Source organism: Clostridium sp. CTA-7 (assembly GCF_054768095.1).
Genome location: NZ_BAAAAV010000008.1, coordinates 57,672 through 115,342, shown reverse-complemented (window position 1 = coordinate 115,342; position 57,671 = coordinate 57,672). Strand labels below are relative to the sequence as shown.

43 protein-coding genes, 1 riboswitch and 1 other annotated feature (2 of these 45 cut by a window edge) are annotated in these 57,671 nt (G+C 28.6%); of the genes, 7 read left to right on the top strand and 36 right to left on the bottom strand.

Annotated elements, in window-relative coordinates; translation table 11 throughout:
- From ACYUEX_RS14790 to ribD, 9 genes are all read right to left on the bottom strand, one after another.
- Positions 1-1,194: the 5' portion of an OPT family oligopeptide transporter gene (locus ACYUEX_RS14790; protein ID WP_460288880.1), read on the bottom strand. It extends 717 nt beyond the left edge of the window; the window shows 1,194 of its 1,911 coding nt (coding positions 1-1,194); its start codon is at positions 1,192-1,194; its stop codon lies beyond the left edge, outside the window.
- Positions 1,195-1,536: 342 nt separating this feature from the next.
- The gene (locus tag ACYUEX_RS14785) at positions 1,537-2,643 is read right to left on the bottom strand and encodes a transglutaminase domain-containing protein (protein ID WP_460288879.1); all 1,107 of its coding nucleotides are present in this window, start codon (positions 2,641-2,643) and stop codon (positions 1,537-1,539) included.
- 240 nt (positions 2,644-2,883) lie between these two features.
- Entirely contained in the window at positions 2,884-8,658 is a 5,775-nt protein-coding gene (locus ACYUEX_RS14780; RefSeq protein WP_460288878.1) for a hypothetical protein, read from the bottom strand.
- Positions 8,659-8,741: 83 nt separating this feature from the next.
- Complete coding sequence (locus ACYUEX_RS14775; RefSeq protein WP_460288877.1) at positions 8,742-10,271, bottom strand: hypothetical protein; 1,530 nt, start codon at positions 10,269-10,271, stop codon at positions 8,742-8,744.
- A gap of 215 nt (positions 10,272-10,486) precedes the next feature.
- Complete coding sequence (locus ACYUEX_RS14770; protein ID WP_460288876.1) at positions 10,487-11,149, bottom strand: HAD family hydrolase; 663 nt, start codon at positions 11,147-11,149, stop codon at positions 10,487-10,489.
- 4 nt (positions 11,150-11,153) lie between these two features.
- A complete protein-coding gene (ribH, locus tag ACYUEX_RS14765; protein ID WP_460288875.1) occupies positions 11,154-11,615 on the bottom strand; it encodes a 6,7-dimethyl-8-ribityllumazine synthase in 462 nt (153 codons plus the stop codon).
- Between the two features lie 44 nt (positions 11,616-11,659).
- Positions 11,660-12,865, bottom strand: coding sequence for a bifunctional 3,4-dihydroxy-2-butanone-4-phosphate synthase/GTP cyclohydrolase II (locus ACYUEX_RS14760; protein WP_460288874.1), 1,206 nt, complete (start codon positions 12,863-12,865; stop codon positions 11,660-11,662).
- A 16-nt stretch (positions 12,866-12,881) separates the two neighbouring features.
- Positions 12,882-13,538, bottom strand: coding sequence for a riboflavin synthase (locus ACYUEX_RS14755; protein WP_460288873.1), 657 nt, complete (start codon positions 13,536-13,538; stop codon positions 12,882-12,884).
- 1 nt (position 13,539) lies between these two features.
- The gene (gene ribD / locus ACYUEX_RS14750) at positions 13,540-14,634 is read right to left on the bottom strand and encodes a bifunctional diaminohydroxyphosphoribosylaminopyrimidine deaminase/5-amino-6-(5-phosphoribosylamino)uracil reductase RibD (protein ID WP_460288957.1); all 1,095 of its coding nucleotides are present in this window, start codon (positions 14,632-14,634) and stop codon (positions 13,540-13,542) included.
- Between the two features lie 430 nt (positions 14,635-15,064).
- A riboswitch (FMN riboswitch) is annotated at positions 15,065-15,179 on the bottom strand.
- Between the two features lie 355 nt (positions 15,180-15,534).
- Here ribD and ACYUEX_RS14745 point away from each other — a divergent pair.
- Entirely contained in the window at positions 15,535-15,813 is a 279-nt protein-coding gene (locus tag ACYUEX_RS14745; RefSeq protein ID WP_460288872.1) for a CD3324 family protein, read from the top strand.
- A 281-nt stretch (positions 15,814-16,094) separates the two neighbouring features.
- Positions 16,095-16,754: a FusB/FusC family EF-G-binding protein gene (locus ACYUEX_RS14740; RefSeq protein WP_460288871.1), complete on the top strand. Its 660-nt coding sequence runs from the start codon at positions 16,095-16,097 to the stop codon at positions 16,752-16,754.
- Between the two features lie 163 nt (positions 16,755-16,917).
- Here the strand turns inward: ACYUEX_RS14740 and ACYUEX_RS14735 are convergent, their stop codons facing one another.
- From ACYUEX_RS14735 to lacZ, 12 genes are all read right to left on the bottom strand, one after another.
- The gene (locus ACYUEX_RS14735) at positions 16,918-18,393 is read right to left on the bottom strand and encodes a protein adenylyltransferase SelO (protein WP_460288870.1); all 1,476 of its coding nucleotides are present in this window, start codon (positions 18,391-18,393) and stop codon (positions 16,918-16,920) included.
- A 338-nt stretch (positions 18,394-18,731) separates the two neighbouring features.
- Positions 18,732-19,502, bottom strand: a complete 771-nt coding sequence (locus tag ACYUEX_RS14730; RefSeq protein ID WP_460288869.1) for an ABC transporter permease — start codon at positions 19,500-19,502, stop codon at positions 18,732-18,734.
- Positions 19,490-20,134, bottom strand: a complete 645-nt coding sequence (locus tag ACYUEX_RS14725) for an ABC transporter ATP-binding protein (RefSeq protein WP_460288868.1) — start codon at positions 20,132-20,134, stop codon at positions 19,490-19,492. Before ACYUEX_RS14725 ends, ACYUEX_RS14730 begins: the two co-directional genes overlap by 13 nt.
- A gap of 599 nt (positions 20,135-20,733) precedes the next feature.
- Positions 20,734-22,038: an MATE family efflux transporter gene (locus ACYUEX_RS14720; RefSeq protein WP_460288956.1), complete on the bottom strand. Its 1,305-nt coding sequence runs from the start codon at positions 22,036-22,038 to the stop codon at positions 20,734-20,736.
- Positions 22,039-22,105: 67 nt separating this feature from the next.
- The gene (locus ACYUEX_RS14715) at positions 22,106-22,924 is read right to left on the bottom strand and encodes a MerR family transcriptional regulator (protein ID WP_460288867.1); all 819 of its coding nucleotides are present in this window, start codon (positions 22,922-22,924) and stop codon (positions 22,106-22,108) included.
- 264 nt (positions 22,925-23,188) lie between these two features.
- Positions 23,189-23,593 (bottom strand): arsenate reductase/protein-tyrosine-phosphatase family protein, encoded by a 405-nt coding sequence (locus ACYUEX_RS14710; protein ID WP_460288955.1) that lies wholly within the window; start codon positions 23,591-23,593, stop codon positions 23,189-23,191.
- 174 nt (positions 23,594-23,767) lie between these two features.
- Positions 23,768-24,820: a lipocalin-like domain-containing protein gene (locus ACYUEX_RS14705; RefSeq protein ID WP_460288866.1), complete on the bottom strand. Its 1,053-nt coding sequence runs from the start codon at positions 24,818-24,820 to the stop codon at positions 23,768-23,770.
- Positions 24,821-25,050: 230 nt separating this feature from the next.
- Complete coding sequence (locus ACYUEX_RS14700; RefSeq protein ID WP_460288865.1) at positions 25,051-26,100, bottom strand: tyrosine-protein phosphatase; 1,050 nt, start codon at positions 26,098-26,100, stop codon at positions 25,051-25,053.
- Positions 26,101-26,476: 376 nt separating this feature from the next.
- Positions 26,477-27,118, bottom strand: a complete 642-nt coding sequence (locus ACYUEX_RS14695) for a 4Fe-4S binding protein (RefSeq protein WP_460288864.1) — start codon at positions 27,116-27,118, stop codon at positions 26,477-26,479.
- A 256-nt stretch (positions 27,119-27,374) separates the two neighbouring features.
- Entirely contained in the window at positions 27,375-28,301 is a 927-nt protein-coding gene (locus tag ACYUEX_RS14690; protein ID WP_460288863.1) for a C39 family peptidase, read from the bottom strand.
- Positions 28,302-28,665: 364 nt separating this feature from the next.
- Positions 28,666-28,872 (bottom strand): hypothetical protein, encoded by a 207-nt coding sequence (locus tag ACYUEX_RS14685; RefSeq protein ID WP_460288862.1) that lies wholly within the window; start codon positions 28,870-28,872, stop codon positions 28,666-28,668.
- 197 nt (positions 28,873-29,069) lie between these two features.
- Positions 29,070-33,842 carry a beta-galactosidase, LacZ type gene (gene lacZ, locus ACYUEX_RS14680; RefSeq protein WP_460288861.1) on the bottom strand — a complete coding sequence of 1,591 codons (4,773 nt, stop codon included), beginning with the start codon at positions 33,840-33,842 and terminating at the stop codon, positions 29,070-29,072.
- Between the two features lie 295 nt (positions 33,843-34,137).
- Here lacZ and ACYUEX_RS14675 point away from each other — a divergent pair, with 295 nt between their 5' ends.
- Positions 34,138-35,553: an amino acid permease gene (locus tag ACYUEX_RS14675; protein WP_460288860.1), complete on the top strand. Its 1,416-nt coding sequence runs from the start codon at positions 34,138-34,140 to the stop codon at positions 35,551-35,553.
- Positions 35,554-35,783: 230 nt separating this feature from the next.
- Here ACYUEX_RS14675 and aspS read toward each other — a convergent pair whose 3' ends face one another.
- From aspS to ACYUEX_RS14655, 4 genes are all read right to left on the bottom strand, one after another.
- On the bottom strand, positions 35,784-37,073 hold the full coding sequence (aspS, locus tag ACYUEX_RS14670; RefSeq protein ID WP_460288859.1) for an aspartate--tRNA(Asn) ligase: 1,290 nt from the start codon (positions 37,071-37,073) through the stop codon (positions 35,784-35,786).
- 163 nt (positions 37,074-37,236) lie between these two features.
- Positions 37,237-37,461: a binding site (T-box leader), on the bottom strand.
- A 56-nt stretch (positions 37,462-37,517) separates the two neighbouring features.
- The gene (locus ACYUEX_RS14665) at positions 37,518-37,829 is read right to left on the bottom strand and encodes a PTS sugar transporter subunit IIB (RefSeq protein WP_411167414.1); all 312 of its coding nucleotides are present in this window, start codon (positions 37,827-37,829) and stop codon (positions 37,518-37,520) included.
- 29 nt (positions 37,830-37,858) lie between these two features.
- Positions 37,859-39,040, bottom strand: coding sequence for a trans-sulfuration enzyme family protein (locus tag ACYUEX_RS14660; RefSeq protein WP_460288858.1), 1,182 nt, complete (start codon positions 39,038-39,040; stop codon positions 37,859-37,861).
- 12 nt (positions 39,041-39,052) lie between these two features.
- Positions 39,053-40,351, bottom strand: coding sequence for a PTS sugar transporter subunit IIC (locus ACYUEX_RS14655; RefSeq protein ID WP_460288857.1), 1,299 nt, complete (start codon positions 40,349-40,351; stop codon positions 39,053-39,055).
- Between the two features lie 151 nt (positions 40,352-40,502).
- Here ACYUEX_RS14655 and ACYUEX_RS14650 point away from each other — a divergent pair, with 151 nt between their 5' ends.
- On the top strand, positions 40,503-41,222 hold the full coding sequence (locus tag ACYUEX_RS14650) for a GntR family transcriptional regulator (RefSeq protein WP_411167411.1): 720 nt from the start codon (positions 40,503-40,505) through the stop codon (positions 41,220-41,222).
- Positions 41,223-41,549: 327 nt separating this feature from the next.
- On the opposite strand, the gene ACYUEX_RS14645 is transcribed toward ACYUEX_RS14650, so the two are convergent.
- The 5 genes from ACYUEX_RS14645 to ACYUEX_RS14625 all read right to left on the bottom strand — a co-directional run bounded on the left by ACYUEX_RS14645 (position 41,550) and on the right by ACYUEX_RS14625 (position 46,318).
- Positions 41,550-42,272, bottom strand: a complete 723-nt coding sequence (locus tag ACYUEX_RS14645; RefSeq protein ID WP_460288856.1) for a GntR family transcriptional regulator — start codon at positions 42,270-42,272, stop codon at positions 41,550-41,552.
- A gap of 131 nt (positions 42,273-42,403) precedes the next feature.
- On the bottom strand, positions 42,404-43,120 hold the full coding sequence (locus tag ACYUEX_RS14640; protein WP_460288855.1) for an SIS domain-containing protein: 717 nt from the start codon (positions 43,118-43,120) through the stop codon (positions 42,404-42,406).
- Between the two features lie 45 nt (positions 43,121-43,165).
- Positions 43,166-44,446 (bottom strand): neutral/alkaline non-lysosomal ceramidase N-terminal domain-containing protein, encoded by a 1,281-nt coding sequence (locus tag ACYUEX_RS14635; RefSeq protein ID WP_460288854.1) that lies wholly within the window; start codon positions 44,444-44,446, stop codon positions 43,166-43,168.
- Positions 44,447-44,756: 310 nt separating this feature from the next.
- The gene (locus ACYUEX_RS14630) at positions 44,757-45,482 is read right to left on the bottom strand and encodes an MBL fold metallo-hydrolase (RefSeq protein WP_460288853.1); all 726 of its coding nucleotides are present in this window, start codon (positions 45,480-45,482) and stop codon (positions 44,757-44,759) included.
- Positions 45,483-45,730: 248 nt separating this feature from the next.
- Positions 45,731-46,318: a hydrolase gene (locus tag ACYUEX_RS14625; protein ID WP_460288852.1), complete on the bottom strand. Its 588-nt coding sequence runs from the start codon at positions 46,316-46,318 to the stop codon at positions 45,731-45,733.
- 255 nt (positions 46,319-46,573) lie between these two features.
- Between ACYUEX_RS14625 and ACYUEX_RS14620 the strand changes: the two genes are divergently transcribed.
- Both ACYUEX_RS14620 and ACYUEX_RS14615 read left to right on the top strand, forming a co-directional pair.
- Complete coding sequence (locus ACYUEX_RS14620; protein WP_460288851.1) at positions 46,574-47,125, top strand: helix-turn-helix domain-containing protein; 552 nt, start codon at positions 46,574-46,576, stop codon at positions 47,123-47,125.
- A 350-nt stretch (positions 47,126-47,475) separates the two neighbouring features.
- The gene (locus ACYUEX_RS14615) at positions 47,476-48,576 is read left to right on the top strand and encodes a PQQ-dependent sugar dehydrogenase (RefSeq protein ID WP_460288850.1); all 1,101 of its coding nucleotides are present in this window, start codon (positions 47,476-47,478) and stop codon (positions 48,574-48,576) included.
- A 185-nt stretch (positions 48,577-48,761) separates the two neighbouring features.
- Here ACYUEX_RS14615 and ACYUEX_RS14610 read toward each other — a convergent pair whose 3' ends face one another.
- The 3 genes from ACYUEX_RS14610 to ACYUEX_RS14600 all read right to left on the bottom strand — a co-directional run bounded on the left by ACYUEX_RS14610 (position 48,762) and on the right by ACYUEX_RS14600 (position 53,562).
- Positions 48,762-50,699 carry a KUP/HAK/KT family potassium transporter gene (locus tag ACYUEX_RS14610; RefSeq protein ID WP_460288849.1) on the bottom strand — a complete coding sequence of 646 codons (1,938 nt, stop codon included), beginning with the start codon at positions 50,697-50,699 and terminating at the stop codon, positions 48,762-48,764.
- Positions 50,700-50,995: 296 nt separating this feature from the next.
- On the bottom strand, positions 50,996-51,616 hold the full coding sequence (locus tag ACYUEX_RS14605) for a nuclease-related domain-containing protein (RefSeq protein WP_460288848.1): 621 nt from the start codon (positions 51,614-51,616) through the stop codon (positions 50,996-50,998).
- A 230-nt stretch (positions 51,617-51,846) separates the two neighbouring features.
- A complete protein-coding gene (locus tag ACYUEX_RS14600) occupies positions 51,847-53,562 on the bottom strand; it encodes a methyl-accepting chemotaxis protein (protein WP_460288847.1) in 1,716 nt (571 codons plus the stop codon).
- 446 nt (positions 53,563-54,008) lie between these two features.
- On the opposite strand from ACYUEX_RS14600, the gene ACYUEX_RS14595 reads away from it, so the two are divergent.
- Positions 54,009-54,398 (top strand): hypothetical protein, encoded by a 390-nt coding sequence (locus tag ACYUEX_RS14595; RefSeq protein ID WP_460288846.1) that lies wholly within the window; start codon positions 54,009-54,011, stop codon positions 54,396-54,398.
- A 359-nt stretch (positions 54,399-54,757) separates the two neighbouring features.
- Here ACYUEX_RS14595 and ACYUEX_RS14590 read toward each other — a convergent pair whose 3' ends face one another.
- The 3 genes from ACYUEX_RS14590 to ACYUEX_RS14580 all read right to left on the bottom strand — a co-directional run.
- Positions 54,758-55,378 (bottom strand): VanZ family protein, encoded by a 621-nt coding sequence (locus tag ACYUEX_RS14590; protein WP_460288845.1) that lies wholly within the window; start codon positions 55,376-55,378, stop codon positions 54,758-54,760.
- 396 nt (positions 55,379-55,774) lie between these two features.
- Positions 55,775-57,001: an amidohydrolase family protein gene (locus tag ACYUEX_RS14585; protein ID WP_460288844.1), complete on the bottom strand. Its 1,227-nt coding sequence runs from the start codon at positions 56,999-57,001 to the stop codon at positions 55,775-55,777.
- An 8-nt stretch (positions 57,002-57,009) separates the two neighbouring features.
- A protein-coding gene (locus ACYUEX_RS14580; RefSeq protein WP_460288843.1) for a hypothetical protein crosses the window boundary here: on the bottom strand, positions 57,010-57,671 show its 3' portion. Its footprint extends 409 nt past the window's final position; only the last 662 of its 1,071 coding nucleotides appear in the window; its start codon lies off the right edge, out of view; it ends in the stop codon at positions 57,010-57,012.

Genomic DNA, 57,671 nt, shown 5'->3' with positions numbered 1-57,671 from the left:
AACAAATACTAATGTTAATATAACTAATGATGCGATTGTCATACCTGATACAGGAAGATTTGATGTTCCTATTGTACCAGTTAAACGTCCTGCAACTATTACAAATAATAAAGCTAGTATTAATGACACTATTGCTGCTAATATAGCCATAGTAATACTTTTAGAAATTATAAATGCAGATACAAATGTAAGTATAATTCCAACTAATAATATTAATATATGTCCTGAACTCTTTTCTAAATTACTATCATTACCGCTTTTTGCTTTTAAAGTTTCTTTTATTGAAATTATTATAGTTGGTATAAGTTTAATTGCACCTATTATGCCACCACAAAGCATCATTCCAGCTCCTATATACTTAACATAATTTCCTGATATTAAGTTTACATCCATTTGATTGAGGACTATTGAAGGATCATTCCATGAATGTGCATTAGACTCTGCAAAATCAGTAAAGTATCCTATTAACGGAGCAACTCCAAAATTAGCTAAGACTGAACCTGCAAACATAATTACGGCTACCTCTAATCCAACTATAAATCCGATACCTAATAATAGTGGATTTCCTTCAGTAGAAAATTTCCATTTGTAAAACTTACTTCCTACGAAGGTAATAGTATTGTTAATTAAATTTAAGAATGAACCTGTTAAAACATTTATAATACCACTTATTAAAAATCCAATTCCCATGTACTTTACAGCATCTCCACCCTCTTCTGAAGCAGTAAGAGTCTCTGATATTGCTAAAGATTCTGGATACATAAGGTTTTTATCTTCTTCAATTATTAAATAATTATAAACTAGTGATAATGCCCCTATCCCAAATAGAGCTCCTGCTATACTTACGCTTAGGCCTTCAAAAAAAGTAACATTACTGCCTATTAGTATAATAGCAGGTAATACAAAAATCATACCACTTGCTATGGATTCTCCACCACTTGACATACCTTGTATTATATTTTTACCAAATATGTTTTTTTTACGGGTAAATATGCCTAGAAGCATTGAACCTATTATGGCTCCGGGGATTCCTGCTGCAACAGTTAGCCCTGATTTCATGCCTGAATAAGCAGTAGATGCTGCAAATACAGCTGCTAATATTATTCCTATTATCATTACAGCTAAATTTGATCCATTATTTTGTTTTTGTCCATGATTTTCTTTATAAGTCGATTTAGTCATCTTTTTCTTCATTTGTTACTTCCTTCCTTTGATTAATGATTTTAATACGATTTTAGTAATATATTAAATCAAAACATATATTTTTACGCAATTTTTATTGTAGCAATATTTTATCTCTTAGTTAGCTTTCACAAAAAAATTCAATTTATTCTTTATGTCATTGAATACCATTGAGATATCTGTGTGAACACCCACCTATCTGAGGATAGGGATAAAAATCAGAGTACCGGTATTTTGGATTTTTATTTTAGAGATTTCAAGGCAATACTTAGTTTTAAGTATTGGTTTTTTATTTTTTATAAAATAAAAAACCAAGAAATTAGCTTTCTTGGTTTCTAAAATATTGTCATAATCTTAATTAAAACTTAGTGATACATATGCAGCTTTTGTTACTTCATCAATTTCAAGTGTGTATTGACACTGCTCTATATTTATTCCGCTTGTAAAAGCCTGCTGTATAGAATCTTCTATATCTGTTTGTCCACCTTTAAAATAAAGAATCTTATATGTTTTACCGCTTATATTACTTAAAAAATCTTCTTTTATATAGTTGGAGAATTCATTTTTATCTTTAACTACCACTATATTATCTCCATTTAAATCTTTCTCTACTAAGTTTAAATTATCAAAACTATATTCTGTTCTAGTTGCTTTTGGATAATTGCTTTCATCCCATTTATGGGTATCTTTTATTTGTTCATCTGTAATATTAAAGTATGAATATCTAAGTTTGTTACTTCCATCATCCATTACAGGATCATTCCAAGTTGCATCTAAATGATAATACTCTCCGCCAAGTTTTACTAAATTCCATGCATGACTTATATAGCCATCCTTATTACGTGCCTCTCCAAGTATAGTCATTGTTTCTATACCTGCTGCTTTTAATAACTTGTCCATAGCAACAGCATATCCCTGACAAACTGCTATACCATCTATTAGAGCTCCATAAGCTGTATATGATTCCTTTGGCATATCTTCTGAAAAAATTCTTTCATCATACTTACAATTATTAATTAAATAATCATGAAGAGCTCTTTCTTTTTCATACTCCTTCATTTCTGGCCTTATTACTGTACTTAGGATTTCTTCTACTTTTTTATTAATCTCATTATTCTTGTTAACTAATACCTCTTTGCTCTCATAATATTCTGGCTCTAATATTACTCTTACAAATAATTTTAAATCCATTGTCTTAACTTTTGTATTATCAAAATTACCTGAAAGCTCTAAATGATCTTCTAAAATATCATTTATAACAGCTCCGTTAAATATCTTTTCATCATAGTTTTTCACATCAACAACTATTTCACTTTCATAATTGTATAACTGATTTTTTACAGCATCATAATAACCATCATAATCCTTAACTAAATTCCTACTAACTGCTTCACACCCTACCATCATTGATAGACACATTATAGCAGAAGCTAAAATTATCTTTTTAAATTTACCTGACATCTTTTCTCTTACCCCCCTACTCACTCTCATAAAAAACTTTTTATGTATAACATGTAATATTATCGTTATACTTTCTCTTTCCTTAATAATATTATGCCAAGTATATAAGGACAAATAATCAAGAATTGAATCAAGTAAATATTTAATAACCTTATTTCGGCGATTTAGAGACCTACTTATGGTACGCTTCTCCGTATCAGTAATAAGTTAGGTTTTTATTTGCAAATTCATCTCTAAGTTTTATGTTTCTAACTTCATAGTGAATCGCTTTGCTTCTCTACTAAAAAGCTTACATATTTCCTCATACACAACTCTTTTAACTTTAACTTCTGAGCCAATCATATAAGGGACTCTATAACTTCCCGTATCAATATCATCAAAACAAACTTCCCACTTAGAATACTTCACCACGACCTCACCAGTTCTATCTATGCCAACTATCCCTTCACCATTATCTGTAATCTTAATTCCGAGAACATCCAGAATATCTCCCCTAATACTTAGATAATCATATGGTCTGAATGTTAAATAAATGTCCTGATTAATCTTAATATCAGAAGCAATTAATAGTGGAACTCTTTTCAGATCATCAATTTGACCAAATGCATGGTTTTCGTCATACATTCTGTATTCTTCTTTGAGTTTCAGTAAAGGAACAACATCCTCTTCATCTGTGAATCCTACACCAGAAATGATGATTGTTGAATCTGTATTCTCTCCATAATTATTCTTATGCCTTTCTCTTTTACTATACCAACGTTCATAGTACGCTAATGAAATCCACTCTTCAGAATATACATCATTTATCGAATCATTAATTTCTTCAGGCATAGCAATATCCGATGGACGAGGAATAATTGAATTGCAATTGGCAATTATATACTCTATATCATCAATCAATATTTCATTCATTTCTTCTTCAATCATACTAAAGAATGGGTGTCCTACGAATCCATTGATAAACGCTTCTACTTCACGACTCATATGTTTCATGAATATATCGTAAAAATAAACATTTGGTACAAGAACGCTATATGACCTGTTGTATATGATATCTTGAAGGTTTTCTCGTGTATCCTTATCGGTTATTTCAAGAAAATAATTCTTAGCAATATTACCAATATCAACTCCTCTATCGTTTAGCAAAGCAAACCTATTATCCGACTCAATTAATATTCCTATGAAATAATTAATATTGTCATCTCCACCATCATATGAGTGAACATACTTTTCATAATTTCTTTCACTTTTCAGACCAGTAATCTTCCTAATCAAGTAGTCTACAGTACCATTATCAGTGGGGTAAACACTTAATAAGTCATTTACTAAAGTGTTTTCATGCAACTCTTCTTTAGTAAACCACCTTCTAATAAGCCACAATAAAACAATTAGTGAGTAGTCAATAAACAGATCCATCTTTTCAATATAACGCTTGAAAGGTTTTATGAAACATATACGATACTCTGGCTGCTCTAACATTTTGTTCAATGAAGAAATAATCCACCTATAACGATTTGCTTCACCATACTTTAGACGAGTAAGTAATAGAAACATTGCTCTTTCTATAGAAGAAAGTTCTTTGGACTTTTTAACTATTTCTTCAGAGTTATAATCATATTGTCCTGAAAGTCTAAAATTAATTATCTCAAACAACGACTCCCAGTACCGGATTATCAATTCACCATCATATCCAATTGCTGTTAAAGCATTTATTATTTCATCTCCTACTGCAAGATTATAGTCAACCGAATGAAGGTTATTATAGAAATACTCAAAAAAATGATCCTCAGCAACTTCTCTATTATATTCTACTGCTTTTATATAATACGCTGTTTCAGTCAACCTATGATACCACCCATCTTTGTGATTCAGAAACATCGATACGTAAATATAAGCCATAACTCCTGAATCTAAAGATAAGGCATCAACAACTCTAAGTATTCTTTCTCTATTTTTATCATCGCTCCTTCTATCATATATGTGCTTTATTAGGTTACTAATAAACATTTTTGAGTCATTGTTCAACTCATGAATTGACTGCAAGTATATATAAAGTCCTTGAATCTCACTTTCCTTTATTCCAAAGTTCACAATATACTCAAGTATTTCCTCAAAAGACATTACATCAAAACTTGAATGCCTCACATGTTTATCATAACTAATTTTGTTTGCTCCATCTCTATCATATTTTCTATTTGAACTAAGATCTAATTTAATTTCAGAATTAAATTCTACGTTCAAGTCCTCACATAGTCCTTTTATTTCCTCATAATCATCTTTATAGATTCCATTTGGATATCTATTCAGCAATTCTCTAATGGAAAGTCTAGCCAATTCCATTTGAGAGTTGGTAATTAGAACTCGTATGTTGTTTAAGTAACTATGAACAGTACTAGAACTCACCTGATTAGGTCTCGTCCTAAAAAGAGTATTTTCTATCAGTGGGTCTACTTCACTATTCATAATTTCTAAAAGGCTGTCTAAACTTTCTTCCAAAATCCAATAGTTTTGGGAGTCCAATAGTTCATAACTCAGATGTGTTAGAGCAATGTCTCTGTCAGTTCTAGCCAAAACTTCGAACCACTCTTTTTGATAAGTCTTTGTACTTCTACCATCAGTATGATATAAAACAGCATCGGCCAGTGGCTTAAGCCTTAAGATATTCTGAATTCCAGTTTTCTTATCAATTTTATAAATGCTTTCAACACTATCGATCAGCCGACTTAGTGTACGATCCTTTCTAAATGAATAAGACAATAAATACTCTACACCTTTTCGGAATTCAACTTTTGCTCTGTCTAACCATCCACTCTTTGCAAGGATAATCGCGTGTTTCAAACTATAATCAGCCAAATAAGAATAAAATCTACGTTTATCCTCATCGCCTATTTTGTCTTCAAATATTTCCGTTAAAACTGCACAGTTTGTATCATTTGCTATTTCTAAGAACAAGTCGAAGAGTTTGTGCGTTGGTAATGGACCACCAGTAGAACCACTTAGCGTAGTCATAGTTCCACTTGACATCTCAGCAATCAAACCAAGTATTGTACGCCATGTAGATTCATTTGAAACAAATTCAAGCGGGGATACTATTGACTCAAATATAATTGTCTCATACTTGTACAAATCACAAGTACGAGGCTCGCCCTTGAAGCATTCCATATCCTTGGTCAACCATGAATATGCTTCTATTAGCCTTGAATCATCAATCGACTCAGTTTCCCTTGCTTCAACAATTACTTTACTCACTTCATACACATATATGAGCCAATTATAATACCAGTTTCTATTTTCAGTAGATTTAACAAACTTATTTAATTTATCTGAATGGTTTGTAATAATCCATTGAATGTTTCTAATATAGTAATCTAGTGCAATTAAAGTGTCATCAGAGTATGGATCTGAGTGTAATAATTTTTCAAGTGCAGTATCAAGATATTGTTCATCAATTGCATATTTACCTAAAAATACATCTATACTCTTTATCCAATGTTCTTGTTCTTGAAGTTGATTTACCAGTTCTTTTAATTCTTCAACTAGTCCCCTTCTTGAATATTCAGTTATTATTACCTCTCTGTGACCATATGCGCCTTCAACTGCAACTTTTTCAATCTTATCAAGCATGTTTCGGCCAGTATCTAAACATGCACAAATAAAGTATTTATACTCTTCTAATCGCTCATTATGACTCTTTCGTTCTACTTGATTAGATTTCTTTGATTCTATGAGTAGCTTGATATACTCGTCCCATTCAGGAATGACGTTGTTTTCAGAGCAGAGATAACAGACTTTTAATCCTTCAGTGCAACTTAGTGCGTTTCGTCCTTCGTAGACTAAAATATTTTTAAGTTTTTCGAATCCATTAATAAGACCTAATCCAAGATAATAATACTGAGAATTTTCATCAAATGAATATTCTAGACTGTAAATCATATTGCTCAATTCAGTACATATTATTACGGCACCATAATCTTTAACCTTACAAGAAGTCTTCATTAAAATCTCAAAATTGCTTTTTAGCGAATTAATGTTATTACCATACAAAACGCTGTCAACAACAAATTCCTTATTGCAGTATTCTAGAATTTCATCATATCGTTTCGACTCAAAGAGAAGTACAAGTAAATTAAGATACGATTTTCTATCTTCATAGAAACCTCTATTTTTCAACCAGTCTATCAAGTATGAATAAATGGCTTTATCTACACTAACTTCATTTTTTTCTAGTAATTCAAGAACATATCTCCTAAAACTCTCATGATAAATTATGTAGCCACCAGAACAACTATTGTAAGATAATATACTTCTAATAGCCTCTAAACTTTCAGAGACATATGCACCTAAATGAGTAATCTCTTTAAGTTCAGATTCTGTTAATGGAAATGGAGAACCAGCCAATATTTGTGGCACCCTTTGACTTTCAGAGAGTTTTATCATTAAGAATGAATAGTAATTTTCTAAATTGTTATTATAAGTTGGGAATCCTTCAATCAATTCTCTTGTTATCATAACATGACTGTATTTAGATAATTCGTTCACCAAATACGTTAAATACAGTGGATTCCCTGAACTTTTTTCGATCAATAAATCCGATAGCATGCAGTGATAATCCAGTTCAACATCTGTTAGTCCATTATTAGTAATAAACTCTTTTACTTCACCAATGTCCCAAGGCTTTACTGAAAATTCCTTAAAGTCATGATCGCATAAGTTAATAACCTCAGTAACTGGCTGAGATGCTAAAACAACTTTTACGTTGTCAGGAAATATCAAACGTGAGATTACTTCCACAATTTCAGTGTCAATTTGTTTCATTGTTTCTTTATGAAAACTATATATTCTACCAATGTGATCTAATCCATCGACAATTAATACTACTTCTTCTTGTATATGATTAATTAAAACCTGTAATTCATCAAAATCCACACCATATTTGGAAGACTTACATGACTCTAGGTATGGAAATGACTCAATAATGTCATTAATTAAATTCGCTAAAAAGACATTTATAGTTATTCTTTCTTTTTCATATAAGTCATCTATCCCTGTATAACAATAATGCTGAACAACTTTAATGTCTTGTTCATCGAGAAAGTTTATAAAGTTTTGAATGAACCAAGACTTTCCTGATCCGGGTTCTCCAAGTAGACCTACTTTATTGTTTATAAATACAAACTCCTTGAATTCATGATATTTTGTTGAATTCAGTACATTAATACCTCTATCAATCTTAAAACTCTGCTCAATGTTTCCGTAACTTTTCATCAGACCGAGGTCAAAAATCACTTTAGTTAGTTCAATGACTTCACCTCTCGCACGCAGTCCTTTAATGATATACATCAAATGCATGGCGACATCAACTACTGATTTCTTGTCATTTGGAAATTTTCCAACACCAAAGATCCTTAGGCTCTTTATAACCAAATTCTCTAAGTCGCCGGGATTAGCAAAATCTGTACTTGATTTCGGAAGATTCACTTCAATAGTTAAATCATTAATAAAGTTCTCAAATTCACATCTATTAATCTCCGTGGACTTCCCTCTTAATCGTCGCCATGACGAAATAGGAATTCCATCTGAAGGCCATATACTCTCAAGATCAATTTTTAGCACCTTAACATCATTACTTTGATAAAAATTAGTTATATCTTGCTCTACCAAAAAATCAAGGTCTTGAGAATCCACAAGTAGTTCCCATGCCAAACAAATCCTAATATCAATATTCTTGTCTTGAGGCAACTCTTGCCATGATCTAAATAATGTATCTAGGGCTAAATCATATTTTTCAGAAGACAAATCTGCTTTTTCAAATATTTTATTATCACTATACTTAATCTGTCTCTTCATTATTGAATCACTTGTAATAATTGTCAGATCATCAAACTTATCATTTTCTGATTCCTTTTTATCAATCTTGAAGATGGCACTATCATCAGTTAATAACATATTTATAATATGATATGCCGTAAATAAATCTTGATATTCATATCCTTTATGTGCATCTAATAAACTCACAACTCACCCTCCTTCAAATTTCTACATTTCTGCCTATATAGCAGAACCTCACTTACCTATGATAAGCTTCTATATACATTATTCTAAATCCCATCTCTATTAATTAAAGCCTCAAACCACTTCTCATCACTACAAATTTCATTTCTATTTCTATCTACTGCTATAATTCTTAAGTTTGATGTATTGTCTAGTCTTAATTTTTCTTTATATTCATTTATTGATTTTCTTAAGTTAAAGCAGCCTCCATCTACGTAGTGAATGATACATATAGTTTTATTGTAATCTTCAATTAATTCTCTAAATAAGCCATTAATATGTCCATCATCGCAGTTAAAGGCAAATCCGCATACACAAATAATATCTGATTCTTTAAATTTATTAAACATATCTACATATCTTTTAGACATCTTAACTGATGTCAATGGCTTTATACCACTTTGAGTAAATAAGAAGGGGACTATTATATGTTTTTTATCTTTATTTTCATCAAATGATATTATTTTATTTAAATATGGATCATAGTAATCATTTATAGATCCATTTAAGTAGTAAACTTCTTCTTTTATTATATCTTCTATGAATGAGTTATAGTTTGTTGTCCCTATTGCATTTATATCTGCAAATTCTTTTAGATATAAAACATCATGATAATATCCATTACCTTCTTTTATCTTTTCTGTATTGCTTTTTGCTATTGATTCGATATACCTTTTTACTGTATATAAAAATATAACTATTTTATTAAATTTTCCCCAATCAGTTTTAGGACTATAAATATATCTCCAGTTAGAATCAATTAATGTTTGATAATCTAATGCTCTTGAATATATATCCTCTAATATTTGTAATCCAAATCTAGTTATTTTCTCTTCATTACTATAATTTTCTTGTATATCTAAATCTTCATTTTCTATTAATAGCTCTAACCCCTTCATACCTGTATTTGTATAATCTAATGTAAAGATTGCTCCAAGATCATCAAATAAATCTATGCTTTCTGGACTATCATAAAAAATTCCATCATTTAATCTATGTATTAAATCTTCACCTAATGATCCTATTAATAATTCAAGTATTGCTCTTGTTATATTTCTTATGCTTAACTTAAATTGATAGCTTACGTTCTCCAATTCTAATAATTTTAAAAATCCAGAAAAATAGTTACTTCCAAAAAGTGAGTTATCTCCTCCTAGTAATGGATTTAACTTTATTATATGAGAGTAATTATAGGAGCCTAATTCTAAACCTGTTATTTCTAAAAATACTTTATCTATATCAGTTCCATTATCATATAATCTTTGTGATATAAGACCAACCTTCTCATCAAAATTATTTAAGTAATCTAATATATTGTTTCTTTTGTTTTCTAAACTACCTTTTACTATTGATTCATATTGTGTCTTAGTAAAAGCAGTTAATTTTTTATTATCAAATCCTTCTGGTAACCATCTTGCATAATTTGATTGTTTATCAACGTTATTTAATTGTTCTTTTAAAATAATCTTATCATCACTAGTATTCATTCTAAAAATATCAAGTGCAAACTTTCCACCTGATGGTAATCCATATGAACATTCAGCACCAGCTCCAAAAAACAAAGAAACTTTAGTCATAATACATTCCCTCCGAAGAAATATTTAATATGTTAATTGTAACATATTTACCATTTATTTACCCAAAATTTATTAGCATAAAGATAAAAAAACAGGCCCTTACTTGATTCATTTCCAATTATCAGTGTATATTATATGCTACTTTACTATAAACTCAAAAAAGAGGTAGTAGATCATATAAATTTAAATCTACTACCTCTATAATATATTTTAAATTAGCTAATGCTCATTATTAATTCTTTAATATCTTTAATATTTTTTGCTATTAAGCTAGCTTCCTTAAGTTCATCTTTATTACCGAATCCATACTCACATCCTACTGAATATAAACTGTGAATTTTTGCAATTTCAATATCAACAAATCTATCTCCAACAACTACAAAGTCTCCAACATACTTTTCTTTTATAAAATTAAATATTTTATGTTTTGGTGCAAAGTCAAACTGTTCAGTACAATAAAAGTCTGTAAAATAGTCTTCTAACTTAAATATTTTCATATGCTTGTTCATATATTGAATTTTACAATTACTTAAAAATATTAAATTAAATTCACTATCTTTTAAACTTTTAAGTACCTCTATAGCACCATCATACAGTTCTGCCTTACCTTCTTCTAAATATTGAACCATAGCTGAACCTATTATAGAACTACATTTTTGCTTTTCTTTCTCTGGAAGGTTTGGCATAAAACTATTCCACATATCCTTTGCGCTATATCCTAACCACTTGCTTATCTCATAGTCCTGCCAGGTTCTCTCTTCAGCATAACCTTCTTCCACTAATTGCTTATAAGCTTTTCTAAATGCTGGGCCATAGATTTTTATACTATTGTGTAATGTTCCATCATAATCAAATATAATATTTTTAACTCTATTCATAATATTAGAAGTTCTTTAAAAGATTTGCCATTTCTATTGCTGTTACTGCTGCATCATAGCCTTTGTTTCCTGCCTTAGTTCCAGCTCTTTCAATAGCTTGCTCAATTGTATCTGTTGTTAAGACTCCAAATATTACTGGCTTTTCAGTTTGCACGGAAACTGTTGCAATTCCTTTTGAAGCTTCAGCGCATACATAATCAAAATGAGGAGTTGAGCCCTTTATTACTGCTCCTAAGCATATTATAGCATCATACTTTTTATTTTGAGCCATCTTCTTAGCTACTAGAGGAAGTTCAAATGCACCTGGTACCCAAGCAACGTCTATATTATTTTCCTCTACTCCATGTCTCTTTAATCCATCTAATGCTCCACCTAATAACTTTGAAACTATAAATTCATTAAATCTTCCCACTACTATACCAACATTAAGTCCTTGTGCTACTAAATTTCCTTCTATTATCTTCATTTCTTTTTTCCTCCTAATATTCTAATTTATTATTTATTTTAATTTTAATAATTTAACATATGATTTAATTTTTCTTTTTTAGTTTTTAAATAGAACTCATTTTTTTCATTATGATTCATCTGAATTGGAACTCTATCTACAACTTCTATTCCACACTCTGATAAACCATTTATTTTTCTTGGATTATTTGTCATAAGTCTTAACTTTGTAACCCCTAAATCTTTTAATATTGCTGCTGCCACATCGTAGCTTCTCATATCTGCTGGAAAGCCAAGCATAACATTAGCTTCTACTGTATCATAGCCTTGATCTTGAAGAGCATAAGCTCTCATCTTATTTATAAGGCCTATTCCTCTACCTTCTTGTCTCATATAAAGTAATATTCCAGAACCTTCTTCAGCAATTCTCTTCATAGCTGCATCATATTGCTCTCCACAATCACATCTTTTAGATCCTAATGCATCTCCAGTTAAACATTCTGAGTGAATTCTTACTAAGATTGGTGTATCTTCATTTATTTCTCCTTTAACTAATGCAACATGATGCTCTCCATTTAATTTATTTATAAATCCAAACATTTTAAAATCCCCATATATCGTTGGCATTTTTATCTCAACAATTCTCTCAACTGAGGTTTCCTTTGCTTCTTCTTTTTTTCTATACTCAACTAAATCTGCTATAGTTATAATCTTTAAGTTATGAATATTAGCAAATTCCATAAGTTCTGGTGTTCTTGCCATAGTTCCATCCTCATTCATAATTTCACATATAACTCCTGCTGACTTTAATCCTGCAAGCTTAGCTAAATCTACAGCGGCTTCAGTATGACCAATTCTCTCTAATACTCCGCCATCTTTAGCTATTAATGGAAATACATGTCCTGGTCTTCTAAACTCCTCTGGCTTGCTATCTTCTAAAACTTTTTTAATAGTTAAAGCTCTTTCAAAGGCTGATATTCCTGTTGTTGTATCAATGTGATCAATAGCTACTGTAAAGGCGGTTCCATGATTATCTGTATTATTAGTAACCATTGGATTAATATTTAACTCTTTCATTCTTTTGCCTTCTACAGGCATACATATAAGGCCTCTCCCATATTTAGCCATAAAGTTTATAGCTTCACCTGTAACCATATCTGCTGCCATTAATAAATCTCCCTCATTTTCTCTATCAGGGTCATCTATTACAACTATTATTTTACCTTCTCTTATATCTTCTATAGCTTCTTCAATTGTATTAAACTTAAACATCTTCTCTCCTCCAATTTTATAGAAATCCATTTTCTCTAAGAAAGTTTTCACTGATTGATTCTTTTTTCATTGCTTCATTTTTAACTGTTAAACCTAAAAGTTTTTCAACATACTTCCCTATAACATCACACTCAAGATTTACTGTTTCTCCTGGCTTTTTCTTTAATAAAATAGTTTCCTCTCCTGTATGAGGTATTATAGATACTTTAAACATCTCATTATCAACATAAGCAACTGTTAAGCTTATTCCATCTATTGCAATGGATCCTTTTTCAACAACGTATTTCAAAATTTCTGAGGATGCTTTTATACTTACCCATGTTGCATTATCTTCTTTAACTAAAGAAATAATCTCTCCTGTTCCATCTATATGGCCGCTTACTATATGACCTCCAAGTCTAGTTTCTAAACTTAAAGCTCTTTCTAAATTCACCTTACTTCCTATTGAAAGCTGTCCAAGATTACTTCTTCTAAGAGTTTCAGCCATAACATCAGCTTCAAATGTATTTCCACTTATGTTTGTTATAGTAAGACAAACTCCATTTGTGCATATACTGTCTCCTAATATTGTCTTATCTAAGACCTTATTTGCCTTAATTGCAATCTTTGAAGATTTTTCATTATTTTTAATTCCTTGAATTACTCCAATTTCTTCAACAATTCCCGTAAACATCCTATCTTTCAGCCCCCTTCAGATAACCTTCAATTAGCAAATCTCTCCCAACAGATATAACTTTCATATTTTCTAGCATTATTGCATTACTTAATTTCTCTATTCCTTTTCCTCCTACAGGAGTTTTTGACTTTTCTCCACCTATAATCTTAGGTGCTATATAAGCTTGTATTTTATCTACTATTTTATCTTCTAATGCTGAAAAGCTTAATGTTGATCCTCCTTCTAAAAGAATGCTATCTATATTTAATTTACCTAGTTCCACCATTAAACTTTGTAAATCTACCCTTTCATTTTTAGCTTTAATTATTATTACTTCTACACCTAGCTTTTTTAAGTCCAATACCCTATCTTTATTAGCTAATTCTGTTGTTGCAACAATGGTCCGAGCTAATTTATCAATCACTACCTTTGATTCCATAGGAATTCTAAGTTTACTATCTACAATTATTCTTATTGGGTTTCTTCCACCTTCTAACCTACAAGTTAACTCAGGATTATCTTTAATAACTGTATTAACGCCTACCATAATGGCCGATAGCTTATTCCTTAATTTATGAACTTCTTTCCTTGATTCCTCATTTGTAATCCATTTTGATTCACCTGATGGAGTAGATATTTTTCCATCTAAAGTCATGGCAGTTTTTAAAACTACAAAAGGCTTTTTTTCAACGATATATTTCATAAAAACTTCATTAACTTTTTTACATTCTTCCTCTAAAACTGATGTTACAACATCTATACCTGCATCCTTTAGCTTTTTAATTCCTCTCCCTGCAACTAAAGGATTTGGATCAAAAGCTCCAACAACTACCTTAGCGATTTTATTTTCAATTATTTTATCTACACAAGGTGGAGTTTTACCATAATGTGAGCATGGTTCTAAAGTTACATAAAGAGTAGCACCTTTTGATTCTTCTATTAAACTACTAAAGGCATTAACCTCAGCATGGGCCTTCCCATACTCTTCATGGTATCCTTCACCTATTACTTTTTCATCCTTTACTATAACCGCACCAACCATTGGATTAGGGTTAACTTTTCCTACTCCTTTTTTTGCTAATTCAATAGCCATTCTCATATACTTTTCATTCAATATCATCATCTCACAATCATAATAATTTGAATTTAATAAATCTTAATCATATATAAAAACAAAAGCCCTGAGTTTTTGACTCAGGGCTTTTCTATAATAAACTACATAAAAAATCACTAATTAAATCTATTAATTAATCAATAACTTAAATAGATATAGTTATGTAATTAAATATAGTAACCTAAAAAATAGGACATATGTAAGTTTACTTATTCCGTCTCTACACTCCAAGTTAACGCAAACTTACATATATCCACGTACAAACTGAAGGTAAAGAAAGTATAAAATAAATCTACTTTTCCAAATTGAATTGCTAAAATCCTTATATAATAACATTTTCTAAATATTAAAAAAGCTCTGAAATATATAATATTTCAGAGCATAATACACAAATGGATATAGCTATTCTTAGATTTCTATACCTTTATATTTCTATCTTCTTCCATCCAGACTTTACTGTCGGCCTCGGAATTTCACCGAATCATGCCATAAGGCTCGCGGGCTTTACCGCCGGTAGGGAATTTCACCCTGCCCTGAAGATCTATTAAATTTTACACCTTAATTCTATATCCTTGATTATTATTTGTCAATATATTAATTTAATAACTTTTTCAATATATTTTCATTTAGAACAAAAACATTTTCAATCCATATATTCAATTAAATGTTAATTATGCTATAATATGCGTGACGTATTGGAGGTGTTTTTATGGAGGTCATTGGTACATTCAGCTCTAAATCAGCTTGCTCCTTGCAAAGACTACAACAAAGTCAGCTATGCTTTGTTTGGAGCCTAAGCTGTTAAATTAGCTGAAGTGCGAACATGTTTTAGGCTCTGTAACACATAACTTTCTAGTATTCTTTGCTTTAATACTATTATAAGAGTTGAGGAGTAAGGAAATGAAATATATAAAAGCACAAGATGTGTTACCAGAGGAAATTGTCAAAATAATACAAGAATATGTAGATGGAGAATATCTTTATGTACCAAGGAAAAATGATAATCATAAGGCCTGGGGAGAAAAGAGTGGTATAAAAAGTAGCCTTAAAGTGAGAAATAATGAAATTTATAAAAAGTACATTGCTGGGACTACTATTAATGAACTAACTAAAGAGTATTATCTATCAGAAAAAAGTATAAGAAGAATAATAAGTCAAGAAAAACTTTTATGCTCATAATCATTACAGAATTATTTGTTAGATTGAATGCTTATTTTAAGCTATGATATGATTTCATCATGGCAATCCAATGAGAATTATCATTTCTAATTTAAACAAGGTTCAAAAGTAAAGTGATTATAAGTATGTAGTATGTTTTAAATCAGGATGATTATTTTTACTTTCAATTGGAGTAATAATAATCATCTTTTTTAGTTTGCTGATTGTAAAACAAAACTGTAAGTAAGGCTGCTTACATAAATAATAAAACAACATATATTAGAAAAGAGGTGTTAGATTTTATGAATGCTTTTATAAAAAAACATGAATATAATTATATAAAAAAATGTTTAAATGATTTAAATAATGCTTTTAGAGGTTGTATAGATGTTAATATTATTGAAGCAACTAAAGCATATATACAGGAAAAAATATTGCGTATTTTTACAAGTTTATCTAAAGAAGAAAAAGAAATACTTGATATTACTAGAATAAATGACCACTTGCAAATTGATAAGTATTTATCTGATTTGAATGAATATGTATATGGAATGATAAACATTACAAATGAGCAAATCAATAAATTGTTTAAAAAGGAAAAGAAATTTAAATTACCAACCTCAAATGCACAAGATTCAAAGAATGTGTATTTAGGTTGGATTGATGAATCTATTAGAAAATTATTTGTAGTTTACAATATGAATGGTAAACTCATAGGTATGGCATGTAGAATTCCAAATTATAGTTCCAATAATGCTCATATATGTACACTTTGTAATCATGTAGGCGAAAAAAATGAAGTAGCCTTTGTTTCAGCTATCTGTAAAACAGCTAATTCTAAGGAAGGTAACTATAAGGCAATAGGCTTTGATATATGTTTAGATAGTGCAAAGTGTAATGAGAGAATTGTATCAGTGGAAAAGCTTGAAAAAATTTTAAAGGATGTTAACAATATAAAATAACAGTAGAATCTATCTTTAGCTATTACTCACAATTGAAAAATCATGGACAGTAGGTAAACTTGTGTAAAATTAACTCTACCTACTATCCAATTATTTCATTATTAAATTGACTTTAGCTAAACTGTTGTCACATTAGATTATACTCAAAGTTGTATAATAAAAATTAAGTTCCACAAAATGTTCTGTATGGACGTTTTGATGGTTCAGGCAATGTAGAATAGTATTCATAATCTTTAGAGTAATCATATGGTGATGAAAGAGCCTCTAGAAGTTTATCCATTACGCTATAGTCACCATTCGTCACTGCCGCTTCTAATGCCTCTTCTACTCTATGATTACGTGGAATTACTACTGGATTAGAACTTTGCATAAGTTGTTTTGATGCATCTTTTGACTCAGGTTGTCTTGTTAGTCTTTCTTGCCATATTTTATACCATTTTTTAAATTCTTCTGTTTTAAACATTTTAGTATCTTCTATATTATCAATTGTTAATTCACGGAATGTATTTGTATAGTCTTCACTATGCTGATACATAATTATTAAAAGGTCTCTTATTAATGCTTCATCTTCTAATTCTTCGTTAAATATCCCAAGCTTAGCTCTCATTCCAGAAAGCCAATTTGCTTTATATATCTCATCAAAATCTGAAACTGCATTTTGTGCTAATTCCACAGCTTCATCTTGATTAGTATGAAGAAGTGGTATTAGTGTTTCAGCAAATCTTGCAAGATTCCACGCAGCCAGTTTAGGTTGGTTTTCATAAGCATATCGACCTTGAGTATCAATAGAGCTAAATACAGTTGCAGGATCATATGCATCCATAAAGGCACAAGGACCGTAATCAATAGTTTCTCCACTAATTGCCATGTTATCAGTATTCATGACCCCATGTATAAAACCAACAAGTTGCCATTTTGCTATAAGCTCAGCCTGTCTTTTTATTACTTCTTGTAGTAAAGAAAGATATTTATTTTCTTTATCATCTACATTTGGAAAATGTCTATTTATAGTATAGTCAGCTAATTCTTTAAGCTCATGAACATTTCCAAATCTTGAAGCAAATTGAAATGTTCCTACACGTATATGACTTGAGGCCACACGAGTCAGTATTGCACCAGGTAAATAGCTTTCACGTATTATTGGTTCACCGGTTGTAACAACAGCCAAACTACGAGTTGTAGGAATTCCAAAAGCATTCATTGCTTCACTTATAATATATTCTCTTAGCATTGGTCCTAATGCAGCTTTACCGTCTCCGCCTCTTGAATATGGAGTTCTACCCGAACCTTTAAGTTGAATGTCAACTCTCTCACCATTAGGAGTTATATGTTCTCCTATTAACACAGCTCTACCATCACCTAACATAGTAAAATGTCCAAATTGATGTCCTGCATAGGCTTGAGCAAGTGGCACGGAACCTTCTGGAATCTTATTCCCAGCAAATATCTCTAATCCTTCATTGCTTTGTAGAAACTTTGAATCTAGTCCTAATGATGTTATTAAAGAATAATTAAGTGCAACCAATTTTGGTGATGGCACATGACTTGGATTCTGTTCAGTAAAAAATATTTCCGGAAGACCAGCATAACTATTATCTAATTTAAAACCTGTTCCTATTATTTTCTTTTCTTCTGTCATAATATCTCCTTTTCTTATTTTAGTTTTTATATATAGTCTTTTTAAATATCCAATTCTATAATAACGTCCCACTTTTAGTTTCTACTTATAGGAACTTATTATACTAGATATATTTAAAGTAAAATCTCTTTGTAGTTTAAATCATAATTGCTTAATATATATAAGCATCTAGGTCCATTTTTAAATTAAAGTAACTATAACCATAACATATTATTAAAAATAATTATTATTAAATAAATATTATTATAACATGTTTACCATTTATTTACCCAAGTTTTATTATTATAAAAAAGATTATGGAAAAATTTTATTGTTTTCTCCATAATCTTTTTTTAATTTTATAGAAATTGTTTTCTATTATTATATAAAGACTTATATCCTAAATTTAAAGATAGAAAGACAGTTAGGCAAACAGAGGTACAGATTGCAATCATAATAGCTATTTGGTACATAATAGCTGTAGTAGGTACTGTACCAGATAATATTTGTCCAGTCATCATTCCAGGTAAAAAGATTATCCCCATTCCAACCATGGAATTTAATGTAGGAATTAATGCAGTTTCTAAAGCATTGTTAGCAAAAGGCTTTAAAATATCTTTAGGTTCCACACCTAAATTAAGTAAGGTGTTAATTTTGCTTTTTTCTTTGTTTATGGAATCCATGAAAGTTTTTATCCCAATGTTTATTCCAGTCATGGCATTACCAATTATCATACCTGCTAAAGGTATGGTATATTGAGGATCAAATATAGATTTTTTCACTACAATACCAACAAAGAAAAATAGAATAAAAAGCCCTGCAAATGTTAAAGAAATTCCTATTGCAAGTTTAAAATAATTGTTTAAGTCTTTTCTGCTTCTAATTACTCTATTAATAGAAAATGTAATCATGCCTACTAGAAAAATTACAGTAAATATAGGTTTTGAATTACTAAACATATATTGAAGTATATAACCTACAATCACAAGTTGAACTGACATTCTTAAACTTGCAATTAAAAGAAGTTTTGTTTGATTAATTTTTGATTTTTTCATTATAAGTAACACTATAATTAGCAGTAAATAAATAAGTGAAAACTGAAAAATACCAAGTTTAGCTACTCCTTCCACAGTTTGTCCCCCTTAACTATTTCAATTTTATTTTCACAAAAATTATCAACAATATTTTTATCGTGGCTTACTATTACCATATCAATATTCTTTTCTTTACAAAAGTTTGTTATATTCTCCATTACTCTATAGCTATTCTTTTCATCTAAGGCTGAAGTTGGTTCGTCTAATAATATAACCTTTGGGCATAATGATAAAAAAATAGATATATAAACTCTTAGACGTTCACCGCCAGAAAGGGTAGTTGCATTTTGCTCTAAAGGAACATCTACTAAGCAAAGTTCGGTAATGTAACGTACATAATCCATGGTAGGAATAGGTTCGTGCCTTAGTGAATAAAAGGTTTTAAAATTATCTGAAATGCTCTCATCAAAAAGAAATGGTTCCTGTGAAACCAAGCTTACATTGCGCCTTAAAACAATGGGGTCATATTCCTCAATTGCTTTGCCATTATACAGCAACTCTCCTGATATTGGGCTTATGGAATTGTTCAACAGTTTTAAAAAAGTACTTTTACCACTCCCGCTCTCACCAACAATAAAATTAATTTTACCTTTTTCAATTCTCACATTATCATAAGTTAAATTAGACTTGTAAATAAGATTACTCGCTTGAAATAATGGTTCATTCATTATATCCACTTCCTTTATCTATATTAAAGATAATATCACACCTAGCATGCCAGATATTTCGATACATCTATAAAATTAACTTTCTAATTCATTATTAGAATATCTCTTTGAAGTTAAATCCGCTCATTGACTATAGGGTGACAAATAATATCTCTCTGAAAGACATTGTGTAGACAATCCTTCTAAATAACCTTCATATATCTTTGCATTTCTATTGAATAATTATAAAGAATTTCAATAACTGGTTCATTTTATTTATATAATATGCTTCTAATTTCTTTTGGATTAATTTATAATTTAAATCTTCTAAAATAACTTTAGCTTTATTTTTATTTGCATTTACTCTAAATTTTTCACTATTATATAATGTGCTTTTTATTACATTTAGGACAATTTCTTTTTACTATTGATAAATTTTCAGGAACTAGTTCCCATTGATATTTTTTAAATAGCTCATTTTGCTCCTCCTAATAAAAATGAGTCAATATGATAAAAATCATATTGACTCAATACTTTAAAATAAAACCTAATTTATTTATGGTACGGTTCCCCATAAATAATGTTAGCTTTCATTATTGTAAATTCCTCACAGAATAATATTATTTATTAATCACTGAATTAAAATCCCTCTTATAATTCATATGGCCAGCCATTACTACTAAGAACACTAATAATTCTCCGCCTAAATTACTAAGCCATATGCCGTTATCTCCTATTATTCTTGGCAATATTAGTAAAGAAATTTGAGTAGCCAGAAATCCTCTAAATACGCATATAGTAGTTGAAATTTTGCACATTTCGATACTTTGAAAATAAGCTGCTTTAACTATATTAATACCAGCAAAGAAAGTTCCTAGGCTAAATATTTTAATTGCATTATATGTTGTTTCTATCAAATCGATATTGGTAGTAAAAAATGATATTATCCATTTTCCAAATATGAGAAAAATAAAATAATTAACAAAGGCTGCTACAAGCGCACTTTTTATAGCTAATGAATAATAATATTTAACTTTTTCCTCTTCTCCAGCCCCGTGATAAAAGCTTAATAGCGGTTGCATCCCTTGGGATATACCTATAATTATCATATTTATAACTGTTAATATATAGTTTATTATGCTATAGGTTGCAGCACCATTTTCCCCAATTCTCTTTAAAATTACCATATTAAAAGCCATTGTTACAACTGCTATGGTACACTCTGTTAAGAATGCTGGAAATCCTATTATTGTTATATCCTTAATTGCTTTAAAGGATATTTTGCATCTTTTAAAGCGGAGGACTCCTTTTCCACTTAGAAAGTACACAATTGCTATGGCCATGCTTACAAGCTCACCTAACCCTGTAGCAATAGCAGCTCCTATAACGCCCCACTTAAATATAAAAATAAATATATAATCTAGCAATATGTTAGTTAATGCTCCTGCTATCATTGCAAACATAGCAAGCCTTGGTGCGCCATCATTTCTTAAAAAACAGTTTAACCCCTGGCTTAAAACTAAAGGTACAGAAAATATGAAACAAAACCTTATATAATTATACACATCCTCTATTAGAGACTCCGGTGCTCCCAAGACATAGGCTATAGGTTTTGAAAAAAATACACCTACTATAAATATTAGGATTGCCACTATAATTAAGAATAAAATAGATTCATTAAATTTATTTATAGCCTCCTGTTTTTTACCAGCTCCTAAGTTCATCGCAACTAATGTTGATCCACCAACAGAAATTATTAGCCCTAATGCTGTAGCTATCAGGTTTGGTGGGAATGCTATATTTACTGCTGCTAGTGCATTACTTCCAACCCCTTTACCAACAAACATTCCATCTACAACAATGTATAATGACGTAACTAACATTCCAATTACAGCTGGAATTACATAGTTAAAAAATTTTCTCATCAATACAATCCCCTCCTTACAGAGAAGAATTATATACTCTACAACTATTATAGAGTCAAGAAAATTTTTACTTTGCAACCTTTATAAATAATTCCATAAAACATTTCTCTTTATCATCACAAAACTCTGAAGCTATATAGCTTTCATACAAAGTCCCTTCAACTCTTAAATTTTCATCCTCAATAAATTTAAAAAGTTGTTTTACATATTTTTTGTGGTTACTATAATAGTCAATATAAAGGATAGATGCATATAATCCTTCTTTAAGTTCACAAATCTTAATATTTTCATCTTCTTCTATATCGTTATCCGTAATATTAAAATAAATATTATATTTTGCCTCTCTTTTTTTGTTAAACTCTTCATAGTTTATTTCATATAGAACTTCTAAAGTCAAAAGGTCATTTAGCTTAGGAAGTGTATTTAAGGCTTTTCTAAAATTTATTTCTGCATCTTCTAAATCTTTATTCACCACATTTATCTTAGCAATCTTCTTTTTAGGTTTTTTATTTAGAAATGCTGCTCCTAAAGATTTCGTAAGCATAGACTTTATGTATTGGCTTTTCTTTTGAATTAAGTTTCTTTGCTTTTGCAACTCCTTAATCTGTCTATCTATTTCATATTCTTGATTTTGTAAGAGTCCAAGTGAGTCTTCTATATTAACTTTGTTTGATATAATTTCTTTTATTTCTGAAAGAGATAATCCTAATTTTCTATAAAATATTATAAAATCTAATTTATAAAATTGTTCTAAAGAATAGTATCTGTATCCATTATCCTTAACTAAACTTGGTTTTAAAATCCCTAATTTATCATAATGTCTTAATGTTTGAACAGACAAGTTAGATAGTTTAGATATCTCTCCTATTGAAAAATATTTCTCCATAATAAACCTCTCTTTAATGGTAGCCATATTAATTATAACTTACATATAAAACCTATTATATATTTCCGTTTGCATTTCTCTGTGCATTGCCTAAACATTGCAATTTTGATTAGCCAATACTGAAACAGTAATATATTCTGTACATATATTTTCAAATTCAAGAGTCACTTACAACATCCCTATTATATAAAAAGATACTTCTGTGTACAATTTTACCAATATAATATTGATTATAACATATATTTTCTTCTCACATGGCTCCTCCTATATTTCATTATCTTTAATTCTTCTTGCTAAATCTTTCACTTTTTCTTCTATAATTTTTGCAACTTTAATAAATTCTTCATCAGACTTACCAGTAGGATCTTCTAATCCCCAATCTTCAATATGATTAGCTGGTAAAACAGGACATACAACATTACATCCCATTTTTATAACAATATTTGCCTTTGGTATATCAGTAAGCAATTTAGATTTTTGAGTTTCATTCATATATACTTTATATAAATCTTTTATTATTCTTACTGCATCTTGATTAATTTGAGGTTTAGTTTCAGTTCCTGCTGAATAACTTTCAAAAACCTCACTTCCATATAATTTACCTAATGCTTCTGCCATTTGTGATCTACATGAATTATGAACACATACAAATGCTACCTTCTTTTTCATCATTAATATCTCCTTCTATTTAATTATTTGTAATAATTTATCTTCTTATGGACTCAAAAAAACTTGACAATTAAAAGTTTATTGTCAAGTTTTTATAGATTATATTAAATCTATATTAGAATCATACCATAAGCCAAATTTAGTAAAAATTTTCAAATTCATTATTTAAATATTTTATTTTAACATCATTATTTCATATAATGATTTGTCTTTTATTGTCTCATTTATATCCTTATAATTTATATTAATTTCTGTTTTACCATTAAACCTAAAATAATATGGATTAACTATCATCCCTGCAATTTTTCTTTTCAAAAATGGCAACCCACTTAATAAACTTCTATCCTCTATTAGCTCAGGATTAGATATACTAATTTTTATATTATCCTTCTCATCTTCCCAATTAAAATTCAATTCCTTAGGATATTGTTTACCACCTGGATGGGTAATATAGTTACTTTTTTCTAAAGTAAGTTTACTTCCATCACCTGTTAAAATTTTATCTCCCTTTGCAAACATAAATAAATTAACTCTTTCAGATCCATATTTTTTATCAGCTACCATTTCAAAAAATATTGCTTTGTAATCTCCTATATCTAATCTTCCCCAATACCAATGGTTAATTATCTTAGTTAGTGGTGTATTACCCCAGTTATGATCATGATATCCTCTTCCTGCTACTTCACGTTCCTTTCCTTCAAATTTAATTTTACCATTTACTGTTCCATATGGTATTGGTACAAACCAAGCAAAAAAATCCTTCTTTTCTTCTCCAAAAAAGGCCTTTCCTATTCCAGGTCTCCAAGAAGGAACAACACGATTAAATTGTAAATCTGCAGATATATCCTCAAAATCCACATGTAAATTATAAGTTTTCAAGTCTCCTTTAACCCAATTATTAGCTACCTTGACATCACATTGCTTATCTGATGCTGAAAAGTCCTCTTTAGGAAATTCTATTAATTTTAAGTAAGTTTTTCCCTCCGGTGTTGTTATGCTAAGCTTTACAAGTGGTGTTAATGGTACCTTTATATTTGCATATGACTTTGTAAAAAATATAGCTACAACAGTTGTCCCATCATCTAAGTGGGCATCAAAATACCACCATTCAAACTTACCTGAACTAGTATCAATCCTAATTCCATCCTCCCAGATGGCAGGTTCTTCCTTTAGCCCTTCTTTTTCAAACCATTCTTTAGACATTCCTACCTCAAGTAACTTATTCATAAATATCTCCTCCCAATATTAATTATTAAAATATCCCCACTTAATATTATATCATTTTAAAAAAACACTATTACTTTATTTTTCAATATGGTTGACATTTATGTGTTTTAATTTTACAAAACCCAAATTTCATTAACACTTATCATATCAATGCTTTAGAAGAAAGTATACGTTACTTATGGTACGGTTCACCCTACCTAATTCTAATTTATTAGATAACACGCCTAAAACTACCACAAATAATTTTGCTGTAATCTAGCTCTCTTTTCTTTATTAAAGCCATATTCTTTTTCTAAATATTCATCTATGGAGCCATATCTTTCTTTAATTGCATTTAAAGCACTTTCTATATATTCTTTTCTTACCTCCATAAAGACTTTGAAAATTTCTTTGCTATCTTCATCAGTTAACAAATTGCCAAGAGATTTAAATAATGCTTCATTCATACTTGAGCGATATACATTAGTTAATAAATAGTCTTCTATAACAGTTTCCTCTGGTACTCCTAATGCTAGTAATACTAATGCAGAACCTATACCTGTCCTATCTTTACCAGCTGTACAATGCTGAACTATTGGCATCTTATCTGGACATTCAATACACTCCATAAGCTTTTTAAAGGCTTTGTTATCAAATACCATCTCTAGATAACACTTTTTAAGAAGATCCTCTAGATTACCTAATGCTTTTAAGCTTTTACTTTCCTTCATTAAAGAAAACATATCAAAATTAACATCACTATTATCAAAAGATTTTATTCCAGAAATATTTATATTTCCAATTCCTTCGATTAATGGATCTGGTTTTGCATTAACTTCACCCTTTGAACGATAATCCAAAATTGTTTTTATACCTAAACTTTTTAGATATTCTATATCTTCTTCTGTTAACCCAGCTAATTCATCAGAACGATAAAAAATATTCCATTTAACCCTTCTACCATCCCTTGTTTTATATCCTCCTATATCACGAAAGTTACTAGTACCCTTAAATGGTATTAATACTTCCGTAACTATTTCTGAAACATATCCCTCAACTTTTAAAATAAAATAATTTCTTCTTGTAGTATCTGGATCATCAAAAATAGCTGTATTTTTTCCTTCTACAGTTGTAATATATTCTTCAATTCCATTTACATCAGGAGTTTTATTCCAGTAAATTTTAACCTGCTTAAGTTCTTTTTCTGACTTCCAATTAATATTTATTTTGTTATTATCACTCCTTGTAATCGTTACATCTTTAAAATATTTTTTATCTTTTTCTAGCTTAAAAAAATCCACACTCATTCTCTCCTTTTTGTAGTTTACTTATTAAATTTTATTATATCACAGAAAAAGCACCAATCTTCAAGATTAGTGCTTTAGCCTCTTAAATTCATATAATAAACTCTAATAAATAAAAAACCTTACCTGACGTTGGCTTTATCATACCAGTTAGCATTTTAAGTAATAGTGATTTTACAGATCTATTTAGGCCTAACAATCCATATATTTAATTTTCTTGTACTGATATAGATATTTCCTTGTTCGCTCCTTGTCCTTTATAATATTTACTTAAATTTTCTGTTTTAATTATATACTCCATAAAAAACACTCCTTACACTTCAATTTACTTAAAAGTATAAGGAGCATTTATACGGATTCCTTATTAATTAAATTATTTTTTTAAAATTTCAATTGATTTCTTAGGGCATTTATATAAACATTTTTCACAGAATATACAATCTGAATTCTTTACCGTATCATTTTTATATTCTTTTGGTGAGATACCCATAGGGCAAGCTTTTGTACAAAGTCCACATTCTATGCAACTTTTATCTACTGATAGGTTTACCTTTCTTCCTTTAAATTTTGCTATAAAGTAAGATAAAGAACCCATTGGACAAAAATTGCACCAAACTCTTGAGTTAGTAAATAATCCTAATACAATTCCAACAATAGTAGTTATTACGATTATTCTATAAAAAACAAATCCTATTCCATATAGATTTCCCCAGTTTTTATATAGTCCAAGTCCAAAGTTAGCCATAATAAAGAATATCATAAATATTCTAAAGCCTGTACTTTTAAAAAACTTTGGAACCTTTTTCTTAGGTGTAATTTTAGATAGCACATTGTCATAAAAATTTCCTCTTGGACAATAGTTTCCACACCAATATCTCCCCTTTCCAGCTAATGCTAGTATTATTGGTGCCAACATACAAATAATTGCCACAATTGCAAGCCTCATATCAAATAACGATTCTATGACAAAAAATAGAAATATTAAATAACTGTACTTTTTGTATAAATTTTTCACTAGTAAATTCCCCCTACAAATGTGATTACTTGATTATTATATATACAAACCTTAATTTTATATGTAACTTTATCACATTTATAGAAATCTTAATCTGATTTAAGTTAATTAAATTAAAATCAAAATACTTTACTTTAAAACTAAAAGCCGGGCTATAATTTTAGTAGCCTCTGTATTTTTAGAATTTGATTTCTTTAATTATATATTCTCAGACATAATTTTCTTGTATGCTTTTGTATCAGTACGGTTAATAAATTTATATAGCTTTAAAAGCCCATAAGTTTGTAGCTTCATTCATAAATATATCTATATCCCATGTTTGTTTACTTTTTATTTTGCTATCAGGATCATTTACTATTATCTTATTATTACTATCAACTCCAGTTAATACTATAAAATGTCCAGTAGTAGTAAATGTTCCAGGTCCCATACTTGCTATTATAGGTTGTCCTTTTTTCAAAGTGTTTATTATAACTTCCTTATTTAGTGATAACTCTTTACCCATTACCCCAAAATTTTTGGCTCCCTCAGTCATAAGGCTCCAAGTTGAACCTACTCCCTCTGCTAAATACCCATTCTTTTCACTAAAATCTGCTACAACCTTTGGATTTATATTTGTATTACCTGTAAGCCCTACTACTACCATTGATAGAGCTGTAGGTCCACACCCATTAATTGCTATAAACTCTGAACCATACTTATCATATCCCCATCTTTCATCCCATTGTATAAAAAGTGGAATTTGTCCTTTTTTATAATCATTTTTTACAGATATATCTTTATTTTTTGATGCATCATAATTAGGGTAATTTGCTACAAACCCTATCTCTTCATCCTTTTTTGCTGCCAACTCTAAAAGTTCTTTTGGATATGCATCTACATTATTTAATATCTTATTAATTTCAGGATATTTATTTGCTTTTTTTAATAAGCTTTGTATTACCGGATCCTTTGAGTTTTTTACTTCTTCTGGTATTTTACTTAAATTATTTTCTTCAACTTTTTGTACCGTTTCTACCTTTTGTACCTCTTTATTTTTAATCATTGAACTAAATATTTTTTCACTAGTTTTATAACCTATATATCCTATTAATGCTACTGTTACAATAAATATTGTAAATCTAAGCTTTCTAACTTTTCTTCTTCGCCTTTTAATTGATTTTGCACTTCTTTTTGATGGCATAATATATCTCCTTGTCCGACTATGTTTTATTGCTGCTTCTCTAATTTTTTAATTTTACCTCTTTTTTTTATTTTTATCAAATATTTTATATCTCAACTCATTATACAATAAATTTATACTAATTTTTTATCAAAAATTTATATTAGTTGTTTCAAAATTGTAAATTTTATAATGAATTCATTTAATCTTTAACTCAAAAATCATTTAAAATAATAAAGAATTTAAATATTTACTAAATACTATCTATTTTATAAAAAAGGAAGCACTACTAATCTAGTGCTTCCTAATCCCTTAAAATACTTATAATATTTTTCCATCACTTTCTATAATTTTTTTATACCAATAGAAACTATAATCCTTACTTCTACTTTTGTAGCTGCTTATTGAGAAGAAATACATTTTCTATTTCATTTCCCTGACCATCATAATATTTTATATCTGCTCCTGTTATATACCCTAATGTATCTCTATCAAGTACACTACCTTGAATCTTCAATAATGCTTCTTCATTCATAGGCAACTCTAACTCCTTTATTTCATAATCTCTTTCACATACTATCTTCACTTTCATATCTATCATTCTCCTTTATAATTTTAGTATGCTTCAATAAAACCTAAAATATTTCACATTACTAATTTCCCTTTATTTTTTTATCTTTTTGCTCTGATCCATAAACCATCACTGATTTTGTTATATAAAAATAAGAGAGTACAGACTCTTAATCAATACTCTCTTACATTTTATAATTATCTTTACTATTTTAGCTTTTACTTTCTTTTTCTATTTATATAGAACCCTGTAGCAGTTGTAATTATTCCAATTAATCCTATAGCAGCTGCTGGTGTGCCTCCTGTATTAGGTAACTTACCATGACCTTTCCCATTCCCAGTATTAGTACCATTTCCAGTATCAGTATCAGTACCACTACCATTATCTTTTAATTCAAGCTTTTCTATAGCAACCTCTAACCAATCTTCTGCATCTTTTACTTCCTTTTTAGTAGATTCTTCATTATCAAAAGTCTTTTTAGCTGATGCTAACGCTTTTTCTAAAGCCTTCCAGCTTTTCTTTGTATATTGTGATGAGTCAAGAGCTTCAGCCTTCTTTATTAAATCATCTAATTTATTTTTGCTTGGCTTTAATATTAACTCTGAGTAAGCTTTATTTAAATCATCATGAGCCTTATTAACATCTTTTTGTGTAGCACTTGAATCGGCTAATACCTTTTTAGACTTTGTTAGCTCCTTTTGTAACTTCTTCCAAGTTGATGGAATATACTCATTTTCATTTAAAGCTTCAATCTTTTCTACTAATTTATTTAAATCCTCCTTTGATACTGTTGTTTTTTCGTCTATTGTAAAGTTTATTTTATAGGTATTCATTGTACTTGACTCTGATAAAACTTTTATTATTGTTTCTCCTGGAAGCTTATCTGCATTTGTAACAAATACTTTAGCATTTTCATTTGCTTTTGTTACTGTTACTTCCGGAACTTCTGTTGTACCTGCTGGTAAAACTACATTATATTGATAGTTATTTGGATCAAAGTCTTTTATTGCTTCTCCTTTTACTTTTATTTCTGAAAGTGATGTGTCTGTACTCTTAGCATTTTTTATGAATTTAGCATCTGCCCATGCACCATGATCATACTTGATATTTCCCTCATAAGAATCAATATATAGTGCTAGCTCTTTAACGCCTTTTAAATCTACTTGCACTTTAGAAGCATTCCAAGTACTATAAATTCTTCCACTATTGAATACTTCTACTCCATCAGCTTCTACTCTAGCTACTATTGATGGACCATATCCTGATACACCTCTATCTAGACCAACATATGATTCAAACTTATCATAATCCTTTCCTTCTAAGTTATAAACTATTTTTGAATCCGAATTTGTTCCAATTCCTTTATCAAATATAGTTATATTATTATCAACCTTTACTCTTAATGGATTTCCAACTACTGTTTGGTCTTTTTTAACTTCATACATTCCTGCTGTTGCACTTTCCCATTCTACATCTGATGCATAAACTATATTATTAGTTTTGAAGTTTAACTTATAAGTCTTATTGAATATTTTCCCTAATAATTCATCTTTATAAGTTACCTTAACTGTAGCTATACCAGATATTGTTTCCACATCGCTAACTTCTACTATTACATTATCATTAGCTGTTTCAACTTCTATTACTGGAGGAGTATCTAACGAACCTTCTAAATACTCTATATCATATTCTGTAATATTTTCATTGAAGTTTGCTATATTTACTCCATTCACTTTAATACCATTAACTAAATTCTTTTGTAAGCTTGAATTTACTTTGCTTATTTCCATTGGGGAATCTTCTTTACTTACACCATTTATCTTAAATGTGTAATTATACATTTTTCCACTTTCCATCATAAATTCTGGATGTGGAGTTGCTCCCCAGCTATTGTCTCCACCTACACCCATTTGTTTGTAGTTAAGTCTTAATACTACATTTCCTGTCTTTTGAAGCTCATGTGGATGACGTTTTCCTGAAGAAAGCTCCTCTGGTGTATATTCTAATGCATTAAATTCTATTATTGGTAAACCTGATGCCATTAATCCAACACCATCATTGTTTGTTAAAGTTACCCATCTTACATCTGTTCTATTTCCTGTTTCGGATGGTTCGATATATGGTATAAATAACTCATCTACCTTTTTATTGTATACACCAACATCATAACCTGTATTTCTGTCTATATAGTTTTCCTCTGGTCCTCTTCCATACCAAGTTACATTTTCAAATTCTGATGGTAGTTGAAGCATCATACCTATTTCAGGTATTTCTGATAATCCTTCACCTGCTTTTAATGTATTACTTACTACTACTTCACCATTTCCATAGACTGTATAATCTAATTTTAATGTTGATTCTACTTCTGTTGGAACAGTTAATTCTAGTTCTATTTTAGCAGCCTTATCATCAATTTTCACAATATTAATATTTTTAACTGTTGAATTTTTACCTGCTTCTTTCCATGTTGCTAATCTCTCTTCTGCTCCGTTTCCTCTATCATTATCATTTGGAGCTCTCCAGTAATTTGGTACTAAAGGGTCTTTTATTAATTCTACTTTTTTACCATTATCATTAAATTTATATGACTCTAATGCTCCTGTATTTTTATTTATTTTAACATCAAATTCGCTACCTTCTATTGCTACAGCATCACTATTTTCTTTTACATTAACTGATGACATTGATGTTATATCTAAAGCTTTTTCTAATGGATTATTAAATGGAAGCTTAAATTGTTGTTTTGCAATCGTATGTCCTGCACTTGCCCAAGACTCATCTCCCTTTAGAGTAAAGCTTATATTTAACCAATATTCTGTTCCTGGTATTATTTCTGGAGTCGTAAATGGAATTGTCATCTCTTTGCTTGATAATGGATCTACAGATATATCAAAATTTCCTTGTTGTATAACTTTATCATCTGCTCTTAATTCCCAATTTCCTTGATATTTCTCTGTATTTGTAAATAAGAATTCATTTTTAATATTAATTTTACCATTTACAACGTCTACATCCTTTATTTTTATTTCTTGGTATACTTTTTTAACTTCTTGAATCTCAGGCTGTACTGTTCTATCTGCTGAGACTAATCCATTTGCACAGAAGTTTCCATCTGTAAAGTCTTCATCTCCCCAATCTCCACCATAGCTAAAATACTCTTCTCCTGTATTTTGATCTGTCATTTTTATTGATTGCTCAACCCAGTCCCAGATGTAACCACCTTGCATATTATCATATTTATCAAATACATCCCAATACTTTTGTAGATTACCTACACTATTTCCCATAGCATGAGCATATTCACATTGAATATATGGCTTTTTGTTATCCTTATCTTGTCCATAAGACTCCATTTCCTCTATTGTTCTATACATTCTTCCGTACACATCTGCTACATCTCTATATGGCTCATAGTGTATAGGTCTTGTAGGATCCTTTTCTCTTATCCAATTAGCTGCATGTTCGAAGTTTTTTCCTCCACTTGATTCGTTACCTAATGACCACATTATTATAGATGTTTCATTTTTTGATCTTTCTAACATAGATCTTTGTCTATCTATAACTGCCTCTTTCCATTCTGGTCTACTTTGTGGAATTTCATCTAATCTTCCATGAGTTTCTAAGTTTGCTTCATCCATTACATATAATCCATATTCATTACATAGATCATACCATCTTGGATCGTTTGGATAGTGAGATGATCTTACAGAGTTTATGTTGTTTTGCTTCATAAGCTCTATATCTTTAATCATGCTTTCTTCTGTTAAAGTTCTAGCTGAATCTGGAAGGAATTCGTGTCTATTTACTCCCTTAAAAGATATTGGTTTTCCATTTATTTTAACCTGACTATCTGATATTTCTATTTCTCTAAATCCAAATTTATTACTTATTGTTTCTATTACATTTCCCTTTTCATCTTCAAGAGCAATAACAATTGTATATAAATTTGGTGTTTCTGCTGTCCATTTCTTTGGGTTTTCAACTATTGTATTAAGTTCAGCAATGGTATCCTCATTATTTGATGCAGTTATGCTTATTTCTTGTGATAGATCTTTAATTACATCTTTATTTTCATTGTAAATTAGTCCTCTTACTTTGTATTTTCCATCTTTCTCTATACCATAATTTGAAACGTTTACTTTTACATTTAATTGTGAATTTACATATTGTTCATCTAAATCAGTAACTAATGTATAGTCCCTAAGATGTACTTTTGGTGTAGAATATAGGAATACATCCCTGAATATTCCACTTAACTTAATCATATCTTGTGACTCTAGCCAGCTACCATCACTCCATCTATGAACCTTAACTGCAATTTCATTTTCCCCTTCTTTTAGGTATTTAGCTATATTGAAGTCATGTCCTGTAAAGGTATCTTCACTATATCCTACATATTCTCCGTTTATATATAAATAATAAGCTGATTCTACTCCCTGGAATGAAACGAATACTTCCCTATCATTCCATCCCTTCGGTATAGTAAACGTTCTCTTATAGTATCCTATTGGATTATAATCTGTTGGCACATCTGGTGGATTTGGATTTGTCGCTTGATATTCCCAAGGGTAAGCTGTGTCATTATATCTTGGTTGATCATAGCCATGTAGTTGCCAGCTTGATGGTACAGCTAGAGTATTCCATTTACTAGTATCATAATCAGTCTTATAGAAATCTTTTATATCTTGTGACGGCTTGTCCACTATATTAAATTTCCAATCTCCATTTAAAGTTTGATAATTAGTTGAATTTGAATAATCTGAGTAATTAGGATTGTTTAACGCTTCTTCAATTGTGTCATAGGGCATAATAGTGGCATGGGCTCTCTCCCTATTATCTTCAAATTTTTCAGGATTGCTTGCCCAGAACTCCGTCCCATTACTTGTTTGATCCATAACATCTGCTAAGATACTTGGATCCACATTATTTAATAGGATACCAGTACATAATGTAACTGCTAACACTTTAGCTAATGTCTTTTTGCTTAACATAATACTCCCTCCAAAATTTATTTTACTTTATTTTACTTTATTTTACTAACAATATATTAACACTTATTTTATATTGTGTAAATGTTTTCCATAGAAATTTTTATATTATTTTCAATATTATGGTATATAAGAGCAAATTTTGCATTATACTCTCTAAAGTTTAATTTATTGTATTAAGTAAAAAAATAAGGAGGTGTTGCACTTTCTGCAGGTATATTTCAACTATTCAGTATAAATCCTACCTTTTTAGGAAAACTATTTTCTATATACAAAGTAAAAATGGAGGTATAAAAAATTGAAAGAAAAACAAGAAACTCCTTCAAAGAAAATAATCAAAGATGAATTTATATCACAGGAAGATAGTAAAAAGGAGGAGAATAAGCTCTCCGCTAAGAATTTATTGTGGATTGGGCTAGGTGGTATCATTGGATCTAGTTTTTTTCTTGCGTCAGGGTTACCTATAAGCTATGCTGGTCCTGGAGTTATTTTTTCTTATCTATTAGGTGGTTTATTAACAATCCAGATTGCAGGTGCACTAACCTCTCTCTCTGTTAATCATCCCGTTAGTGGTTCCTTTAAGGTCTACGCTGAAGAAATCTTAGGGCCTTTTATGGGATTCTACGTAGGTTGGACTTTTTGGATATCAGCCGTTCTAAGCATAGGGGCTGAAACCATTGCCATGGCTATATTTTCAAAATTATGGTTTCCAAATATCCCTGTATGGGTATTATCAATAGCTTATTCAGCAATAGTAATTGCTATAAATGCATTTGGCTTGAAAAACTTTGGTAAAATTGAAACAGTTATGTCTTTCATTAAGTCAGCTACCTTAGTAGTATTTATTATAATCGGTATAGCAACAATATTTGGAGTATTTAATACTAATAATCCAGTTGGAATTACGACTCTATTAGATAACGGAGGCTTATTCCCCAAAGGTTTAAGAGGACTACTCCAATCAATGTTAATTGTTATTTTTTCCTATGCTGGCATTGGTGTGGTTGCTATGGCATCATCAGAGGTTAAAGATCCAAGACATGATATACCGAAGGCCATGCTTATACTTCTCGTAGTATTGATTTTTTTATATGTTGTCTCAATTTTAACAGTTGTCTGCCTAATACCATGGAATACTATTTCAATGGAAAAATCGCCATTTATATCAGCCTTAGAGTCAATTAATATCCCCCTTGCGGCTTCAATAATGAATGCAGTGGTCTTGGTTGCATCATTTTCCGTAATGACAGGGTCATATTTTTCTGCCATAATGATGCTAGTTTCTTTAGGAGAATCTCATGAAGCTCCAGCCTTTGTGAGGAAGAAAGGTAAGAACGGAGTACTTTATGGAAGCTTAATTCTAACAGCTATAGGGCTAATTGCTATCAATATAGCTTCATATATTTTACCTAGCAAAATTTACGATTATTTAATTTCGGCATCGGCTTATTTTTCATTCTTTAGTTTGGGTACTATTTTACTTTGCTTTTTACTGTGGCGAAAAACTGTTGCAAATCAGGAAGTTTACAAATCCCCTTTAGCATTTGGTGCTCCCTGGTCAACAGTTATCACATTAGCAATAATATTTGTTTTATTTATATTTTCATTAAGCATTACCGATCAACGTATGGGATTTTATTTTGCTTTAGGTATTTCAGCTATTATCTCCATAGCCTACTTATTTATTCGTGGTAAAGTTAAAAATAGAGCTTAATATTATAAAATATACATAAAAATCACCGTAGGTACTAACTTTTAAATCTGTTACCTACGGTATTTTAATTTAATTGTTATTTGAAAATATCTTAATATAGTTAAAGCTGGTTCTATTTAATATGTTAGGATTATCTATAAAAATCTTCATATTAACTTAAAATAAGAATTATCAATAAATCATCGATAATATCTATTTCATTTAAATCATAAGCTAAGCAATGCTTATAATTATGGAGTCAATCTTTTTCTATCTCTAGTAATTAAAGTCGCTTCTCTTACATTTTCTAATCCTAAAATCTTTGCTGTTATTCTCTCTAACCCAATAGCTAACCCTCCATGTTTAGGCATTCCATACTTAAACAATGCTAGATAGCTTTCATAACTTTTAGGATTAAGACCTTTATATTTCATATTATCTACTAGCATGTTATAATCATGAATTCTTTGACCACCTGTAGTAATTTCTATTCCCCTAAATAATAGGTCAAAACTATGTGTTTCATCTTCCCCATTTGGCATTGTATACATTGGCCTCTTTTTCCTAGGATAATTAGTTAAAAATATAAAATCACTATTTAGCTTTTCTTTTGAATATTCACACAGAAGTTTTTCTGCTTCGGGGTCTAAATCTCCATCTAGATCTTCTTTATTGTAATATTTTTTCAATATATTAAGTGCTTCTTTAAATTCAAGCTTAGGTATTTCTCCATTTATTACTGGTAATTGAACTTGTAATAAATCTAAATATTCTTTACCTTTCGTATTTAGTGATTCCAATATAGACATTAATAATCTCTCTTCTATTTCCATAATATCTTTTTCATCTGCAATGAATCCCACCTCTAAATCCATACTTATATATTCATTAAGATGCCTATTAGTGTTATGCTCTTCTGCTCTATAAGCGTGACCTATTTCAAATACTCTTTCAAATCCCGCTCCAACCATCATTTGCTTGTAAAATTGAGGGCTTTGAGCTAGATAAGCTTTATTTTCAAAGTATTTCACCTCAAAAACCTCTGTACCTCCTTCTGCACCCTCTTTAACAATCTTAGGAGTATGAATTTCTGTAAATCCTTCATTGTTTAGAAACTCTCTAAATGCATTTACTATTAAATTTTGTACTTTGAAAATCGCATTTATTTTGGGATGCCTTAAACTTAATGCTCTATTATTAATCATTGTATCTAAATTCACTTCTAAATTTTCTTTGTTTATTTCTATTGGAAGTTCACCTTCAACTTTGCTTATAACCTCTATACTTTCTACTTGTACCTCAAATGTGCTTAAGGAATTACTGCTTTCTTTAACATTTCCAATAATAGACACTACTGACTCAATACTTATTTCTGATAAATCAAATTCATTATTATTCACTATACATTGAACTAATCCAGATCTATCTCTAATAATCACAAAAGTTATAAACTTTAATTTTCTAATTTTATAAATCCACCCTTTAATACATACTTTTTCATCTATAAATTCTCTTAATTCACTTACTAATTTTCTTTTCATTTTATTATTACCTCCAAAAAAATAATCCCCTTGAGTAAAAAAACTCAAGGGGCAAAATATTTCGCGGTACCACCCTTTTTAACAATGTTCTACTAAATTAGAATATACACCATATAGAATGAGCTCTTTTCTATATACTTAAAAACAAAAAGCTCCCACTCCTTATAGGAGTGAAAGCATATCTTCACGGTACCATCCTAATTTAATAACGTATTAATACATTATTATCTCCAGTCCCTATAACGGAGGAAAACCGACTTATCCTAATATATATTTCAGATAAGTATCTCCAGGATGTCTTTCAATATTACTTTTCTCATAGGCTTACACCAACCCTACTCGCTTTGGATACTCAGTAAATATTTACTCTTCCCTTCAAAGAATTTAACTTTATTACATACTACTCTTAAGCAATTAATTTGTCAACAGATATTTAGAATAATGTTATTTAATTAAAGCAAGTGCTTGATTTAAAACTTTTTCTCCATTCATCATTCCATAATCAGACATGTTGATAACAGCTAAAGGAATATTTTTTGAAGCTAATTTCTTTTCAAATTCATCTTTCATAAAACGAACTTGAGGGCCTAAAAGTATTACATCTAACTTTTTACTTTCGATATTACTATCAAATTCCATTGCTGAAATTGCAAATATTTCTGCTTCAATTCCTTTATCTGATGCAACCTTTATCATCTTATTAACTAACAAGCTTGTGCTCATTCCAGCAGAGCATACTAACATAATTTTTTTCATTTTTATTCCTCCTATATAATAAAATAGCCTTATTTATATACAGTATCAAATGATTGTTTTAAATCATTAATTAGGGAATTAGTTTCCTCTAATCCTATGAACAATCTAATGTGTGTAATAGACATTCCTCTATTTTTTAAATCATCTTCATTTCCGCCTTTATAGGCTGGTAGAATTAAACTTTCAAACCCTCCCCAGCTAACTCCGATAGAAAAAATCTTTAGATTATTAACAAACTTTATCATTTTATTTGTATCTTTATCCTTTAACTCAAAAGATAATAAACTTCCATATCCATCCAAGTATTTCTCAGATAATTTTTTTTGAGTATCATCTTTCGTAGCGTAAGGATGATAAATAACTTTTACATTTTTATTTGTGCTTAGAAAATCAATTACTTTTTTTACAGACTCTTCATGTTGCTTCATTCTCAAATTCAAGGTTGTTAGAGAACGAGTAGTTAACCATGAATTAAATGGACTATTAACAGCTCCAAAGTTCATAAATCCATAGTCAGCAATTTTATCAATAGTGTTTTCATTACTTATAACAACACCTGATACTACATCTGAATTTCCGTTAATATATTTAGACATTGAATGTATGCATATGTCTATTCCATATTTCAAAGGATTTTGGAATATAGGTGTTGCCCAAGTATTATCAATAATAGTAACTATATTTCTTTTCTTCGCTAAATATGATATAGATTCTAAATCAACTAACTCCATAAATTGAGAACTTGGACTTTCTAAATAAATTATTTTAGTATTATCTTTTATATATTTTTCTATACCTCTACCTGAATATCCTTTTACGTTTGAATGTTCCACTCCATATTTTTTTAAAGAAGTGAAAAACCTATTAGCTTGTCCATATATTGTGTTTATAGATAGTAAATGGTCTCCAGTTTCAATTAAACTTAATATCGTAGCCGAAATAGCAGCCATTCCCGAGCTAAACACTTTAGCTCTTTCCCCTTCTTCTAAACAAGCTAATCTTTTTTCTAATAATGAAGTCGTTGGATTACTACCACGAGTATAAATAAAATTATCTTTTTCATTATCTGTTTTACTCATAAAATCTTCATAAGTATTAAATTTAAAATTACTTGTCTGTACTAATGGAAATACAGTGCTATTAAAATTGCTTATTTCATTTTCTGCGAAATGAGTGCATATGTTATTTATATTTTGTTTATTACATTTCATATCTGACTCCTACTAATTTACTATAATTGCTTCTTCCTTTAACATTTTATTATCTGTTTCTTCCTTTAACATTTGATTATCTATTGATTTAATAAATGGATAGTATATTAAAAAGGCCACTACACAAAGAACTAGTTGTAAAATAACTCCACTTATACCTGAAACTAAATATCCACTAATAAGTACAGGTGTAGTCCAAGGGATCATTATGCCATTTGTTATAGCAACTAATCCAAATTTCATTGAATAATAAGTAATTAAACCTAGAATTGGTGTAGTTATAATCCAAGGAATAAATAAAGTTGGGTTTAAAACTATTGGTAATCCAAATATTATTGGTTCATTTATATTAAAGATAGCTGCTGGTAATGAAAGAGCCCCTAAAGTTTTAGTATGTTTTGATTTTGTAACAAAGATTAAACTTAAAACTAAAGGTAAAGTAGAACCTGACCCTCCGATTAGCATAAATACGTTTCTCATTTGTTCATTTATAATATTAGCTTGAGGAAGTCCAGCAGAGAATGCTTCTAAGTTTTCAGCAGACATTACTTGCCATATTGGTCTCATAACTGATCCTACTATATCATTACCATGTAGACCAAAGAACCATAATACTTGTCCTATAACTTCTGCTACAATTAGAGATATAACGTTAGTTCCTAAAGCTAATAAAGGTGCTTGAACTACTGTAAATACAAAGTTGTGTATATCACCGAAACGTGTCATTGCAAATAAGCCTCTTACTATTACAGCTACAATAGCGATTATCGCAATTGGAAATAATGCAGCAAATGACTTGGAAACAGCTGGTGGAACTGTATCCGGCATTTTAGGTTCTATATTTAAACTTTTAATCTTAATGTATGCGTTTGTAGAAATGAATGCTATGAATATTGCTATAAACATTCCTTTAGCGCCTAACCACTCTAAATTTAATTTTCCATCTACTACAGGTGTAAGAATCATAAATACCATTAATGAAATCATTACAGCATAAATTTCATCTGTTTCTTTAATTTTTGCATAATGATAAGCTAATGATAATAATATTACAAGTCCCATAATGCTTATTGTTGCTGTAGACGCTGTTTTTAATAAATTTTGTAAAACGTTTTCTCCAAAGATAGAGTTAAGGAATTCATCATATCCTCTTATTGGTAGATAAGCGAATAATAAGAAGAATGATCCTATTATAAAGAAAGGCGACATTGACATCATAGCGTTCCTGATAGCAGTTAAGGGTTTATTGCTTGCAATCTTTCCTGCTACAGGTAATAAATTTTTTTCGATGAATTCAATTAAACGGTTCATATATTTCCTCCTTATACTTTTTATATTTAAATTGTACATTCTTATTTTAAATTTGTCTAGGGTAATTTAAAATAAAATATTATTTATTTTAAATCTCTTTAATTTAAATTTTCTTTATGCTAATATAGATATGTAAAAGGAGGTGTTGTGTTTGTTTAAGTATCAACAAATTGCTTCAAAGATAAGAGCAGACATCATAAATGGAAAATACAATGAATCAGGAAGGCTACCAAATGAAGCTACATTATCTAGTTTATATAATTGTAGTCGTATGACTATAAAACAAGCTACCGACCATCTAGTAATTGAAGGATTAATTACAAAGAAAAAAGGTGCTGGTATGTACATAAGACCTAGATTATCTAATAAGAACTCTAGTCTATATTCAAATAAACCTAACGTATTTGGATTTAATAATAGCTTTAAAGATTTAAATACTATTACTAGAATAAAAACTTTTGAAGTTATTAAAGGTGATGATTCAATCACAGAAAAACTAAATTTAAAATCTGGCTCATTTCTTTATCATGTTGAAAGAGTTCGTATTATTGACGATGAACCTATAATTTTTGAAAATTTATATTTTCCTATAGATGTCATTGTAGGATTAACTGAAGAAATAATCTGTAATTCAATATATAACTATATTGAAAATGAACTGAATATAAAAATATATAATGCAGATAAGTTTATTAGAGCAGTTCTTCCATCTAAAGAAGTTCAAGGCATATTAGAAATATCTGAATATGACCCAGTTATAGAAATGCAACACGTTGTTTATAGCTCAAATGGAGAGCCTCTTGAATATGCTAACTTATGTTATAAAGGAAGCAAATATCAAATGCACTTTATTACTCAAAATTATGAATAAATATTTTAATATATTTTTACCAAACTAAAATAATCTTATTTTTTATTTGTATTGTACTTTTGAAGATAGTTCTTTAAACTCACTATCATATTTACAATTTATTTACCCAAATTTTATTATAAAAAAAGATTATGAAGATCTTTAATTATATTCTCCATAATCTTTTTTATTTAAATTAAGTTTTCTAATTATATTATGATATATATCTCATTAAGACGTTTATCAATAATTTAACATGATAAGAAAATTGTTTTTTAAATAGTTAAACTAATACTATAGAAACAATTTTATTATAAAGTAAGCTTTACTTAATTTTAAAGAATAATATTATTCTTTAATTACATATCTTAAAACATAAATGTCGCTATTTACATAATCTATACCAAATTCTATTGGTTTAGAATATTGATCATAATTTGTAGTAGCTATTTCAATAACAATTGCTTTCTCTGTTTCTGAAAAGAATTTAGCTTTTTCTCCAACTAATTCAACTGCTTTTAACTTTTGGTAAGAATGATTTATTTTAATATTATAATTTTTTCTTAATATATCGTAAAATGATTCATTTTCAAAAGTATATTGATTAAGGTCAGGAAACCTATCAGCTGAAATAAATACTTTTTCTATTACTACTGGATTATTATCTGCATATCTTAATCTTTCTAAAACATAAACTTCACTATTTACAGGTATTTTCAAATTATCTGCAATATAATTATCAGCTTTAATCTTATCAAACATTAAAACTTTAGAAGAGGTTTTAAAGCCTAAAGCTTCCATTGTTTCACTCCAGCCTTTAGAAACAGAGTTCATTGTTTTTTCAATATTAAAATGAGCTACAAAAGTTCCCTTACCTCTTATACGAGTTAACATTCCCTTGCTAACTAAATCATCTATGGCTCTTCTTACTGTCATACGGCTTGTATTAAAAAGATTACAAAATTCCTCTTCTGTAGGAATAAGTTGCCCTTTTTCATATCTTCCATCTTTTATTGCATCTTTAATATAATCAATAATTTCTTTATAAATAGGCTTTCCTGAATCTTTCATTATCTAGTCACCTGCTCTTAACTTAATATATTTATATATACATTTTGTATATATTTTATATTCATACAGTATATTAGTCAATATTACTTTAAGTCGAATACAATTCTTTAATATATTACTTATTTTTAATATTAATAGTATTTATTAAATAATTCGTTATTATATTCATCTGCTCCATCTAAGTTTGAACTTTTAAATACTGGTGGCTCTATGCCTTCTTTTACTAATTTATCAACAACAGTTACGATTATAGCTTGAGCTATTGCTATTCCTGTTGCATCTGAAGTTGCTCCTATTGGAACATTAAATCCTTCTATATAAAATGCAGCATCACCTTTTTCAGCACAATTATCTATTACCACATCAGCTATTTCATACATATTTTTTCCTGACTTATGTCTTGATTTAACTTGAGTGGAATGTTTAAGAGATGTTAATGCAATAACACTAGCACCTATTTCCTTAGAATATAAACACATCTCCACAGGTACATTATTTCTTCCTGAATTAGAAACAACCATTATAGTATCATTTTTATCTACTTTATATAAATCTAAAATGCTCTTTGAATATCCATCTAATCTCTCTAAATATGTGCTCTTATTAGGCATTTCATGTAGCATTAATTCTGGAGGCAATATTCCTTTTACATATGCTAGTCCACCAGCACGGATATATAATTCTTCAGCTACCATATGGGAATGCCCTGATCCAAACACGTAAAATCTTCCACCTTTCTTACAAGATTCTACTATTAAATCTGCTGCTTTTTCTATATTTTCACTTTGAGTTTCTTGTACTTCTTTTAATTTTGATATTACAAATTCTAAATATTTATTTGTTATCATTTCTATACACCCCTTATTATTCAATACTTTTAATTATTCTGTTTTTTATGAAAAGTCTTCTTTTAATTTATCTAAAATAAATGAAATTATTTTTTCTCCTTGTCCTCTTTTTATAATACTTGAAGAAGCTTCATAGTATTTACTATCAAAAGACTTTTTGTCAGCAAAATATAAATAATATCCATTTGTATATCCTAAAATTATATTCTTTCCAGCTTCTTTTATTTTCTTACCTAAACTTGAAAAAAGCTCTCCAGGTATTGTTATAAAGTTCCAATCATTTATTTTTATTATATTTATTTCTATACTTAGCTTGTCCATTTTATCTATATACTTAGCAAATCTTAAATTTGTGCAAGCTCCTTCATACTCTGATTCTATTAATCTTAAATCCCCAGGAGAAATTCCCTCTTTCTTAGCTTCTTCTACTTTTCTTTTTAACCCATATAAAATCTTTTCAGCATTTTCAACACTATCTATATCTTTAATTTCTAAATCTAAGTTATAACTTTTAACTTTTAACTTATTTATAGTTCCTTTATATATTGGACTTTCTAAACTACTTTTAACTGCATTTGCTAAGTTTTGTCCAAGCCTGTCTACCTCATCAAATGATGATTCTTTTCTTGTAAATCTAGTACTTATATCACCAGCACTTCCATTTGTGAAAATAACCATATCGTATGGATCTTCTAGATATTTTAAAACACCAGATGGAAGATCAGCTGTAATATATAAATTTTCTTGGTTCATTATTGTTGGGTGACATGCAAAATTATACATTAATATTTTTTTACCATTACTAAGTAGAAACTCCATTGTAAATAATCCTGTTTCCCAAGGAAATTCAGTATTATGTCTTTCAGTACATACATCATAAACATGTGAAACGCCTATTTGTATTTCACACTTTTCTCTATTATCTAAGGCAACTTTTACCCCTTCTGCCAACTTCCTAACATAATCTTCAACTAACTCTTTATTATAATCTCCAAAAACACTCTCTAAACCCTTAAATATTCCATTTATATTATCAGAAACTCCTTTAGGTCCAGAATGAGTATGTGTAGCTCCCACTATTATATTGTTTTTCTTTATTCCTAAATATTTGACTTTATCATATATTTTTTCAACAAAATAATTTTCTACACAAAGGATATCCATTTGTATAAAACATAACAATTCATCTTTATTATCAATTATTAATATCCTTCCAAACAACTCATCATGAATTCCTTTTGATTGTCTAAAATTATCATACCCTGAAAGTAATACTCCAATTGGTGGCGTTATATTTACCTGTGAAAACCCAACTCTTGTAGACATATAATTTCCCCTTTCCATTACATTTCAATTAAATACTTTAATTAACTTTTAATGATTATTTTATTTATGCACATCCTTCTATATATTAATTTTATAATATGTATATACAATTTGTATATACATATTATATGTTTATCTAAAATTTAAGTCAACAAAAAACAAAACTATAAAAACTATATTTGATAAAATTGTTTTTGCTATCTAGCATTTTTAATAGTAATATAAAAAAGATTATGGAAAATTTTTATTGTTTTTTCCATAATCTTCGCTTTAATTTAAGTTAACTTTTCTAAGTATCTCATAATATTTTTTAATATAAAATTCTTTTAATTGCTTTTATTATATTCTTCTCATATATTCCACCATGATAACATATTATTCTATTTATATCATAATTTAAAAGCCTCTCAACAGATTTCTTAGCTTCATTCATATCTAAAGTGTACTGAGGTAGTGCAATAACTAAATCTCCGTTGTCTATAACTAAAGCATCTCCAGCTATTAAAGATTTACTTTCTTTATGGTAAATAGATATATGTCCCGGCATATGTCCAGGTGTAGATACTATTTCAATCCCTCCACAGAAATCAAAATAATCTTTATCTTTTAAATTTATATCTACATTACAAATTTCTATTGATTTAAGCATTTTATGAAAATTTTTAGCTTGCTCTTTTTCTTCTTCTGGCAAAGAATTATATATACTTTCTGCCTGTTGTAATCTTAATGATTTTTTATTACCATTAATATATGGTGCATCTTCTTTAGATGCTAACACTTGTACGCTAGGATATTTTCTCTTAAATTCTGCCAATGCGCCCATATGATCAAAATCATGGTGTGTTATAATTATTTTAGATAATTTTTTTATATCAATTTCATTACTTATTGCAACATCTTCAATTAACTTTAAAAAGTTAGGATACCCACAATCTATTAAAATCATTTCCTTTTCATCTTCTAGTATAACTGGATAAATAGTATTGTTTTCTCCATCAAAGCTAAAGTTTACTTCTAATATATTGATTTTACTCATGTTAGAAACCCCCTAGTAAATTATTAATTGCTTTAATAATATCATAAACATAAAAAATATAGTTAGTACATGAATAACTCTGTACCATATATGATCATAATACAGTGCAATTAAAGAATTTAACTAAAAATATTTTATTTAATTTTTATTCTAAGTTTTCTAATAATTCGTCTAATGCTATTTTCAGTAAGATAATATTTATTAATTTAATATATTCTTCTTTATTTTCTTTATAATAAATATATCTACTATTTATTATAAACTTCCATTTGCTTATTAATATGTTCTTCACAAGAACGCATAGCTAAAATTGTCTCTTCAAATAATTTATCTAATTCCCATCCAAGCATCTCTGCACCTTGCTTAATTACATCACGTGAACATCCAGCTGCAAATTTCTTATCTTTAAATTTTTTCTTAAGACTTGAAACTTCCATGTCCATAACACTCTTTGACGGACGCATTCTTGCAGCTGCACCAATTAATCCTGTAAGTTCATCTACTGCAAATAATACTTTTTCCATTTGATGCTCTGGTTTAGGTTGTTCCTCTAAACAAAGCCCATACCCGTGACTAGCTGCTGCTCTTATTAACCTTTCATCAATACCTCTTTCTCTCATAATTTCCTGAGTTTTGCTACAATGCTGTTCTGGATACATCTCAAAATCTAAATCGTGAAGTAGTCCCACTAAAGACCAAAAGTCTGCTTCATCTTCATATCCTAATTTTTCTGCAAAATACTTCATAGCACCTTCAACGGTTAAAGCATGTTGAAGGTGAAATGACTCCTTATTGTATTCAGTAAGCAAGTTCATTGCTTCTTCTCTTGTTATCATAATAATATCCTCCTTTAAAACTTTATAAAAATTCTAACTTTCAAAAATATTATATCTACACCATAACGATTCATAACTCTGATAAAATTTAGCTTTTTAATTTCTTAAATTAATTCATAAATATTTTTTATCTCTATTGATTCCTATAAATAGTTACGATATAATATTTTACGAACGTAAAATATATTTAATGTTAATTATATTTTACACTTGTAAATTATAATTGTCAATGTGATTATAGGAGGTTATCCCTTAATGAATATAAATTTTATTATTGCAGAAAATCTAAAAGCACTTCGTACTGAGCGCAATTTAAGTTTGGGTCAACTTGCTGAATTATCTGATGTTAGCAAAGTAATGATATCTCAAATTGAAAAAGGTGATACTAATCCAACTATAAATACTTTATGGAAAATAGCTAACGGATTAAAAGTTCCTTATACTTCATTACTTGAACAAAAGGAAAATGATACTTGTATTATAAGTAAAAAAGACATTGAAGCTCAGCTTACTGAAGAAGGACATTATCGATCATATTGTTACTATACAAGTACACCTTATCGTAATTTTGAACTTTTTCAAATTGAAATTGATGAAGGTTATTCGTACAAATCCTTAGGTCATTCTGAAAAGTCACAGGAATATATTATGGTACTGGAAGGTGAATTAACATTAGAAATAAACAATGAAATTTATAAATTGAATCCTGATGATTCTATAAGCTTCTCCGCCTCTACTGAACACATATATACTAATAGCGGAAATGGAATTTTAAAAGCTACAATAACAAATTTTTATCCTGCCTAGTACTTATGCAGGATATTTTAGGATTATATACTAATATCTAAATTCAATAAATTTATTTCAGCATTTCTTAACATAAAATAATAAGAAGCTCCCTTCAAATAAAATAGAACCTATATAATAGACGCTTGTAAAAGGTAGTCTATCTATATAGGTTCATTTTACATATGTCCTCATTTTTTATTAGGTATTTGTTTGGTTTTTATTTATACATGTATCATTAGGATTGTAAATGAATAATATGATAATTAAGTCAATAATAACGATACTAAGTGATACGTTTATATTATTTGAGGATTAGTTTTTAAACATAAATTCTCATATGTATTTATTCAATTTCGGAGGATATCATTATGAAAAAAATAATTCATAATATTTTGCGTAATGTAATATTTCGTACTAATAATAAGTCTAATACAAAAAAAAATTCAGCTAAATTAAGACAATTTCCCTATGAAATTCAGGTTATAGCTGAAAATCTATATGTGCCTTGGGCCATAGATATAAGTGATGAAGACAAAATATATTTTACAGAAAGATCTGGATCAATTAGAATTATTGAAAATGGTAAGCTTTATCCTCAACCACTTATCAAATTTAGCCAACCATTTACAAGTCAAGGAGAAGGTGGTCTAATGGGGATTGCTTTAGATCCAAATTATTCACAAAATCATTACATTTATGTTATGCATTCATATATAGAAGGCAGCGAAATATATAATCGTGTTGTAAGATTAATTGAAAATAATAATAAAGCATACATTGATCATGTTCTTATTGACAAAATTCCTGGAGGACGAATTCATAATGGTGGAAGAATAAAAATTGGTCCAGATAAAAAATTATATATAACAACTGGGGATGCAGGAAATGCTGAATTAGCGCAGGATCTAAAAAGTACAGCCGGGAAGATACTTAGAATAGAATTAGATGGTAGTATTCCAAAAGACAATCCAATTATTAATTCTCCTATTTATAGCTTTGGTCATAGAAACCCTCAAGGTTTAGCTTGGAATTCTAAAAATATATTATATGCATCAGAGCATGGACAGTCAGCTCATGATGAAATAAACATAATAAAATCAGGAGCAAATTATGGCTGGCCTTTAGTTCAAGGATATGAAGAATCTAAAGATATTACAGTTACTAAACCTTTAATACAAAGTGGAGAAGAAACATGGGCTCCATCTGGCATTGCCTTTGCTAATCAAGGCCTATGGAAAGAAAAGTTACTTGTTGCTAATTTACGTGGACAACAATTACTTACTATTTCTTTAAATGGAAAAGGGACAATAGTTAAAAATATAGAGCCATGGTTAAAAAATGAATATGGCCGCTTACGTGAAGTTATTCAAGGTAAAGATGGATCAATTTATATAACAACAAGTAATAGAGATGGCAGAGGAAATCCTGCTATATCTGATGATAAGATTCTTCGTCTTATTCCAAAATAATATTAAGTTGCTTAAAATAAAACTCTTTTATTTTAAGCAAATAATTACAATTTTCAACTCATCTGTAAAAAAGATAAAGGAGATATATCTTATCTATGATATACCTCCTTTATTCCATTAAGAAATCTTATATATTTATTATTATGTAGATATTAAATTTTTTTAATCACTGCTATAATAATTTTTTAGTTTATCCTTGTTAATTTTAATGTCTCTTTATGTCCTATTATAATAGGTACCTTCTCTATTCTAACGTTACTAGTATCTATTCCAAACCATCTTGCTGGTGAGACAGTTAATTTCTTAATTAATAACTTTGTACTTGTAATAAAGCTATCCCATCTAGAAAGTTCACTTTCATTAGAAAGTATTTCCTCTAATAATATAAATCTAAAATCTCCAACAATAAATTTTCCATTTTGGCTAATCATATAGTCCTTTTTAGTAAATTCAACCTCACCACTACTAGCTAGATCTTGGATAATTTGATGTAAAAACACATTAATTTTTTGATCTACGCGGAATCCAAGGTTAAATTGAATACTAAATGCTTTATTTGGTACAATTGTTTTCACAGTATATTCTGTTGTATATGGTTCATCTGTTACCCTAACATTTACAAACCAATAAAAATTTGCACGTTTTGGTTGTTTATTAAATATAGAAAATATTATTTTACTTTCTATCTCTTTATAATTTTGTGATTCAGTTAAATAAACAAGATTAGTAGCATATAAAGGTATTTCCTTATCTTCTTGTAATGATTTAAAATGCTTCTTATAAGATCTTATATCAACATATTGACTAAATCTTTTTCTAATTATTGTACCATAAATCCAAATATACATAAGGAATATAAGTGCTCCTGAAATTATAATAGTCACATATCCACCATGTATAAATTTAAATAAATTAGCATATAAGAATGCTGTTTCTATAACCATAAAAGTAGCAAATACTATTATAGACATAATTTTTTTCTTTTTGTTAAATCTTAAATATTGAGATAATAAAATAGTCGTCATAAGCATTGTTATAGTAATTGCCAAACCATATGCTGCTTCCATATTTTCTGATTTTTGAAATTTTAAAACTAATAAAACACAACCAACATATAATAAATAGTTAACAGCAGGTATATATATTTTCCCTTTATCATCATTAGGATATCTAACTTGAAGTTTTGGGAACATATTTAATTTAATAGCCTCAGAAACCAATGTAAATGATCCTGTTATTAAAGCTTGGCTAGCGATTACTGCTGCAATTGTAGCTATTATAGTTCCTGGTATAACAAACCAACTTGGCATAATTAAAAAGAATGGATTTTCTTTAATTACACTTCCTTCTCTTAGCATTAGCCATGCTCCTTGTCCTAAATAGTTTACTACTAAACATATTTTTACAAATATCCATGTATAGTGAATATTTTTCTTACCACAATGACCAAGGTCTGAATAAAGTGCTTCTGCTCCAGTAGTACAAAGGAAAACAGCTCCTAAAATGTATACACTTCTAGGATTGGTTGCTAGTAATCGAATTCCATAATAAGGATTTAAGGCTTTTATTATTTGAGGATATTGCATTATTTGGCTAAAACCTAAAGCAAAAAGCATTAAAAACCATATAACCATCATTGGTCCAAACATTTTTCCTATTACATCAGTTCCAAATCTTTGAAGTAAGAATAATACCGTTAATATACTTATTACAATTATAATTATTCCCTTAGTTTCTATTGGAAAAACTAAAGTTAGTCCCTCGATAGCAGATGTTACTGTTACTGGTGGTGTAATCATCCCATCTGCAAGTAATGATGCTCCACCTATGACAGCAGGTATAATTAGCCACTTAGCTTTTTTTCTTACAAGAGTATATAAGGAAAATATACCCCCTTCACCTTTATTATCTGCCTCCAAAGTTATCATTACATATTTTATTGTTGTTTGAAGCGTCAAAGTCCAAAAAACAAGAGATACTCCACCTAAAATAAGCTGATTTGATATGTATCCATTGTCTACTCCAAGCATTGATTTCATAACATAGAGAGGTGATGTACCTATATCTCCATATACAATACCTAACGCTACTAAAAGAGACGCTATGCTAATTTTCTTGTTCATTTTTTATTATTTCCTTCCTATGTTTGCAAATTTAAAAATCTAACTTAATCATTATAATCCTCGCTTCTTTTAATGTCCACATCACTTGTATTTAATATTTTATCTTTATTTATAGATATAGTTATATGTATTTATCTAAATATTTATTCTTTATAACAATGCTCTAAAATACTCTAAAATACTTAATAATACTCTAAAATATGAATCAGTAATAAATATGATAGTTTCTTCCTGATTCCAAATAATATAAAGTTTTTTAACACTTATATATAGTTTACTATAAAATTAATGTTTCTCTATGATATACTTCTATTAATCCTCTTAACATGTTTTTTCCTAGCTCTAACACTATGTATGTTTCCTTTTTTTATTAAATTACAAATATTTTCTATTTCTTCTTTTGAAAGTTTTATATCTGATGGGTATTTTCTTATAAATTTCTTTAGTTTTTTCAATTGAATTACTGAAGTTTCTGTTTTTACTTTTTTTAGTTTTGATTTATTTGTAAATACTATTACTGAAATAAATATATCTTTTTTACCTAGATATTCTTCTAAGGCTTTTATGTGTCCGTAGTTTTGTCTTATTGGGTTATAAAATTGATTTTTGTTTCTATTTAAAACTTGCGTCCAGTATTTTGAGTATTGTTCTCCATAAATTGAGCCACTGTAATCCTTTGTTTCTATTACAAATACTCCTTTTTTTCCTATTAGGACATGATCTATCTGGCTTGTGCCATTCTCTCTTTTTATCATTATGTCACTTAATAACTTATATCTAGGAATCTTTTCTAGAACCTCATTTACTTCTTCTTCTCCTTTGTTTATTTCTTTTTTCCATCTTCTTTTTTTAATTAATGCTACTATAACTATTATTACTAATATTAATATTACTAAAATTATCTTTTGTATATTCATTTTCCTTCTCCTAATTTTTTATCTTTTGTGTATTAATTTATTTCTATCCTTTTTCTTTTAGTTTTTAATTACATTTTATATTTTACTATTATCTTTGTAAATAAGGTTATTCTAATGTTAAAATGAAAAGGTTAGACATCCATTTGTCTAACCTTTTTCACTTACTATATTTACTATTGTTATAAATAGCTTTTTCAACTCTATCTATATGACTTTTTAAAATTAATTAATTAAATTTTAAATTTTTGTATCATTTCATTAAGTTTTTGTGCAAGCTCTGCTTGGCTTTGTGCTGTTTGAGCTACTTGTTCTATAGCCTTTGTAGTTTCATCCATACTTTCTTTTATTGTAACTGCTTCTTCACTAGATTTTTGTGAAGCTTCAGCCATATTTTGAACTGCTTCACTTACTTGTCCAACTGTAGCAGTAACTTCTTCTGACATAGAAGCAATTTCATCAGACATTTTACTTACAAGATCTGAATCACTGTAATATTGACTTCCTGTTTCTTTGTAGTTTTCAATTTGGTTATTTACATTTGTATTTATAAATTCTAATATATCCTTACCTGTATCTATGCTACTTTTAAATGCAGCTTGAACTTTTGAAATAGTTTCTTGAATACTTAATGCTGATTCTTTAGATCCTTCTGCAAGTTTTCTTACTTCTTCAGCTACTACAGCAAAGCCTTTTCCTTGTTCTCCTGCTCTTGCAGCTTCTATAGCTGCATTTAATGCAAGTAAATTGGTCTGCTCTGCTATACTCCCTATAGTATCTGCCATAACTTTTATAGTATCTACTATTTTACCATCTTCAATAGCTTTTTCCATATTTGTTTGTTTTTCAGCATATATTCTCCTTGTTTCTTCAATTGCTTTTTCACTATTATCCTTAACTTCTGAAGCTCTTTCTTTAGATTTATTTGCATTATTGCTTCCTTCCATAGCAGTTGAAGATAATACATTTATACTTGCGTCTACTTCTTGAACAGAAGCACTTATCTCTTCAGATGTAGCACTTGATTCTTGCATTCCTGCAGCTATGTTATTTACAGCTTCATCAATAGTTTCTGACTTTGATAACAATTCCTCTGCTGTTGCTGAAAGTTCTTCTGAGGATGCACTTATGTCCTCTGAATTTTCCATAATCATTTTTACTAAATTATTTACATTTTCCTGTGCAGTGTTTAAAGCTATACCTGTTTGTCCAAATTCATCTTTTCTTGTAATAGTAATAGGAGTTGAAAAATCATAGTTTGATAATCTTTGTGCAAGATCTTTTATTTTATTTAGCGGATTTATTATATTTTTACTTAATATATATGCCATTAAAATTATAATCACAAATACTATCACTGTATAAATTATTACTGTGTATACAACCTCATTAAATTGTTCTATATTTCTTAAATTAGCCTCTTCAGCTGATTTTTCATTTATCTCAATACATTTTACCAGTTTTGGAAACATAGATGCTATTGAGGCAGTTATTTCTGAATTATAAAGTTTAACTGCTTCATCATAATTATTAGCTTTTACAAGGTCTATTACTTTAGATTTTAACTCTCTATATTTTAATAAATCTTCTTTAAAATCAAAATATATATCTTTTTCTTCTTGAGTAGCAGCTAAACTCTCATATTCCTCCATGATTTTTTTATTTTGTTCCATAATATTATCAAGAGTTTTTACTTCTTCATCTATCTTAGATTTATCCTTTTCAAAAATAATTTTAAATACATTAGCATTATCATAATTTAAATTTGATTTTAATGCTTGTAAATCTTTAATAGATATTAAGTTAACATTATACATTTTTTTTGCACTTTCATTTATAGTTCTAGAGCTTAATATACCCTCTCCTCCAATTAATAATATAAAAATACATATTACTGAAAAGATTGTAATAAGCTTTTTCTTTACTCCTAAATTAATAAAAAATTTCATTTTAATTCTTCCTTTCTTCTTTGTTGTTTGTATATAACTTTTTCTTCCTTATAAATACTCGTCCTTTTTCTATATAATTTTAAAATATTTTAAGAAAAAATTTATTTTTTACAATTAATATATAATTTTATTAAAATTTATATTAATATTATAATTGAAACCTTTTCTTTTTAATATTTTTTGTATTGTCTAATATTTTAATTTTGGTTTTTATTTTTTATATTTTATAATCATTTACGAGTATTTTATTTAAGGTAATATAGAGAAATCTACTTTAGAATAGATCTCCTAATTATTTAGCTACTAAATTGATTAATATATTTTTCTCTTTTTACTTATATATGCATCAAGTTTCTTCCTTTTAAAGTTAATATAGTAAAAAATTATTTATTTTAATTGTTAATTATAATATACTAGTATAAAGACTTTTGAAATGAGGAGATATATTGAATAAAACTACACTTGTTAACTTTAGTAAAATTATTTTTAGCTTATTTATAATTTCCACTATAGCTATGTTATTTATTGTGTATAAAAATATTAATCATCCATTAGCCACAAACTTTGGAATTTATTATTTATATTTAACATTTTTTGTAGTTATATTTACTCCTATAATGGTGATTACTAAGATTAGAAAATTAAAATGGATAGAAATAAAAAATAGATTAATTAAATTTATTGCTTTATTTATTTTATTAGGATCCTTGAACTTCATTCTTGATTACTTTTTTAAACCTGGAGATATAGATTTAGTTAAAAATCTAACTTTAGCCTTTGGTTTTTCATTTGGAATATCATTTTTAGATGTTTTGCTCTTAAGTAAGAAAGATTAGATTATTATCTCATTATTTATATAGTTAAATGAAAAAAGTATCAATATTAAGTAATTATTGATACTCTTTTTTATTAAATAATAGTTTATTACCTTATTCTTTATAGAAAAACATGTGTAATTATTATTTCATCGAATAATTAAAATATAATTTCCTATAGGTAAAAAATAGTTAGTAAAACTACCTCTAGTCTACTAACTACTTTCCTAATATCACTTTTGTTAAACTGAATTTAATAATATTGTATAGATGTCTTGTTCTTCTTTTATTTTTTAATAATTATAATTAATCACACTGGTGAAAATTATACCATTTATAATCTATATAAAATATTAAAAGAATAGCTTTTATCCTTTTCTCTAACTTAAAAATGTACTTATAATTGCAATTATAATGTATAGATAGGATTCTAATTTAATAATTACGCTATCATTAGAAGCACTTTTAACTACTGTCTTATTAGAAAGCTTATTAAAAATCTTACTCATAATATTAAAAATAAACCATCCACAAATAGTTCCTATGGCATTCATTATTAAATCATTAATATCTGATGCACGAAATGGAATAAATAATTGACCAATTTCGATAATAATTGAAAATAATATTCCTGCAAATAATGTCGGTAATAATGTTCTATACTTTTCCCATAATGTTGGTAATAAGAATCCAAATGGCATAAAAAATATTATATTAAGTATAGCTGAAATTTCAAGTCCATCGTTAAAAGGTACTAAATTTATAGTAGGATTAAATATTGGCTTGTTTGATGCTAAAAGTCTTTGCCATTCACTTAAAGAAGGAAACCCTACTACCTCTTTTAATGCAATCATAAGATATAACATAAATAGATATCCAAAAAAGTAATGTTGCCATTCTATTTTCTTTTTAAGCTTATTACTATTTCTATTTAATAAAAAATTTAAAATAGTTATTAGAAAAATTGACATTATCATTGATATCATATAACTTTTCATCATAATAATTTTCTCTTCCCCCATTAATATTCAATTGAAAAGTAATTCATAAAAACTCTTTTTACTCATTTTAGATTTTTAAACATATTATACCATTTATTTGGCGAGTATTCTAGAAGATTTCTCCAAAAGTAATTTTATTATAATATATTTTACCTACCATTTTACTACAATTGTTATTTATAGATATTAATATTATAATTTAGAAAAATATCTAAAATAAAAGGAGTTATGCTTATTGTTCTTTTATTTTATTAAATTTAATTTTCATCCTAAAATAAAAAAGCTATCACTTCTCATATTACTGTGAAATAATAGCTTTTAATCTTTAGCTCTGTTAGACATTTTTGTTGATATGATAGTTACGTAATCACATATGATGGAATTTTAATATCTGACCTATCTATTCTCCCTATCTACAACGCATTGTCCTTCATAAAATACTTTTATAATATCTTTAGTATCTGTAATATCTAACCCAGGAATACCTCTACTTGCAATAAAGTTTGCTTTCATTCCAATTTTTAATGCTCCGATCTTATCTTCTAATCCTAAAACTTTAGCTCCATTTAAGGTTATTAATGATAAATTTTCATTTTCATCTAATCCTAAGTTTTTTAATATTATCATTGATGGATTTGATATTTTCATTAATACTTCTGGCCCTTTTGGATTATCATCATTAAAGTTTAACCATGGTAAGCCATTATATGGAGGTAAATATGAATCTGTCGCTATCGCAACAAGTATTCCTTCTTTGACCATACTTGCAATTTCTTCTGGTAAGTTTGGTGTTAAATGTGTTCCTCCTAATGGAGTTGCAACAATACTAATATTTAAATCTTTTACTTTTTTCATTAAATCTTTAGTTATTCCATGACCATGATGTATAATATCCATTTTAGCTTCTAAAGCCATTTCTATTCCTTCTACTCCAGCTACATGACATCCTATTTTCTTTCCTTTTTTATGGAACATTTCTACTATTTTATTTATTTCCTCTTGTGTATAAATTATTTCCCCTGCTCTTGGAACTAATTTTTCTTTTAAATTAGCAGGAGTTGCATTAATAAAGATATTTTCTCCTGGATACTCACTTTCTTCAATTAGCTTTTCTATTATTTCTTCATTAGTAAGAGTACTTTTATCAACTGCATTTTTTCCTGTTATAGATGTTAAATTTACTAGATTTTTAAAACCAATTGTTATGCTATTAGTTGAAAATACTATATCTATAGGTAGTTTTTTTACTCTTTCTTTATACTTATTTAAATTTATTTCATACATTGGTGAACCACAAATTTGTTCCCCAAAGGCTGTAATTCCTGACATTAATCCATTTAAAATTAAAGCTTCTTGTGCTATTTCATAAGTAGCTTCAGTTACTGGATAAACTGTTGATGGTGCATATTCAAACAAATGGGTATGACAATCTACAAGTGATGGTGTAATTACTAAATCTTTAAAATCTATTATTTCTAAATTTTTATATTTTAATTTAATACTATTGAAATCTCCTATATCTTCTATAATTCCATCACTTACTACAAAAGTTCCATTATATAACGTTCCTAAATCACTTACTGTAATAATTTTATTTGCTTTAACTATATATTTATTATCCATACAAACCTCTAAATAATTATTGGTGTTAAAAGTAATCCTATAATTAAGCAGCTTATAATTCTAATAGCTGTACCTAATAAAGCTGCAAATAAGGCCTCTTTTTCATTTAAATCTGAGTTTTCCTTCCATGTAATTGGTATTTGTCCAAATATAACTGATAATGGTAATCCTGAATTAGCAAGTACAAATCCTCCTACTACAAGAGCTGGTGCAATACTCTCCATTTCACTTAATTGAGCCATTGCCAGTGTAGGACTTGCAAGTATTGATACTATACCTGTAGCTGGTTCTATACTTAAGCCTTGTAATACTGTATTCATAAAGCTTTCAATTAATGACCAAATTCCAAAAAAATCAAGAACTCCAATTATAGTAAATACAGCTGCTACTGCTGGAATAATAACTAAAAATAGTAGATGAGCTCCTTCTTTTGCAGAACTAAAAATAGTATCTAATATCTTTGTTTCTGGAGTGAATCTTGGTAATTCTTCTAACTCCACTGCTTTAGTATCCCTATAAACAGTTTTTGATAAGATAATTGGAACTAAAACTATAGGTAAAAATATACTAACTATCACTAAAGGTAATGCTGATACACCAAACTTAGTTAAAACAACTATACCTAACACAAGGGTTGCAAAGGATTGAGGTGATTGAATCATTGTAGCTA

Coding starts and splice junctions, on each gene's coding strand:
- ACYUEX_RS14785 (WP_460288879.1), bottom strand. CDS start 2,643: ATGTCAGGTAAATTTAAAAAGATAATTTTAGCTTCTGCTATAATGTGT.
- ACYUEX_RS14775 (WP_460288877.1), bottom strand. CDS start 10,271: ATGACTAAAGTTTCTTTGTTTTTTGGAGCTGGTGCTGAATGTTCATAT.
- ACYUEX_RS14770 (WP_460288876.1), bottom strand. CDS start 11,149: ATGAATAGAGTTAAAAATATTATATTTGATTATGATGGAACATTACAC.
- ribH (WP_460288875.1), bottom strand. CDS start 11,615: ATGAAGATAATAGAAGGAAATTTAGTAGCACAAGGACTTAATGTTGGT.
- ACYUEX_RS14760 (WP_460288874.1), bottom strand. CDS start 12,865: ATGTTTAAGTTTAATACAATTGAAGAAGCTATAGAAGATATAAGAGAA.
- ACYUEX_RS14755 (WP_460288873.1), bottom strand. CDS start 13,538: ATGTTTACGGGAATTGTTGAAGAAATTGGAGTAATTCAAGGAATTAAA.
- ACYUEX_RS14745 (WP_460288872.1), top strand. CDS start 15,535: ATGAAATATATAAAAGCACAAGATGTGTTACCAGAGGAAATTGTCAAA.
- ACYUEX_RS14740 (WP_460288871.1), top strand. CDS start 16,095: ATGAATGCTTTTATAAAAAAACATGAATATAATTATATAAAAAAATGT.
- ACYUEX_RS14735 (WP_460288870.1), bottom strand. CDS start 18,393: ATGACAGAAGAAAAGAAAATAATAGGAACAGGTTTTAAATTAGATAAT.
- ACYUEX_RS14725 (WP_460288868.1), bottom strand. CDS start 20,134: ATGAATGAACCATTATTTCAAGCGAGTAATCTTATTTACAAGTCTAAT.
- ACYUEX_RS14720 (WP_460288956.1), bottom strand. CDS start 22,038: ATGAGAAAATTTTTTAACTATGTAATTCCAGCTGTAATTGGAATGTTA.
- ACYUEX_RS14715 (WP_460288867.1), bottom strand. CDS start 22,924: ATGGAGAAATATTTTTCAATAGGAGAGATATCTAAACTATCTAACTTG.
- ACYUEX_RS14710 (WP_460288955.1), bottom strand. CDS start 23,593: ATGAAAAAGAAGGTAGCATTTGTATGTGTTCATAATTCATGTAGATCA.
- ACYUEX_RS14705 (WP_460288866.1), bottom strand. CDS start 24,820: ATGAATAAGTTACTTGAGGTAGGAATGTCTAAAGAATGGTTTGAAAAA.
- ACYUEX_RS14690 (WP_460288863.1), bottom strand. CDS start 28,301: ATGCCATCAAAAAGAAGTGCAAAATCAATTAAAAGGCGAAGAAGAAAA.
- ACYUEX_RS14685 (WP_460288862.1), bottom strand. CDS start 28,872: ATGAAAGTGAAGATAGTATGTGAAAGAGATTATGAAATAAAGGAGTTA.
- lacZ (WP_460288861.1), bottom strand. CDS start 33,842: ATGTTAAGCAAAAAGACATTAGCTAAAGTGTTAGCAGTTACATTATGT.
- aspS (WP_460288859.1), bottom strand. CDS start 37,073: ATGAAAAGAAAATTAGTAAGTGAATTAAGAGAATTTATAGATGAAAAA.
- ACYUEX_RS14665 (WP_411167414.1), bottom strand. CDS start 37,829: ATGAAAAAAATTATGTTAGTATGCTCTGCTGGAATGAGCACAAGCTTG.
- ACYUEX_RS14660 (WP_460288858.1), bottom strand. CDS start 39,040: ATGAAATGTAATAAACAAAATATAAATAACATATGCACTCATTTCGCA.
- ACYUEX_RS14655 (WP_460288857.1), bottom strand. CDS start 40,351: ATGAACCGTTTAATTGAATTCATCGAAAAAAATTTATTACCTGTAGCA.
- ACYUEX_RS14645 (WP_460288856.1), bottom strand. CDS start 42,272: ATGAAAGATTCAGGAAAGCCTATTTATAAAGAAATTATTGATTATATT.
- ACYUEX_RS14640 (WP_460288855.1), bottom strand. CDS start 43,120: ATGATAACAAATAAATATTTAGAATTTGTAATATCAAAATTAAAAGAA.
- ACYUEX_RS14635 (WP_460288854.1), bottom strand. CDS start 44,446: ATGTCTACAAGAGTTGGGTTTTCACAGGTAAATATAACGCCACCAATT.
- ACYUEX_RS14630 (WP_460288853.1), bottom strand. CDS start 45,482: ATGAGTAAAATCAATATATTAGAAGTAAACTTTAGCTTTGATGGAGAA.
- ACYUEX_RS14625 (WP_460288852.1), bottom strand. CDS start 46,318: ATGATAACAAGAGAAGAAGCAATGAACTTGCTTACTGAATACAATAAG.
- ACYUEX_RS14620 (WP_460288851.1), top strand. CDS start 46,574: ATGAATATAAATTTTATTATTGCAGAAAATCTAAAAGCACTTCGTACT.
- ACYUEX_RS14615 (WP_460288850.1), top strand. CDS start 47,476: ATGAAAAAAATAATTCATAATATTTTGCGTAATGTAATATTTCGTACT.
- ACYUEX_RS14610 (WP_460288849.1), bottom strand. CDS start 50,699: ATGAACAAGAAAATTAGCATAGCGTCTCTTTTAGTAGCGTTAGGTATT.
- ACYUEX_RS14605 (WP_460288848.1), bottom strand. CDS start 51,616: ATGAATATACAAAAGATAATTTTAGTAATATTAATATTAGTAATAATA.
- ACYUEX_RS14600 (WP_460288847.1), bottom strand. CDS start 53,562: ATGAAATTTTTTATTAATTTAGGAGTAAAGAAAAAGCTTATTACAATC.
- ACYUEX_RS14590 (WP_460288845.1), bottom strand. CDS start 55,378: ATGATGAAAAGTTATATGATATCAATGATAATGTCAATTTTTCTAATA.
- ACYUEX_RS14585 (WP_460288844.1), bottom strand. CDS start 57,001: ATGGATAATAAATATATAGTTAAAGCAAATAAAATTATTACAGTAAGT.